This window comes from Pseudomonas sp. CYM-20-01, assembly GCF_023169845.1.
GTDB classification, from domain to species: Bacteria; Pseudomonadota; Gammaproteobacteria; order Pseudomonadales; family Pseudomonadaceae; genus Aquipseudomonas; species Aquipseudomonas azotoformans.
The window spans coordinates 3,842,737-3,900,407 of record NZ_AP025169.1 but is presented as its reverse complement, the minus strand read 5'-3'; the positions used below and the strand labels follow the sequence as shown (position 1 = coordinate 3,900,407).

Genomic DNA, 57,671 nt, shown 5'->3' with positions numbered 1-57,671 from the left:
CTGGCTTGGACTGCGCAATATCACCGCCAACTGGGGCTCAGCGGCCCATGATTGGAAAAGTGCGATGAATCAATTTGCGATTCTTTACGGAGATCGATTTATCAGGCCTACCTGGTAAAAGCAGGGCCTGCCTGACGGCAGGCCGTTACCGGCCCGCACACAAAATATCTGACAGTCCCGGTAACGGCGGCTATTGGTTCCGCCCTTACGGCGGGTCACTTTTGAAAGAGCGCCAAAAGTAACCAAAAACGCTTCGCCCCAACACTCGGCACCGAGCCTGGGCGAGGTGCCGAGTGTTGGGGCAAGAGCGTTTTGCTTACTTTTGCGCTCTTTCAAAAGTGAGCCGCTGTAAGAGCGGAACCATAAGTAGCCGTTACCCAAATAACGGATATGCCCCCTATAAAAAACCTCAACCCACGACGCCAGGCCCATTCCCAATCTGCCAAACAAACGGCGGCTCAGCCCCATTGACCACCCAATCCCCCACAATCCGCGCCTTGTAAATCACCGGATTGTGCGACGACACCGTCCGCGCATTCCGCCAATGCCGATCCAGCGCCTTCCCCTGACGCACATCCGAAGCCCCCAACGCATTAAACAACTCACTGGTCGCCCGCTGGATCAACCCCGACACCACCACCTGCGCCGTAGCCGACTCAATCTCGGCCGCCACGTTCGCTTCGCGCTCTACCGCATCATCCCCGCCAAATCGCGCCACATACGCCCGTTGCGCCGGCAACGTCGCTTTCAGCGCACTCGCCTCGGCGGCATACACCAGCGCCGCCACTTCACCCACCACCTGTTGAATCTGCGCATCCTGGCTGACATGCGCCGCATTGCCATGGCTGTAGATGCGCTTGCGGCTGCGCACCTGATGCGCCACATCACGCACGGCCGCACGGCCGATACCCGCCAACGTGGCCAGCAACACCAACTGGTAGAACGCGGTCTGGTATTTGAAGCGCGTGGCAAAGTCGATCACGTTGTCCGCCTCCACCACCGCATCGCTAAAGCGCGACGTGCCGCTGCCGGTGGTGCGCTGGCCAAAACCGTCCCAGTCGTCACTGTGCACCACGCCCGGTTGACGGGCGCGGGTCGCGGCGATCACGTCGCCACCGGTGTCGCTGCGTTGGGCGTACACGTCGATCCAGTCGGCAAAGATACTGCCGGTGCTGTAGAACTTCTCTCCATTGAGCTTCCACTGGTCGCCGTCGGGGCTGACCCGGGTGACCACGTCGCCAATGGCCACGTTGCCGATTTCGGTCCAGGCACAGCCGACGATATCGCCGTCCACGAAACGCTTGAACCACAGGTCGCGGCCGGCGCCGGGCGGTGCATTCAGGCGGTCTTCGGCAAAGGCGAAGTGCCCGCGCAGGGCCTGGGGCACGTTGGAGTCGGCTTCGGCCAGTTCGATCAGCAGTTCGAACAACTGCGGCAATGAAGCACCACCGCCGCCATATTCCACCGGCACGCGGACGGCGCCAAACCCTGCCTCTTTGAGCCACTGGATCGGCTCATGGGGCAGGGTGCGATTGTGTTCGCGCGCTACGGCACCTTCGGCGATGCGCTGGAAGATCGGGCGGAAACGTGCCGCCAGCGTGGGGTAGTCGACGCCGATGGACAGCGGGTTGATGACGTGATGTTCGGTCATGGCGAGGTTCCTGGGCAGTGATCGATGCAGAGGGGATTGCACAGTCCGTGCCGGGTTCCGGGGTGCGTATTTACGGGGACAAACGTCGAGTTACTGTTGCCCTGGCAACAGCGGATCGACAAACCGACGCAATCCAACACACTGGCGATGGTGCCGGGTATCAGGCCCAAGCCGCCTGGTCTGGGCGTTTCCCCAGCCTGGCACGCTTGCTGCTCAAGCCCTGGTACATCCCTTTTGTACGAGGTACCGTCCGATGACTCAACACGCCGTGAAATTTGCCTACTGGGTGCCCAACGTCAGCGGTGGGCTGGTGGTCAGCAAAATCGAACAACGCACCCACTGGGGCATCGATTACAACCGCAAGCTGGCGCAACTGGCCGAGGCTGCAGGCTTCGAGTACGGCCTGACCCAGATCCGTTTCACCGCCGGCTACGGCGCCGAGAACCAGCACGAATCCGTGGCGTTCAGCCACGCGTTGCTGGCCGCGACCACCACGCTCAAGGTGATCGCCGCGATCCTGCCCGGCCCGTGGCAACCGGCGCTGGCGGCCAAGCAATTGGCGACCATCGACCAGCTCACCCATGGCCGTATCGCGGTGAATATCGTCAGCGGTTGGTTCAAGGGCGAGTTCCAGGCCATTGGCGAGCACTGGCTGGAGCACGACGAGCGTTATCGCCGTTCCGAAGAATTCATCCGCGCCCTCAAGGGCATCTGGACCCAGGATGACTTTACCTTCAAGGGCGACTTCTACCGGTTCAACAATTACACCCTCAAGCCCAAGCCACTGGGCCAGCCGGAAGTGTTCCAGGGCGGCAGCTCGCGGGCGGCGCGGGACATGGCCGCGCGAGTGTCGGATTGGTACTTCACCAACGGCAACACCCCGGAAGGCATCAAGGCCCAGGTCGATGACATCCGCGCCAAGGCGGCGGCCAATAACCACTCGGTCAAAGTCGGCGTCAACGCCTTCGTGATCGCCCGCGACACCGAGGAAGAAGCCCGCGCCGTGCTGGCCGAGATCATCGACAAGGCCGACCCGGAAGCGGTGAATGCCTTCGGTGATGCAGCGAAACAGGCCGGCAAGGCGTCGCCGGAGGGCGAGGGCAACTGGGCCAAGTCCAGCTTCGAGGACCTGGTGCAGTACAACGATGGCTTCAAGACCAACCTGATCGGCACGCCGCAGCAGATTGCCGAGCGCATCGTCGCGCTCAAGGCAGTGGGGGTGGACCTGGTGCTCGCGGGCTTCCTGCACTTCCAGGAAGAAGTCGAATACTTCGGCAAGCGCGTGTTGCCGCTGGTGCGTGAGCTGGAAGCCAAGGCGGCAATCAAACAGGTGGCTTGATCCGTGCAAGCTTGATCCGTGCAAGTAGTGAGCGGGCTTGCTACAGGTGTTTTTCCAGGCGAAGGGCGGGAGTGTGGTCTTCGTAGTAGTCGTTGATCAGGGCAAAGCGCCGATAACCGTTGCGCTCATAGAGGTTGAGGGCGCCGGGGTTGTCGGTGCGTACTTCCAGACGTATGCAGGTATAGCCCTGTGCCACTGCGATAGCTTCCACGTCGTTCAGCAACTGCTTGCCCAAGCCAATGCCGCGTGCATGCTCGGCAATGGCAATCGAATACAGGCGCGCCGAGCAGGCGCCCCGACGAAATAACACCAGCGCATAGCCGAGTAACTGCCGGTCATTTTCCGCCACCAGCAACTGGCCGTGGGCGCGGCTGACCATCCACTGGAAACTGCGCGATGACAGCCGGTCGCTGCTGAAACAGCGCTGTTCCAGTGCCACCAGTTCAGACACATCGTTGGAGGTTGCAACGCGAAAGCAAAGAGCCATATGACCGCCGTAAAAGTTGTGTAACGAAACGGGACTTCTCTAAATGATCGTGCTTAATAGAAAAGGTCGAGTTCTCTAAAGCGGATCAACTATTATGTCGGCGGTACAAGGTCATTGGCGTGAAGTATCGGAGCAAACAGTCGCGACGACAATAACTGATAAAGGTTATTTTTCTGCCGCACTCAAAGGAACCCGTCAAGTCGTGATTATTGTCGAGCGCAAGGAAGATTGGGCCTCCTACTTCCCCAGCGAAGACATCGTCACCGCCCAGGAATACCTGGAACAGACCCGGGAAACCGAGACCGGCAAGCGGGTGCAGGTGATCAACCTGTGCCGCAGCTACAAGTACCTGGGGCACGGTTACTACTGCTCGCTGCTGGCCGAAGCCCGTGGGCACAAGGTGATTCCGTCGGTGCGCACCATCAGCGAACTGACCAAGAAGTCGCTGTACGGCCTGGCCCTGGATGACCTGGATAAAACCCTCGATAAAGCCTTGAGTCATCATCTTTACAGCAATACCGAAGGCTTTACCCTGACACTGTATTTTGGCCGGACCAATATAGAGCCGTTGCAGGACCTGGCCCGTCAGTTATTTGAAGCGTTCCCGTGTCCCATCCTGTTAGTTGATTTCAAAAGGAGTAACGGCTGGCATATCGAAGGGATCAAGTCCGGTGTATTGCACAAGTTGCGCGATGACCAGGAAGATCAATTCGCCCATGCGCTGGACAACTTCAGCCGCAAGATATGGCGCCAGCCGCGCTCACGTCGCCTGGCCCGTTATGACCTGGCCATCCTGCACGATCCCCAGGAGCAATTGCCGCCGTCGAATGCCAAGGCGTTGGACAATTTCATCCGCGTGGGCAGGGGCCTGGGCATCGATGTGGAGTTGATCGAGCGCAAGGACTATTCGCGCCTGGCCGAGTACGACGCCTTGCTGATCCGCGAGACCACCAGCGTCGACAACCACACCTACCGCTTCGCCAAGAAAGCCGAAAGCGAAGGCCTGGTGGTGATGGACGACCCGGCGTCGATCCTGCGCTGTACCAACAAGGTCTACCTCACCGACTTGCTCAACAGCCACCAACTGGGCATGCCCGCCACCGAAATTCTGTACAAGGAGCGACCGGAAGACTTCGAGCGGGTCGGCGAGCGCCTGGGCTTCCCGCTGGTGCTGAAGATCCCTGACGGTTGCTTTTCCCGTGGCGTGATCAAGGTTGAAAGCCAGGAAGCCTTGCTCAAGGCCACCGCCGAGTTGTTCGAGCATTCAGTGCTGTTGCTGGCCCAGGAATTCTTCTACACCGAATACGACTGGCGCATCGGCGTGCTCAACCGCAAGCCGATCTTCGCCTGCCAGTACTTCATGTCCAAGGGCCATTGGCAGATCTACAACCACAAGGCCATCGGCCAGGCCATCAACGGCGAATGCCGCACCCTGGCGGTGCATGAAGCGCCCAGGGCGGTGGTCGAGTTGGCAGTGAAGACCGCCAACCTGATCGGCGATGGCCTCTACGGCGTCGACCTCAAGCAGTCCGGTGACAAGGTGGTGGTCATAGAGGTCAACGACAACCCGAACCTGGATGCGGGCATCGAGGACGCCTACTTGCAGGACGACCTGTATGGCCTGGTGCTGGAGGAGTTCGTGCGGCGCCTGGAGTTGAAGCGTCAGGGCCAGGTCTGGTGACCCGGCGATGATCCAGCGTTTCGAGCTGATCGATGGCAAGCTGCAGGGCGGGGAGAGTGACGCAGCCCCGATCATGCTGTTCAACAACCCTGACCTGGCCGAACGTGGGTGGCTGCGCGACCATCACAAACTGGATGAACACGCCCTGGCCTCGGCCCTGGACCCGGATGAAGTCTCGCGTATCGAGTTTCACCCCGACAATCTGTTCCTGATCTGGAAACGCCCCGAGAACTACTCCGGCGGCGGCAACCTAGTGTTCGAAGTGTCGTCCTGCGGCCTGCTGTTTTCCCCCAGCCGCCTGCTGGTGATCGCCACCGACGAAACCCCGCTGACCGGCCTGGGCAAGCGCCGTCCGCTGCACACGCCGCTGGATGTGCTGCTCGACCTGCTGCTCAACAACATCCACCATTACCTCGGTCATCTCAAGGTGATCAAGCTGGTCGCCCGCGAGCTGCAGCAGCAGTTCAATGCGTCCATGAGCAACCACCACCTGATGCAGATGTTCAGCCTCAGCGAAAGCCTGATCTATTACATCAACGCGCTGCACAGCAACGGCGCGGTGTTGTCGCGGCTGCGCAACCACGCAGAGAAGGAGCATTTCAGCGCTGAGATCATTGGCTTGATCGATGACCTGGTCATCGAGAACCACCAGTGCTACAAACAGGCGGAGATCTATTCCAATGTGTTTTCCGGGCTGATCGACGCGCGCGGCAACCTGATGAACAACAGCATGAACAACCTGTTGCGCAAGCTCACGCTGATCAACGTGGTATTCCTGCCGCTCAACCTGATTGCGAGTATCGGCGGCATGTCGGAGTTCAGCATGATGACGGCGGGGACGCCGTGGTGGGTGTCGTATCCACTGTTCTTGGCGGCAATGGGAGTGGGCGGTGGGTTGATGGTCCTGGGCCTCACGCGCATCAAATTGTAGGCGCTGGCGTCAGGGGGAGGGTTGCAACGTCAGGACCTCAAAGCCGTCCGCCGTCACCGCCACCGTATGCTCCCACTGCGCGGACAGGCTGTTGTCCTTGGTCACCACCGTCCACCCATCCTTCAAGCTGCGCACTTTCGAGCTGCCCTGGTTGAGCATCGGCTCGACGGTGAACACCATGCCTTCGCGCAATACCAGCCCGGTACCGGGGCGGCCGAAGTGCAGGACCTGCGGTTCTTCGTGCATCTCGCGCCCAATCCCGTGGCCGCAATACTCACGCACCACGCTATAGCCGTTGGCCTGCGCATGGCTCTGGATCGCATGGCCGATATCCCCCAGGCGCGCGCCGGGCTTGACCTGGCGGATACCGGCCCACATGGCTTCAAAGGTCTGCTCCACCAGGCGCCGGGCCTTGGGCGCGACGCTGCCGATCATGTACATCTTGCTGGAGTCGGCGATAAATCCGCCTTTTTCCAGGGTGATGTCGATGTTGATGATGTCGCCGTCCTTGAGGATCTCCTTGGCGCTGGGCATGCCATGGCACACCACCTCATTGATCGAGGTGTTGATGCAGAAGGGGTAGTCGTACTGGCCCAGGCTCGCCGGGCGGGCCTTGAGGTCATTGCGGATGAAGGCTTCGACGGCGGCGTCCAGCTCCAGGGTGGAGCGGCCGGCGGCGACGAACCCATCGAGCATGCTGAAGACCTGGGCCAGCAGGCGCCCGGACTCACGCATCACGGCCAGTTGTGCGGCAGTCTTGATCATCAACTGCGCCCCCGGATCAGGTCAGGCTTGTCCAGCAACAGTTTGTTGATCAACTCGTTGTAGGGCAGCTGGGGGTTGAGCTCGGCGAGCAGGCCGATCTTGATCCAGAATTCGGCCTGGGCGTTGATGGAGCGGTCCATCGCGGCGCTGGCCAGGCGCAGTTGTTCGTGCAGTTGGTCGGTGATCTTGACGATGCCCATGGTGTTCACTGTGCTGGGTTGATATACAAAGCGTATATGTTTCGTATATAGGGCGTAAACCCCCGGCCGCTAAATGGAGCAAGGCCATTGACTTGGGCGCGGGCCGCCGGTTAGTTTCGTGACATGACCTTTCAAACCTTTCGCAGCCAGCCAAGCATTATTACCGCCATTCCTCATTTGGCGGGATAGCGCACGGCTGCACCCAAACCCGCCCTTGAGGCGGGTTTTGTTTTTCCGTCTCCCGGGCCCTTTACAAAAAGCCAGGAGAGAGCCATGAGTACCCGCCCCGAGACCGCCGACACGGGCTTGCTTGAACAGTATGTGAAGAAGATCCTCGCCGCCCCGGTCTACGACCTGGCGGTGCGCACGCCGTTGCAGGTCGCGCCCGCGCTATCGGCCTTGCTGGGCAACCAGGTGCTGCTCAAGCGTGAAGACCTGCAACCGACCTTTTCTTTCAAGATCCGCGGCGCCTACAACAAGCTGATGCAGTTGAGCGACGCGCAAAAGGCCCGGGGCGTGGTCACGGCCTCGGCGGGCAACCACGCACAAGGCGTGGCGCTGGCGGCGCGGGAACTGGGGATCAAGGCGCGCATCGTGATGCCCGCCAGCACCCCGGAACTCAAGGTACTCGGCGTGCGCTCTCGCGGTGCTGAAGCGGTGTTGCATGGGCAGAGTTTCCCCTTTGCCCTGGCCCATGCGTTGCAACTGGCCGAGTCATCCCGCGCCACCTTCGTGTCGCCCTTCGATGACCCGGATGTAATTGCCGGCCAGGGCACCGTGGCCATGGAGATCCTGCGTCAACAACAGGGCGCGTTGGACGCGATCTTCGTGCCCGTGGGCGGTGGTGGCCTGATCGCCGGGATCGCCGCCTATGTCAAATACCTGCGTCCCGAGGTGCGCATCATCGGCGTCGAACCCGAAGGCTCCAGCTGCCTGTTGGCGGCGCTGCAAGCGGGGGAGCGGGTGGTGCTGCCCAGTGTCGACGGGTTTGCCGACGGTACGGCGGTGGCGCAGATCGGCGCCTACGGGTTTGAAATCTGCCGCCATTGGGTGGATGAAGTCATCACCGTCAGCAACGACGAATTGTGCAGCGCCATCAAGTTGATCTATGACGATACCCGTTCTATCACCGAGCCTTCTGGCGCATTGGCGGTGGCGGGTGTGCGCAAGTACGTGGCAACTAGAGGCGTACAGGGGCAGACCCTGGTCGCGGTCAATTCGGGGGCGAATATCAACTTCGATAGTTTGCGACATGTTGCTGAAAGAGTTGCGGCGCAAAGCGCAAGTTCAGGGTTAAACGTTTAATCGCAGCCAATCGACGACGATTTGAACAACGCTGCTTTACTTATATAACCCGGCCCATCGCTTATGAGGAAAGGTTACAACGATGGCCGATTTTGCCGAGTAGGCTTGGGTGTTAGAAGCGTCTTCCAGGGTCGGCAAGACGCAGCGGGCGAGCGCCCGTGGGTTTAATAACAATCTGTTGGCAGTCTCAAAAAAGGAGAGGTTGACCATGCTTTCGGAATTAGAACTTCGCAGCATTATTGAAGGAAGTTTCCTGCCCAAACGGTGCGAATGCACCAAAGCCGAAGATGCTTCGCTGACGATCAAGGTCTACGACGACCATGACCGTGACCGGGTGGATTTGGAAGTCAAAGGCATCAACGCCGATAAACTCGACAGCAGTCGGGCCATTTGCAACTTGATCACCGGGTTACGTGAAGATCTCAAGCACGCCCATACCCCTATCCTGCAACGTGCAGGAGGACGGGCTTACTGAATACTTGAATGTTGAACCGTGGGCCTGGTGATTGCCAGGCCCAGCGCTGTCCAGTCAGTTCTGGAAGTCGCAGGCGTCGGACATCTTCCGATAGCTCACGTCTTCGACTTTGCCGGCCTTGTCCAAGAACTTGATATCCGCCTTGATGACTTTGCATTCATCGGTCGGGGTTTCGTTCATGGCCAGGACCTTGTCGATGTTCATCGGCAGGCCGTAGTGGTAGGGCACGGGTTTGACAGTGGCGACTTGATCGTCGGCCTGGGCCAGGCCTGACACGGCTGCCAGCGCCAGGCTGGCGCCGAGCATTAAGGTGCGCAGTTTCATGGTGTTGCTCCGCAAGTGGGTACCACTTCACTGTCGACTTGCGGGATTAACCATCGATTAATGTTGAGTTGGCTGACAAAATCTTCATCCAAGCTGCTGGCGGTAGGGCAGGTCCGGGCCGGTCTTGGTGCAGGTCAGCGCCGCGGCGCGGATCGCAAAGCCGAGCATGGCGTCGATCTGTGCACGGGTCAGCCGTTGCAGGCCGTCCACCGAATCCAGCTGCTGCTCGGTCAGCCAGGCGATCAGCGCGGCCTGGAAGGTATCGCCGGCACCCACCGTATCGGCCATCACCACCTTGACCGCCGGCGCAGACCAATTGCCGTGCTGGCGGCTGAACACACTCGCGCCGTCACCGCCACGGGTGAGGAACACCAATTGGCAACGGTGTTGCAACCAGCCCTGCAGCACGCTTTCCGGCGATTGGTCGGGGTAGAGCAGGTGCAGGTCCTCGTCGCTGACCTTGATCAGGTCGGCATGCTTGACCAGCTCGGCCACGCGCTCGCGCCACAGCTGGATATCCGGCTGCGGGTTGAGACGCACGTTGGGGTCGAGGCTGATCAGGCGCTTGCCGCTTTCGCGCTTGACCAGGTTCAGCAGCGTGTCGCCGATCGGTTGCACTACCAGCGAGAACGAACCGATGTGCAGGCCGCGAATATCATCGCCCAGGGCAGGTAGATGGGCGATTTCCAGCAGCCGGTCGGCGCAGCCTTCGCCACGGAAGTTGTACTGCGGTGAACCATCGGCGCCCACGGCGACCATCGACAGGGTGGTCGGTGCGGCGAACTCCACCAGGAACTGCTCGCTCACGCCTTCATCCTTGAGCACCTGCAATAAGCGGCGGCCAAGGAAGTCGGTGGACAAGCCGCCGAACAACCCGGCCTCGATACCCAGGCGGCGCAGGCCTACCGCCACGTTGAACGGCGAACCGCCGGCAATCGCCTTGTAGTTGACCTTGGAGGCCTGCCCGCTGGCATCTTCCTCGCTGAAGAAATCAAACAGCGCTTCACCACACACCAGATACATAGTCGTTCGCTCTTAAAGGGTTGCCACGAGTTGTTGATAGCGCTCGTAAGCCTGCTGGTAGGCGCCCACGCTGGCCGCCACCGGCAGGGTCCGGCTGGCGGGGTCGACGCTTACGCATTTGTCGCAAAGGCTGGCCAGCGCTTCGCCGGACTGGCACCACGCCGCCTGGATCGCCGCGCCCAGGGCGGCGGCTTCGCTTTGTTCGGTGCAGATCACTTCGGTGTTCATGATGTCGGCGACCATCTGGCGCCATACCGGGCTTTTCGAACCGCCGCCGATCAAGCGGATGCTCTGGCTTTGCAGGCCGGTCTCGCGCAGCAGGTCGAGGCCGTAGCGCAGGCCGAAGGTGGTGCCCTCGACCACGGCGCGGCACAGGTTGGCGCGGGTCAGGTTGGTCATGGTCAGGCCGTGCAGGCTGCCGGTGGCGTGGGGCAGGGCGGGTACGCGTTCACCGTTGAGGAACGGCAGCATGCTTACACCGTCGGCGCCAATTGGAGATTGCTCGACCAGGGCGTTGAACGCGGCCAGGTCGAGGTCGAACAGCTCGCGGACCACCCCGGTGGCATTGGTCAGGTTCATGGTGCAGATCAAAGGCAACCAGCCGCCGCTGGATGAGCAGAAGGTAGCGACCGAAGCCTGCGGGCTGACGTTGGGTTGGTCGGCAAACGCATACACGGTGCCCGAGGAACCCAGGCTCATGGTGATCACGCCGGGTGCGATATTACCAGTGCCGATGGCGCCCATCATGTTATCGCCGCCGCCGCTGGACACGATGGCATTGGGGTTGATGCCCAGGCGTTCGGCGATGGCCGGCAGGATCGTGCCCACGCGTTGATTCGCCTCGATCAACGCCGGCAGCGCCGCTTCAAGACGGCCGCTGGGATCGATGTGCTTGAGCAGGTCCACATCCCATTCACGGCTGCGCACATTGAAGTAGCCGGTGCCCGACGCATCGCCATACTCGGCGACGGCACGGCCGGTGAGCCAGTAGTTGAGGTAGTCGTGGGGCAGCAGGATGTGTGCGATGCGCGCAAACAGGTCCGGGTGCTGTTCGCGGGTCCACAGCAGTTTCGATACGGTATAGCCCGGCGCAATCGCCACGCCGAGGCGTTCCAGCGAGCCGTTCTCGCCGCCCAGGTAGGCCAGCAGGCGCTCGTTTTCGGGCGTGGTTTCGGTGTCGCACCACAACTTGGCCGGGCGCAACACCTCACCGTGTTCATCCAGCAGCACCAAGCCATGTTGCTGCCCGGACACGCCGATACCGAGGATGTCCTGGCCGTCCACACCGGCCTGTTGCAGGGCGCGGTGGGTGGCTTCGGTGAAAGCGTCCAGCCATTCCTGGGTGTGCTGTTCGCGGCGGCCGTTGGCGCCGCTGATCAGGGTGTGCGCCGCAGCGCCGAGGCCGAGTACCTTGCCGCTGGAGGCGTCGAGGACGATGGCCTTGGTGCCTTGGGTGCCGCAGTCGATGCCGAGAAACAGGTTTTGCTGGGTCATGAGGGTGTGCTCAGCAGTTTATTGTTCGAGTTGGCAATGCATTCCAATGTGGGAGGGGGCTTGCCCCCGATAGCGCTGGGTCAGCTAAAGATGCATCAACTGACACTCCCTCATCGGGGGCAAGCCCCCTCCCACATGTTTAGGTCGGTTTCTTCAGGAGTTGCTGCAGTGTTTTGGTCACGCCGTTATCGCGCAAGCTCACATAACACCGCTCGAACGCTGCCACAAACTCAGCCGACTTGGGAATAGCCGTGCCAAAAATCTCCTCCACCCCCAGCAGGCGCTTGCTGATCAATGCATCCTCACTCACCAGCCCCTGGCAGAACTCGGCGCGCGGATCCGGGATCTTGTAGCTCACGCCATTCTCATCCACGCCCTTGAGGTAAAGCGCCCAAGCGGCCACCACCAGCGCCGCACGCTCGGTCTCGCGCCCATCGGCAATCAAGCGATTGATGGTCGGTACGGTGAACTTGGGAAACTTCGACGAGCCATCGGAACACACGCGTTCCAATTGATCGGCAATCGCCTGGTTGGAGAAGCGGTCGACCAATGTCTGCTTGTATTGCGTCAGGTCGATGCCCGGCACCGGCGCCAGGTTCGGCGTGACGTCCAGGTCCATGTAGGCGCGCATGTAGGCCACGAACAGCGGGTCATTCATGGTCTCGTGCACAAACCGATAACCCTTGAGAAACCCCAGGTAGGTCAACGCCAGGTGGCTGCCGTTGAGCAGGCCGATCTTCATCTCTTCATAGGGCGTAACGTCATCGGTGAACTGCACGCCGACCTTTTCCCAGGCCGGGCGACCGTTGACGAATTTGTCTTCCAGCACCCACTGCACAAAGGGTTCGCACACCACCGGCCAGGCATCGTCGATGCCGTGCTCGTCGTGCAATTGCAGGCGGTGGGCGGTGCTGGTCATCGGCGTGATGCGGTCGACCATGGCGTTGGGAAAGCTCACATTGGCCTTGATCCAGTCGTGCAACTCGGCGTTGTGCAGGGCGGCGAAGGCCAGCAGCGCCTTGCGCGTCACGGCGCCGTTGTGCGGCAGGTTATCGCAGGACATCACGGTAAACGCCGGGGTGCCGGCGGCGCGGCGCTGGGTCAACGCGGCGCAGATAAAGCCGAACACGGTTTTCGGTGCGCTCGGGTGCGCCAGGTCGTGCTGGATCTGCGGCAAGTGGGCCATGAACTCGCCGTTGCTGTCGTCGATGCAGTAGCCGCCCTCAGTGATGGTCAGCGACACGATGCGGATGGCCGGGTCGGCCAGTTTGTCGATCAGCGCCTGGGCGCCGTCTTCGGCCAGCAGCATGTCGCTGATCGAGCCGATCACCCGCACTTCGGTGTCGTCGGTATCGCCCAGTTCGTACAGGGTGAACAGGTAGTCCTGGCCAGCCAGGTCGTCGCGGGCCTTGCGGTCCTCGGCGCGTAGGCCGACGCCGCAGATGCTCCAGTCCAACCCTTCGCCGGTGTTCATCAGCGCATCGGTGTAATACGCCTGGTGCGCACGGTGGAAACCGCCGACGCCGATATGGGCGATGCCCTGGGTGGTGCTGGCAATCGCATAGCTGGGCAGCTTCACTTGCGATGCCAGCTGGGTGAGGTTGTGTTTATTCAGTTTCATCAGCTCAATCTCGCGAAATCAGGCGGCAGCGCGCAGTGGGCGGGCCACGGCCACGCCATCGGTGTCGAACAGATGGCAGTGCGCCGGGTCCAGGTGCAGGTGCAGCGTCTCGCCGTACTGGCTGGCCATGTCGCCTCGGATCCGCATGGTCAGCGGCTCGCCATTGGCGGTGATGACATGGCAGAAGGTGTCGCTGCCCAGGCGCTCGCCGACGTCGGCGGTGACGGTCAGCGTGGTTTGGCCGGGCGCGGCGATTTCCAGGTGCTCCGGGCGAATGCCCAGGGTCACTGCGCTGCCGACGCTCAGGGTGGCGCTGCTCAACGGCAGGCTGATGCTGGTGCCGGCCTCCAGTTGCACTTCGCAGCCCTGGCCTTCGACGCGGGTGACCTTGCCTTTGAGGAAGCCCATCTTCGGCGTGCCAAGAAAGCCGGCCACGAACAGGTTGGCGGGCTGGTGGTACAGCTCCAGCGGCGAGCCGACCTGCTCGATACGGCCACTGTTCAGCACCACCACTTTGTCGGCCAGGGTCATGGCTTCGACCTGGTCATGGGTCACGTAGATCATGGTCGCCTGCAGCTCTTTATGCAGGCGCGCCAGCTCCAGGCGCATCTGCACGCGCAGCGCGGCGTCGAGGTTGGACAGCGGTTCGTCGAACAGGAAGATCTTCGGGTTACGCACAATCGCCCGGCCGATGGCCACACGCTGGCGTTGGCCGCCGGACAGTTGCTTGGGCTTGCGCTCCAGCAGCGGGCCCAGTTCCAGGATGCGTGCCGCTTCGCTGACTTTGCTTTCCACCAGCTTCTTGTCGACCCCGGCCAGGTCCAGGGCGAACGACATGTTCTTGCGCACGCTCATGTGCGGGTACAGCGCATAGGTCTGGAACACCATCGCCAGGTCGCGCTTGGCCGGGGTCACTTCGGTGATGTCGCGCCCGTCCAGTTCGATGGTGCCTTCGCTGACTTCTTCGAGGCCGGCGATCAGGCGCAGCAGGGTGGATTTACCACAGCCCGACGGGCCGACGAACACCACGAATTCTTTGTCGTTCACTTCCAGGTCGATGCCCTTGATGATGGAAAAGCCTTCGAAGCCTTTTTGCAGATTCTTGATTTTCAGGTTGGCCATGATGGGCCTCCGCTAGGAATTATTATTTAACGGCGCCGAAGGACAGGCCGCGCACCAGCTGTTTCTGGCTGATCCAGCCAAAGATCAGTATCGGCGCGCAGGCCAGGGTCGACACGGCGGACAATTTGGCCCAGAACAGCCCTTCGGGGCTGGAGTACGAAGCGATCAGCGCGGTCAACGGCGCAGCGGCGGACGAGGTCAGGTTCAGCGACCAGAACGCTTCGTTCCAGCACAGGATCAGCGACAGCAACACGGTGGAGGCCAGGCCCCCCTTGGCAATCGGCAACAGTACGCGGACCATTTCCTGCCACAGGGTCGCGCCATCCAGGCGCGCGGCTTCGAGGATGTCCTTGGGGATGTCCTTGAAGTAGGTGTAAACCATCCAGACCACGATCGGCAGGTTGATCAGGGTGTATATGATGATCAGCGCGATGCGTGTATCCAGCAGGCCAAAACTCTTGGCCAGCAGGTAGATCGGCATCAGCACGCCCACTGGCGGCAGCATCTTGGTCGACAGCATCCACAGCAGCGTGCCCTTGGTGCGCTGGGTTTCGTAGAACGCCATGGAGTAGGCGGCCGGCACCGAGATCAACAGGCACAAGGCGGTGGCGCTGAAGGAAATCAGCACCGAGTTCCACGCATAACTGAAGTAGTTGCTGCGCTCGTTGATGTGCAGGTAGTTCTCCAGCGTCGGCGTGAAGATGAACTGCGGCGGCGTGGCGAACGCGTCGATTTCGGTCTTGAAGCTGGTCAGCACCATCCAGAAGATCGGGAAGAAGATCAGGATCGCGATGGCCCAGGCCAGGGTGCCGAGCAACAGGCTTTGCAGGCGGCGGGATTGTTGAAGCGTCATGGCGCGGCCCTCAAGGCTTGTCAGTCAGGTTTTTGCCGATCATCCGCACCAGGATGATCGCCGCGATATTGGCGATGACCACGGCAATCAAGCCGCCAGCCGAGGCCATGCCCACGTCGAACTGCACCAGCGCCTGGTTGTAGATCAGGTAGGCGAGGTTGGTCGAGGCGTAGCCGGGGCCGCCGTTGGTGGTGGTGAAGATTTCGGCGAACACCGAGAGCAGGAAAATCGTTTCGATCATCACCACCACGGCAATCGGCCGGGCCAGGTGAGGCAGGGTCAGGTGCCAGAAGATCGCGATGGCGCCGGCACCGTCCAGGCGTGCGGCTTCCTTTTGTTCCTGGTCGAGGGACTGCATGGCGGTCATCAGCAACAGGATTGCAAAGGGCAGCCATTGCCACGACACGATGATGATGATCGACAGCAACGGGTAGTGCGCCAGCCAGTCCACCGGCTCGGCACCGAACAGCTTCCACACGGCGGCAAGAATCCCCGACACCGGGTGGAAAATCAGGTTCTTCCAGATCAGCGCACCGACGGTGGGCATGATGAAGAACGGCGAGATCAACAACACCCGCACCAGGCCACGGCCGAAGAACTCACTGGCCTCCAGCAGGGCACTGATCAACACACCGAACACCACGCTGATCAGCAGCACGCTGCCCACCAGCAACAGGGTATTGGTAGCACCGGGCAGGAAGCCCGAGTCGGTCACGAAATACGTGAAGTTCTCCAGCCCGACAAACTGGTTTTCACCGGGGTAGAGCAGGTTGTAGCGGATCAGCGAAAAGTACAGGGTCATGCCCAGCGGCACGATCATCCACAGCAGCAGCAAGGCCACCGAGGGGCTGACGAGGAACCAGCCGGGGTTGGTCAGGCGGTTTTTGGCGGGTGTATTCATTAGGGTCAAGACCAGTCAGATACGAATCGGAGCGCGGTCAATGTGGGAGGGGCGGTGCGACGATTCGACTTGCCCCCGATAGCGGTGTGTCAGTCACACATTCATCAACTGTTGGATTGCTATCGGGGGCAAGCCCCCTCCCACATTTGACTGTGGGTGGGCCTGGGTTATTTGGGGTAGCCCGCCCGCTTCATTTCACGCTCGGTGGTGGTCTGTGCGGCGGTTAAGGCTTGGTCCACCGTCTGCTGACCGGTCAGCGCGCCCGAGAAGAACTTGCCGACCTGGGTGCCGATCGCCTGGAATTCAGGGATAGTCACCAACTGGATACCGATATACGGCACCGGCTTGAGCGTCGGCTTGGTCGGGTCGGCGACTTTCAGCGATTCCAGCGTCACCTTGGCAAACGGTGCGGCTTTCATGTACTCGTCGCTGTAGGTCGACTTGCGCGTGCCTGGTGGTACGTTGGCAACGCCATCGGTCTTGGCAACCAAAGCGCCATATTCCTTGGAGGTGGCCCAGCTGGTGAACACCTTGGCGGCGTCCTTGGCCTTGGAACTGGTTGGAATGGCCAGGCTCCAGGAGTACAACCACGACGTACCTTTGTCGGTCTTCTCATGAGGGGCAAAGGTGAAGCCGACATGGTCAGCCACTTTGCTCTGGGTCTTGTCGGTGACGAACGAGCCGGCCACGCTGGCATCCACCCAGATCGCGCACTTGCCGCTGTTGAACAGCGCCAGGTTTTCATTGAAACCGTTGCTGGAAGCGCCCGGCGGGCCGGATTTCTTCATGTTGTCGACGTAGAAGTTCAGCGCATCCTTCCATTCAGGGCCGTTGAACTCCGGTTGCCATTTCTCATCGAACCACCGCGCGCCGTAGCCGTTGGCCAGGGTGGTGATCAGCGCCATGTTTTCACCCCAACCGGCTTTGCCGCGCAGGCACAGGCCGTATTGCTCTTTGGTCTTGTCGGTGAGTTTGCTGGCGAATTCGCCGATCTGGGTCCAGGTCGGGTGGTCGGGCATGGTCAGCCCGGCGTCCTTGAACAGGTCGGTGCGGTAATAGGTGATCGAGCTTTCGGCGTAGAACGGCAGGGCATACAGCGAGCCTTTCACGGACAAACCGTCACGCACTGAAGGGAATACATCGTCGAGGTCGTAGGACGCCGGCAGATCCTTCATCGGCTCCAGCCAACCCTTGGCGCCCCACAGTGCAGCTTCGTACATGCCGATGGTCAATACATCGAACTGCCCACCCTGGGTGGCGATGTCGGTGGTCAGGCGTTGACGCAGTACGTTCTCTTCGAGCACCACCCAGTTCAGCTTGATCTCCGGATGCTCGGCCTCGAAGGTTTTCGAGAGCTTTTGCATACGGATCATGTCGCTGTTGTTGACGGTGGCAATGGTCAGGGTCTGCGCGCCAAGGCTGACGGCGCTGATAGTCAAGCAGGTAGAGGCAAGCAGAACTTTTGCTGTGAATTTCATCGCGCACTCCGTTTCCGCGCCCAGGGGGCTACAGAAGGACAGTTATTGTTGTTGTGTCTTCCCACGAGCTGTCAGGAAGAGTGTGCGTTGATTACAGCCTCGAAATGGGGTTGTGACAAATCCTTGGGCGCACTGGCACTGATACTTTTTTGCACTCGGGCTCAAGCCGGCTGAAACTATTAAGCCAGGTTCTGTTCGGTGAGCCGCTGCACCGCCAGGCGCCGGTAGTGGGAAGGGGTCATGCCTTTAAGCTGCTGGAAGCGTCGGTTGAAGTTGGAAATATTGTTGAAGCCCGACTCGAAACACACATCCGTCACGGCTTTATCCCCATCGGCCAACAACTCGCAGGATTTGCTGATACGCAAACGATTGACGAATTCGATGAACGTACGCCCGGTAGCCTGTTTGAACACGCGTGAGAAGTAAGTCGGCTTCATCCCCAGGTATTCCGCCACTTCCTCAAGCGGCAACTCGCGCGCGTAGTGCGCAAAAATGTAATCCACTGCACGGTTGGTGCGGTCGATGCTGTGTTCATCGGCCAGTTGCGGCGTGGTCACACCGGACAGCAGTTGGTAGTCCTCGCAGGCGCTCAATACTTCCAGCAGGATAAAGAAGTGCCCCAGGCGCGCCATGCCCTGGGCGTCCTCGATGCGTTGCATCAGGGTCATGGCCTGGGCGATGGTCTTTTTGCAGCGAAACTCGATGCCGTACTGCGCGCGTTCCAGCAGTGGTGCCAGGCTTTTGAGTTCGGCGAAGATGTGGCTGCCGTGCTCGAACAGTTCATCGGTGAAATTCACCAGCATGTCGCGCTTGGGCACCACCTCGTCTTCGTCCACCTGGCTGATCCAGTTGTGGGGCAGGTTGGGGCCGGTGAGAAACAGGCTTTCCGGGTAGAAGTTGCCGATATAGTCGCCGATAAACACCTTGCCGGAGCTGGCGACGATCAGGTGCAGCTCGTATTCCTTGTGGAAGTGCCAGCGCACCAGCGGGCAAGGGAAACCGTGTTGGCGATAGATGATGGACAGGCCGTTGTGGTCGTCCATCAGTTCGTAGGAAGGGTCGGTGATGCGCGCTGCTCGGGTCATGCTGCCGTCGCTTTATTGTGGTTGCTGCGTAGGATAATGCCCCCTTGCGCACGACCTCGCCAGCGTCGATGTTTATACGTTGCGGTTTTTTGCCTCGATCCACTGCGACATGTACTGGGTACTTTTATGGGCGTGGTGGCGCAGCATGCTGCCAGTGAAGTTATCGCGTCGATGGGCCGCGAGGTGTTGACGGCACTGCTCCAGGCAGGCCACCAGCGCCGGGCCGTGGATGTCCTGGTCATACCGCCGGGCCAGCAGTTGGCGACCGTCTTCCTGGGCCTGGGTCCAGCGTTCACGGTCTTGATACAACGCCACCGCCGCCGCCGCGAGGGCAGGTGCGCTCTGTTCTATTGCGCCAGGCCATGGCTGTTCATCCCCCATGGCCTCGGCGCCGATTGGCGTGGTGACGTTTGGCGTGCCGCAGAGCATTGCATCTGCCAGCTTGCCCTTGATCCCGGCGCCGAACCGCAACGGTGCCAGGCAGATGCGCGCCGCCGTCATCACTTGCAAGGCGTCTTCGGCCCAGTTCATCACATGAAACCCTTGTGCCGGGTTATGCAAGGCCGTGGCTTTGGGCGGGGTGTAGGCGCCATAAATGTGCAGTTGCGCTCCCGGGAGTTGCTGGCGGATCAGCGGCCACAGGCTGTTTTTCATCCAGAGCACCGCATCCCAGTTGGGGGCGTGGCGGAAGTTGCCGATGCTGAGGAAATGCGCGCGGTCTTCAAATGGCGCGAAGGGCTCGGTCGGCCGCTCCAGCATCAGCGGGCACCAGTGGAGCAGGGCGGGCGGCACCTTGAAGTGCTCGGTCAGCAGGCGGATTTCCACGTCGGAGATCATCAGGCTGATGTCGCAGCGGTAAATCGCCGCGATTTCCCGTTTGGCCAGGTCGGTCTCGGCCATTAGTCGGAACTCTTCCGGCAGTGCCGGGCAGAACAACGCGCTGAAGTCCTCGGTGTCGGGATGCGCCTTCAGGTGATCCTTGACGCGTTGGTGACGGGCATCGCGCAAGCTTTGCAGGTCGGAGGTTTCCAGGACACGCAGGGCGCCTGGGCAGCATTTTTCGACGCGCCAGCCGAACTGCTCCTCCATCATGAAACGGTCGAACAGCACGATATCCGGGGCCAACTCGCGAATAAAATCATCGAAACTGCGGTTATTGAGTTCGATGGCGCATTCGGCGATGCCCAGTGCAGGCAAATCGGCCTTGTGCTCGCCGATGGTCGCGGGGCTGCTGAAGGTTATGTCCCAGCCTTGTGTAAGAAAGCTCTGAAGAATCTGCATCATGTGCCCGCCTGCGGCCGAGGAACACGGCTCCGGCCAGACATAACCAATGACCAGGACTTTGGTGGCAGGCTGATTCATCAACAACAGGTTCCTTGAAGGGCAGGGCGATCGGCGCGCAATTAAACCATAACCGGCGGCATGACAATTTATGTCTGGCGGTAGGTAGCCATCGCACTTTGTGGTTAACTTCCGCCTCTCGAATTCGTTTCATCAAACCCAGCATAAGGATTCTGTTCATGGCTCAAGTCACCCTTCGTGGTAATCCTGTCCAGGTTGAAGGCGAACTGCCGAAAACCGGCTCCACCGCTCCCGAGTTCAGCCTGGTTGCTACCGACCTGTCGCAAGCGACCCTGGAAACCTTCGCCGGCAAGCGCAAGGTGCTGAACATCTTCCCAAGCGTTGACACCCCGACCTGCGCGACCTCGGTACGCAAGTTCAACGCCCAGGCCAACGACCTGAGCAACACGGTCGTGCTGTGCATTTCCTCTGACCTGCCGTTTGCCCAGAAGCGTTTCTGCGGCACCGAAGGCCTGGACAATGTGCTGAGCCTGTCGGACTTCCGCAACGCCGACTTCGCTGTCGACTACGGCGTTTCCCTCGCCGACGGCCCACTGCAGGGCCTGACTGCCCGCGCCGTGGTGGTACTGGACGAGAACAACAACGTGCTGCACAGCGAACTGGTTGCGGAAATCGGCCAGGAGCCGAACTACGAAGCAGCCCTGGCTGTTTTGAAGTAACTGTTTCGGTACGTTACTGTCGTTTTGCAGTAACACGCTTGATGCATGATTGCGGCCTGGCCTAGTCCAGGCCGTTTTTATTTGTGCCTCAACTGCTTAGCGAAATAGCGGGCAGACTAAGATCAGCAGTTAAAAGTTGTAAGCCCAAGGTAAATAGCCGGTAAAGGCGCTTTTCTAAATGCGCCCCAGTGCTTATCTTTCAGCCTCCCAAAGAAGAAGCTCTCGCGCCCAATGGTTGATCACTCCATGCAATCCTCCCCCCGTAAATCCCGCCGCTGGCTGTTCGGCCTGCTCGTGCTGCTGGTTATCGCCGGCCTGTGCTGGAAATTCTGGCCCGGCAGCCATAAGGATGGCGCCGAAAAGCCTGCGGGCCATGCCGGCAAGACGGGGATGATGCGCCCGGGGTTCGGCGGCTCGGCCGGCCCGGTGCCGGTGCGCGTGGCCCCGGCCGTGCTGGGAGAATTCCCGGTGTACTACAAGGCACTGGGCACGGTGACCGCGCTCAATACCATCAATGTGCGTAGCCGGGTGGGCGGCGAGCTGGTGAAGATCGCCTTTGAAGAAGGCCAGATGGTCAAGGCCGGCGACCTGCTCGCCGAGATCGACCCGCGCAGCTACCAGAACGCCTTGCTCCAGGCCCAGGGCACGCTGATGCAGAACCAGGCCCAGCTGAAAAACGCCCAGGTCGATGTGCAGCGTTACCGCGACCTGTACGCCCAGGACAGCATCGCCAAACAGACCCTGGACACCGCCGAAGCATTGGTCCTGCAATACCAGGGCACTGTCAAGACCAACCAGGGCGCGGTAGATGACGCCAAGCTCAACCTCGAATTCACCAAGATCCGTGCGCCGATCAGCGGCCGCGTTGGCCTGCGCCAGGTCGACGTGGGCAACCTGGTGGCGGCCAACGACACCACCTTCCTCGCGGTAATCACCCAGACCCAGCCGATCAGCGTGGCCTTCACCCTGCCGGAAAACACCCTGGAAACCGTGCTCACCCGCTACCACGCCGGCAACAAACTGCCAGTAGAGGCCTGGGACCGTGGCGACGTGAAGAAACAGGCCACTGGCGTGCTGCAGAGCCTGGACAACCAGATCGACGTCACCACCGGCACCCTGAAATTCAAGGCGCGTTTCGATAACAAGGACCAGGCGCTGTTCCCCAACCAGTTCGTCAATGTGCACCTGCTGGCCGACACCCTGCATAACGTGGTGCTGGCGCCGTCGGCGGCGATCCAGTTCGGCAACAGCGGCACCTTTGTCTACGTGCTGGACGGTGACAAGAAGGTCAAGATGCAGCCCCTGGTGGTCGGCGATACCGATGGCGACAACACCGTGATCAAAGAGGGCCTCAAGGCGGGCGACCGCGTGGTGCTGGAAGGCACCGACCGTCTCAAGGATGGCAGCGAGATCGAAGTGGTCAACGACAGCAGCGAAGTGCCGACCACCCCGACCGAACACCTGCAAGGCAAGCCTGCGGCCAAAGGGGAGACCGGCGCCACCGCCGGCAAGGCGCAAAAGGTCGGTTCATGAACCTGTCGCGGCTGTTTATTCTTCGCCCGGTAGCTACCACGCTGAGCATGCTGGCCATTGTCCTGGCCGGCATCATCGCGTACCGCTTGTTGCCGGTGTCGGCCTTGCCCCAGGTGGATTACCCGACGATCCGGGTGATGACCCTGTACCCCGGCGCCAGCCCGGACGTGATGACCAGCGCGGTCACCGCGCCATTGGAGCGCCAGTTCGGGCAGATGCCCGGCCTGACGCAGATGGCCTCCACCAGTTCCGGTGGCGCGTCGGTGCTGACCCTGCGTTTCAACCTCGACATCAACATGGACGTCGCCGAGCAACAGGTGCAGGCCGCGATCAACGCCGCCACCAACCTGTTGCCCAAGGACCTGCCGGCGCCGCCGGTGTACAACAAGGTCAACCCGGCGGATACCCCGGTGCTGACCCTGGCGATCACCTCCAAGACCATGCTGCTGCCCAAGCTCAATGACTTGGTCGATACGCGCATGGCGCAGAAAATCGCGCAGATCAGCGGCGTCGGCATGGTCAGCATCGCCGGCGGCCAGCGCCAGGCGGTGCGCATCAAGGTCAACCCGGAGGCCCTGGCGGCCAACGGCTTGAACCTGTCCGATGTGCGCACGCTGATCGCTGCATCCAACGTCAACCAGCCCAAGGGCAATTTCGACGGGCCGACCCGTGTGTCGATGCTCGATGCCAACGATCAGCTAGTCTCGCCCGCGCAATACGCCGAACTGATCCTGGCCTACAACAACGGCGCGCCACTGCGCCTCAAGGACGTGGCGCAGATCGTCGACGGCGCCGAAAACGAACGCCTCGCCGCTTGGGCCAACGAAAACCAGGCCGTGTTGCTGAATATCCAGCGCCAACCGGGCGCCAACGTGATCGAGGTGGTGGACCGCATCAAGGCGTTGCTGCCGAGCATCACCGACAACCTGCCGGCCGGCCTCGACGTGACGGTGCTCACCGACCGCACCCAGACCATCCGCGCCTCGGTCAAGGATGTGCAACACGAATTGCTCATCGCCATCGCCCTGGTAGTGATGGTGACGTTCCTGTTCCTGCGCCGGGTCAGTGCCACGATCATCCCGTCCATCGCCGTGCCGCTGTCCCTGGTGGGCACCTTTGGCGTGATGTACCTGGCCGGATTCTCCATCAACAACCTGACGCTGATGGCGCTGACCATCGCCACCGGCTTTGTGGTGGACGATGCCATCGTGATGCTGGAGAACATTTCGCGCTATATCGAGGAAGGCGAAACGCCGCTGGCCGCTGCCCTCAAGGGCGCCAAGCAGATCGGCTTCACCCTGATTTCCCTGACGCTTTCGTTGATCGCCGTGCTGATCCCGCTGCTGTTCATGGCTGACGTAGTCGGGCGCCTGTTCCGCGAATTCGCCATCACCCTGGCGGTGGCGATCCTGATTTCCCTGGTGGTGTCCCTGACCCTCACGCCGATGATGTGCGCGCGCTTGCTCAAGCGTGAGCCCAAGGAGCAAGAGCAAAGCCGCTTCTACAAGGCCAGCGGCGCCTGGATCGATTGGTTGATTGCGCGTTACGGGAGCATGTTGCAGTGGGTGCTCAAGCACCAGCCGCTGACCCTGCTGGTGGCTATCGCCACCCTGGGCCTCACCGTATTCCTGTACCTGGTGGTGCCCAAGGGGTTCTTCCCGGTGCAGGACACCGGCGTGATCCAGGGCATTTCCGAGGCGCCGCAATCAATTTCCTTCGCCGCCATGAGCCAGCGCCAGCAGGAACTGGCCAAGATCATCCTGGCCGATCCCGCCGTGGAAAGCCTGTCATCCTATATCGGTGTGGACGGCGATAACGCCACCCTCAACAGCGGCCGACTGCTGATCAACCTCAAGGCCCACGGCCAGCGTGACCTGAGCGCGGCCCAGGTGATCACCCGTTTGCAACCGGAAATCGACAAGCTGGTGGGCATCCGCCTGTTCATGCAGCCGGTGCAGGACCTGACCATCGAAGACCGTGTGAGCCGTACCCAGTACCAGTTCAGCATGTCCTCGCCGGACGCCGAGCTGCTGGCACTGTGGAGCGACAAGCTGGTGCATGCGCTCAGCCAGTTGCCGGAACTCACTGATGTGGCCAGCGACCTGCAGGACAAAGGCCTGCAGGTGTACCTGGTGATCGACCGCGATGCGGCCTCGCGCCTGGGCGTGAGCGTATCGACCATCACCGATGCGCTGTACGACGCCTTCGGCCAGCGGCAGATTTCCACCATCTATACCCAGGCCAGCCAGTACCGCGTGGTGTTGCAGGCCCAGTACGGCGAAACCCTTGGGCCGGACGCGCTGAACCAGATCCACGTGAAAACCACCGATGGCGGCCAGGTGCGCCTCTCCAGCCTAGCCCACGTGGAACAGCGCCAGGCGCAGTTGGCAATTACGCATATCGGCCAGTTCCCGGCGGTGATGATGTCGTTCAACCTGGCCCCCGGCGTCGCGCTGGGCAAAGGCGTGGAGCTGATCAACCAGACCCAGAAAGACATCGGCATGCCGGTGGGCGTGCAAACCCAGTTCCAGGGCGCGGCCCAGGCGTTCGAAGCGTCGCTGTCGAGCACCTTGCTGCTGATCCTGGCGGCGGTGGTCACCATGTACATCGTGCTCGGTGTGCTCTACGAGAGTTACATTCACCCGATCACCATTCTCTCGACCTTGCCGTCGGCGGCGGTAGGGGCGTTGCTGGCGTTGCTGCTCAGCGGCAATGACCTGGGCATGATCGCGATCATCGGCATCATTTTGTTGATCGGTATCGTCAAGAAAAACGCGATCATGATGATCGACTTCGCCCTCGACGCCGAACGCAACCAGGGCCTCGACCCGCAGACTGCGATCTACCAGGCGGCGCTGCTGCGCTTCCGGCCAATCCTGATGACCACCCTGGCAGCGTTGTTCGGCGCGGTGCCGTTGATGCTGGCCACCGGTTCCGGCGCGGAATTGCGCCAACCGCTGGGCCTGGTGATGGTCGGCGGGCTGCTGGTGAGCCAGGTGTTGACGCTGTTCACCACGCCGGTGATCTACCTGTACTTCGATCGCCTCGGCCGCCGCTGGCGCAAAGAGCCGCAAAGCCTGGAGCCGGTTGAGTCATGAACCTGTCCGGACCTTTCATCCGCCGGCCGGTCGCGACCATGCTGCTGAGCCTGGCGATCCTGTTGCTCGGCGGCGTCAGCTTCAACCTGCTGCCGGTATCGCCGCTGCCGCAGATCGATTTTCCGGTGATCGTGGTGTCGGCCAGCTTGCCCGGCGCCAGCCCCGAAGTGATGGCGTCTACCGTGGCCACGCCGCTGGAGCGCTCGTTCGGCGCGATTGCCGGCATCACCACCATGAGCAGTTCGTCGAGCCAGGGCTCGACCCGGGTGATCCTCGCGTTTGACTCCGACCGCGACATCAACGGCGCGGCGCGGGAAGTGCAAGCGGCGATCAACGCCTCGCGCAACCTGCTGCCCAGCGGTATGCGCAGCATGCCGACCTACAAGAAGATCAACCCGTCCCAGGCGCCGATCATGGTGCTGTCGCTGACCTCGGACGTGCTGCAGAAGGGCCAGCTGTACGACCTGGCCTCGACCATCCTGTCCCAGAGCCTCTCGCAGGTTCCGGGTGTGGGCGAAGTACAGATTGGCGGCAGCTCCTTGCCGGCGGTGCGCATCGAGCTGGAACCCAAGGCCCTCGACCAGTACGGCGTGGCCCTCGACGATGTGCGCAACACCATCGCCAACGCCAACCAGCGCCGACCCAAGGGTTCCCTGGAAGACAGCGAGCGCAACTGGCAGATCCAGGCCAATGACCAGTTGGAAAAGGCCAAGGACTACGAGCCACTGCTGATTCGCTACCAGAATGGCGCAGCCTTGCGTCTGGGTGATGTGGCCAAGATCAGCGATGGTGTGGAAGACCGCTACAACAGTGGTTTCTTCAACAACGACTCGGCGGTACTGCTGGTGATCAACCGCCAGTCCGGCGCCAACATCATCGAGACGGTGCGACAGATCAAGGCGCAGTTGCCGGCGTTGCAGGCGGTGTTGCCGTCCAGCGTCAAGCTGAGCCTGGCCATGGACCGTTCGCCGGTGATCACCGCCACCTTGCATGAAGCCGAGATGACCTTGCTGATTGCCGTGGGGCTGGTGATCCTGGTGGTGTACCTGTTCCTGGGCAATTTCCGCGCCTCGCTGATCCCGACGCTGGCGGTACCGGTGTCACTGGTGGGCACCTTCGCGGTGATGTACCTGTACGGGTTCTCGTTGAACAACTTTTCGCTGATGGCGTTGATCCTGGCCACCGGCCTGGTGGTGGACGATGCCATCGTGGTGCTGGAGAACATCTCCCGGCACATTGACGAAGGCGTGCCGCCGATGAAGGCGGCGTACCTGGGCGCCCAGGAAGTCGGCTTTACCTTGATGTCGATGAACGTATCGCTGGTGGCGGTGTTCCTCTCCATCCTGTTCATGGGCGGGATTGTCACCAATCTGTTCCGCGAGTTTTCCATCACCCTGTCGGCGGCGATCATTGTGTCGCTGATTGTCTCGCTGACCCTGACCCCGATGCTCTGCGCGCGCTGGCTCAAACCCCACGTCAAAACGCAGATGACCGGTTTGCAGCGCTGGAGCCAGAAGATCAACGATCGCATGGTCGCCGGCTACGCCACCAGCCTGGACTGGGTGCTGCGCCACCGGCGCCTGACCCTGCTCAGCCTGTTGCTGACCATCGGCATGAACGTGGCGCTGTACGTGGTGGTGCCGAAAACCTTCATGCCCCAGCAGGACACTGGCCAATTGATCGGCTTTGTACGCGGTGACGACGGCCTGTCGTTCAGCGTGATGCAGCCGAAGATGGAGACCTTCCGCAAGGCGGTACTCAAGGATCCGGCGGTGCTCAGCGTGGCCGGCTTCATTGGCGGCAACAACGGCACCAACAACGCGGTGATGCTGGTTCGCCTCAAGCCGATCAGCGAGCGCAAGGTTTCCGCCCAGGCGGTGATCGAGCGTTTGCGCAAGGACGTGCCGCTGGTGCCGGGCGGGCGGCTGTTCCTGATGGCCGACCAGGACCTGCAATTCGGCGGCAGCCGTGACCAGACCAGTGCGCAGTATTCCTACATCCTGCAAAGCGGCGACCTGGCGGCACTGCGCCTGTGGTACCCGAAAGTGGTGGCGGCCCTGCGCGAGTTGCCGGAACTCACCGCCATCGACGCCCGTGAAGGTCGCGGTGCGGCGCAGGTCACATTGATTGTCGACCGCGACCAGGCCAAGCGCCTGGGGATCGACATGAACATGGTCACGGCCGTACTGAACAACGCCTACAGCCAGCGGCAGATTTCCACCATCTACGACAGCCTCAACCAGTACCAGGTGGTGATGGAGGTCAACCCCAAATACGCCCAGGACCCGATCACTCTCAACCAGATGCAGGTGATCACGTCCACGGGCGCACGGGTGCCGTTATCGACCATTGCCCATTACGAGAACAGCCTGGCCGACGACCGCGTCAGCCACGAAGGCCAGTTCGCCTCGGAAAACATTGCCTTCGACATGGCGCCCGGCGTGACGGTGGAGCAGGGCACGGCGGCCATCGAACGGGCAATTGCCAAGGTCGGCTTGCCGGAAGATGTGATCGCCAAGATGGCCGGCACTGCCGATGCCTTTGCGGCCACGCAAAAGGGCCAGCCGTTCATGATCCTTGGCGCGCTGGTGGCGGTGTACCTGGTGCTGGGCATCCTGTACGAAAGCTACATTCACCCGTTGACCATTCTCTCGACCTTACCCTCGGCGGGTGTCGGCGCCATGCTCGCCATCTACCTGACGGGAGGCGAGTTCAGCCTGATCTCGCTGCTGGGCCTGTTCCTGTTGATCGGGGTGGTGAAGAAAAACGCGATCCTGATGATCGACCTGGCGCTGCAACTGGAACGCAATGACCGCATGGGGCCGCTTGAATCGATCCGCAGTGCGTGCTTGTTGCGCTTGCGGCCGATCCTGATGACCACCCTGGCGGCCATCCTCGGCGCCTTGCCGCTGTTGCTGGGTGCCGGCGATGGCGCGGAAATGCGCCGTCCCCTGGGCCTGACCATTATCGGCGGCCTGGTGTTCAGCCAGGTCCTGACCCTTTACACCACCCCGGTGGTTTACCTTTATCTCGACCGCGCGCGCCATCGCTTCAACGCCTGGCGCGGCGTGCGGACCGATGCTGCCCTGGACACTGCGCTATGACCGATTCAACCTTTGCCCGATTGGCCCTGTTCCGGGGCTCCCGCGTGGCGAGCCTGGTGCTCTGCGGCGTGTTGCTCAGCGCCTGCGCCGTCGGCCCCGACTACAAACGCCCGGAAGTGGTCGAACCGGCGCAATTCAAGGAAGCAAAGGGGTGGCGCCAGGCCACCCCCAGTGATTCCCTGGCCCGTGGTGCCTGGTGGGAGTTGTACGGCGACCGCCAGCTCAATGACCTGGTGCTGCGCCTGAACAGTTCCAACCAGACCGTGGCCCAGGCCGAAGCACGCTTTCGCCAGGCCCAGGCGTTGGTGCGCAGTTCCCGTGGGGCGTTTTACCCCACCGTCGACCTGAGCGCGGGGAAAACCCGCGCCAGCCAGGGCACCGGCAGCAGCAGCGCGAGCCTGAGCAGTTCCAGCAGCGGCATTCGCGACACCCTCAACGCACAGTTGGGCGTGAGCTGGGAGGCGGACATCTGGGGTAAGTTGCTCCGTGGCCTGGAGGCCAACGAGGCCAGTGCCGAAGCCAGCTCGGCGGATTTGGCAGCGATGCGCCTGAGCCAGCAGTCGGAACTGGTGCAAAGCTACCTGCAACTGCGCGTCATGGACGAACAGACGCGCCTGCTGCAAGCGACCCTGGAGACCTATCAGCGCTCCCTGCAAATGACCGAAAACCAGTACCGCGCCGGTGTTTCCGGCAAGGACGCGGTGGCCCAGGCGCAAACCCAGCTCAAGACCACCCAGGCCAGCCTGATCGACTTGATCTGGCAGCGCGCCCAGCTGGAAAACGCAATTGCGGTGTTGATCGGCGAGGCGCCGGCCAACTTCAACCTGGCGGTCAGCAAAGACATCCCGGCACTGCCGCAGATCCCGGTGAGCCTGCCGTCGCAACTGCTGGAACGTCGCCCGGACATCGCTTCGGCCGAACGCTCGGTGATCGCCGCCAACGCCAATATCGGCGTGGCCAAGGCGGCCTACTACCCGGACCTGACCCTGAGCCTGGCCGGTGGTTATTCCAGTAGCACCTACGCCGACTGGATCAGCCTGCCGAACCGCTTCTGGTCGGTGGGGCCGAAGCTGGCCATGACCCTGTTCGATGGCGGCCAGCGCTCGGCGGAAGTCGACCGCACCGTGGCCTCCTATGACGAAACCGTCGCCAAGTACCGCCAGACTGTGCTGGATGGTTTCCGTGAAGTGGAAAACTACATGGTGCAACTCAAGGTGCTGGAGGACGAGGCGGTGGTCAGCAACGAAGCGCTGGCGGCAGCACGCGAGTCGCTGCGCCTGACCCAGAACCAGTACAAGGCCGGGCTGATTGCCTACCTGGATGTGGTTACCGTGCAAGCCACGGCGTTGAGCAACGAGCGCACGGTGCTGACCTTGCTGCAGACGCGCCTGGTGGCCAGTGTGCAACTGATCGCCGCCTTGGGCGGCGGCTGGGATGGACAGACGCCGATTGCCGACAAAAATTAACGATGAACTCGATCCAATGAGCGGGCTTGCTGTAGTGAGCGGGCTTGCCCCGCGCTGAGCCGCGCAGCGGCCCCAAAAAACGGGAGCGCTACGCACTCCAGCGCGGGGCAAGCCCGCTCACCACAATAGGTCCGCTCACCGCCATATTTGACCTCAGCAAACCCTCGTTTCTGAGCCATAGGATTGGCGTCAAAATGCCACTAATGGCGCTCTGATAATTAATCAACTGTTCAAGAATTATTCTCGCTACAATCGCCCGCTTTGCCATTTCGCACGGGCCTCTCGGGCCCTTTGTGCACGAGAAGTCCCATGCTCATCGGTAGTTATTCGCCCTCACTGGTCGTGATCTCACTGTTCGTCGCGATCCTCGCTTCCTACACCGCGCTGGACCTTTCCGGGCGCATCGCCACCGCCAAAGGCCGCGCCGTCTATATATGGATCATTGGCGGGTCCATGGCGATGGGGGTGGGGGTGTGGTCGATGCACTTCATCGGCATGCTGGCTTTGCGCTTGCCGTTTGCCCTGGGCTTCGACCTGGGGATTACCGCTCTGTCGTTGCTGATTGCGGTGCTGTCCAGCGGCTTTGCATTATGGCTGGTCAGCCAACCGCGCCTGCCGGCCTGGCAGTTGGGGTTGGGTGCGCTGATCATGGGCACCGGCATTGCCAGCATGCATTACACCGGTATGGCGGCGATGCGCATGACGCCGGGCATCGACTACGACCCGACGTTGTTTGGCGCTTCGTTATTGATCGCGGTGGTGGCCTCCGGCGCAGCGTTGTGGATCGCCCATAATTTGCGCCGCAATACGCCGTATGTGCGCCTGGCCCGTGGTGGAGCGGCGGTGGTGATGGGGTTTGCTATCGTCGGCATGCATTACACCGGCATGGCAGCGGCCCGCTTTGCCGATGAAAGCTTCTGCGGCGCGGCACTGAACGGGTTGAGCGGCAAGGGCCTGGATAACCTGGTGCTGGTCACCACCCTGGCGGTGCTGGCCATCGCTTTACTGACTTCGTTGCTCGACGCACGCCTGGAAGCGCGCACGGCGGTACTCGCCGACTCCCTGAGCCAGGCCAACCAGGAGCTGACCCACCTGGCCCTGCACGACATGCTCACCGGCCTGCCCAACCGCACCTTGCTCGCCGACCGCATCCAGCAAGCCATGCAGGCGGTGAAAGAGCAGGGCGGCTGCTTTGCGCTGATGTTTATCGACCTGGACGGCTTCAAGCCGGTCAACGATGCTTTTGGCCATCATATGGGTGACCAGCTGTTGCGCGAGGTCGGCCTGCGTCTGCGTGAAGACTTGCGCAGCCATGACACCCTGGCGCGCATCGGCGGCGATGAGTTTGTGTTGCTGGTGCAATTGACCCAGCCGGACGACGCCCTCGGCCTTGCCGAACGCCAGGTGGTGCTGATCAACCGTGCGTTCCAGGTGGCCGAGCATGAGCTGAAGATTTCCGCCAGCGTCGGCATCGCCATGTTCCCAGGCAACGGCCATAACCCCCAGGAACTGCTGATGAACGCCGATGCCGCGATGTACCACGCCAAGGGTATGGGCAAGAACGGCTACAGTTTCTTCGATGCGTCAATGAACACTAATGCACGCAAGCAATTGCAGTTGTTGCAGGACTTGCGCAATGCGGTGGAGCAGGAGCAGTTCCGCCTGTACTACCAGCCCAAGTTCGACGCGGCCAGTGGTATTGCGGTGGGGGCCGAAGCCCTGCTGCGCTGGGAGCATCCACAGCAGGGCCTGTTGTTGCCGGCGACGTTTATCGAGCTGGCGGAAAAGACCGGGCTGATCATCCCCATCGGTGAATGGGTACTCAATGAAGCCTGTCGCCAGATGAGCCTGTGGTACGCCCAGGGCTATGAAGACTGGCGCATCGCCGTGAACCTGTCGGCGCTGCAGTTCTGCCACGCCGGGTTGGTCAGGAGCGTGGCTGAGGCCCTTGAGCGTCATCGGCTGTCAGCCAACAACCTGACCCTGGAAATCACCGAGACCACCGCCATGAGCGATGCCGATGCGAGCATGACGGTGTTGCAGCAGTTGTCGGACATGGGCGTCGATCTGTCCATCGATGACTTCGGTACCGGTTATTCCAGCCTGATGTACCTCAAGCGCTTGCCGGCCAACGAGTTGAAGATCGACCGTGGGTTTGTGCGCGACCTGGAGCACGACAGCGATGACGCCGCCATCGTCTCGGCCATTGTCGCCCTCGGCCAGGCCCTGGGCCTGCGAATTGTTGCTGAAGGGGTGGAGACCGATGTGCAACAGAGCTTTCTCACGCGCCTGGGGTGTAACTCCCTGCAAGGTTACCTGCTGGGCCATCCGTTGCCGGCGGACGGATTCATGGCCGACATCCAGCGTGCCGAAGACGCGCTTGCGCCTGACAAAAGCCGTGCGTGACGGGTATTCTTGGATCCAGCCCTAAACATCAGGTTGAATCAGGAGACCGCACGCATGGACAAAGTCGTCATCATCACCGGAGGCAGTCGTGGGATCGGCGCCGAGACGGCAGTGCTGGCCGCTCGCCAGGGTTACCGCATCTGCATCAACTACCAGTCCGACGAAGAGGCTGCCCACCGTGTGCTCGAACAAGTCCGCGCGCTGGGCGCCCAGGCGATTACCGTGCGCGCCGACGTGAGCATTGAAGATGAAGTGATTGCGCTGTTCCACCGCGTCGACACCGAACTGGGCCGTGTCACCGCACTGGTCAACAACGCCGGCACCGTGGGACACAAGTCCCGTGTGGACGAAATGTCCGAGTTCCGTATCCTGAAAATCATGAAGACCAATGTGCTGGGGCCGATCCTGTGTGCCAAGCACGCGGTGCTGCGCATGTCGCCCAAGCATGGCGGGCAGGGCGGCAGTATCGTCAATGTATCGTCGGTGGCGGCGCGCTTGGGGTCGCCCGGTGAGTATGTCGACTATGCCGCCTCCAAGGGCGCGCTCGATACCTTCACCATTGGCCTATCAAAAGAAGTGGCGGGTGAGGGCATTCGCGTCAACGCGGTGCGCCCTGGCTACATCTACACCGACTTCCATGCCCTGAGCGGCGACCCGGACCGGGTCAGCAAACTCGAATCCGGTATCCCCATGGCCCGTGGCGGGCGCCCGGATGAGGTGGCTGAAGCGATTATCTGGCTGCTGTCGGACAAGGCGTCGTATGCCACTGGGACGTTCCTCGATCTGGGCGGTGGCCGCTGAAGTCCGGGCATTCATGCGCCCAGGTTTCTTAGCACCTCGTAGCCCTGTTCCGCAAAGGCCACCAGCAAGCGTGCCTCCGAGTTTTTGCGGGTGGAATAGCCCGCATTGTGAAAACCGTTGATTTTGCCATCGCGGCTTTCGCTGTTGCCCACTGTGCGGTCATTCACGTTATCCAGAAAGTTGACCACCCGAGCCAGGTTGTAGGCTGCATCGGCGCGCGAACGGGCGCTGGGATTCGCGGAAGTCCAGTCACCCAATTGACGTTTGAGCAGGTCGGTAGTGGGGTAGCTGTCTCGGCGCCGTAATAGATGTTTGACCGCCGGATTGGCGTTGATAATCTGTTTGGCGCTACGGTGGTCGCCGGATGGTCGACCTTCCGGGTGGCTGGGAGCATTGCGCCAATTCTGCTCCGTGAGGTGTAGGGTGATTGCAGGGCTATTGTTGGTGTACATGAGGAACTCGGTATCAAGGAGAAGTCACTGGTTGGCATCATGCCGGTTAGGTCCCAGTGACTGTGTTACAACTAAAACGACCGCACAATCCGCCCCAACGTCTCCATCGCCTTTTCCGACGCCTCGGTCCACGGGCTACCGTAGTTCAGGCGAATGCAGTTCCTGAAGCGCTGGGTCGCCGAGAAGATCGGCCCCGGCGCAATGCTGATGCCCTGCGCCAGGGCCATCTGGAACAACTTCAACGAATCCGTCTGCTCCGGCAGCTCCAGCCACAGGAAGTACCCACCGGCCGGTTGGCTGACCCGCGTCTGTGCCGGAAAGTAGCGCGCGATCGCCGCCAGCATGGCGCTTTGCTGTTCTTCCAGGGCATAGCGCAACTTGCGCAAGTGCCGGTCATAGCCGCCGTGCTGCAGATAATCGGCAATTGCTGCCTGGGCTGGCATGGAGGGGCACAGTGACGTCATCAGTTTCAGGCGTTCGACCTTCTGCGCAAAACGCCCGGCCGCCACCCAGCCCACGCGATAGCCGGGAGCCAGGCTCTTGGCGAAAGAACCGCAATGCATCACCAGGCCCTCTGTGTCGAAGGCCTTCGCGGGTTTAGGGGCCTGTTGCCCGTAATACAGTTCGGCGTACACATCGTCTTCGATCAGTGGCACCTGATGCTCGCGCAGCAGTTCCACCAGCGCCTGCTTTTTCGCCTCGGGGAGCGTCGCGCCCATGGGGTTCTGGAAGCTGGTCATGGTCCAGCACGCCTTGATCGGATAGCGCTGCAGGGATTGCGCCAGGGCGTTGAGGTCGATGCCGTCGCGCGGGTGCACCGGGATTTCCACGGCCTTGAGTTTCAAACGCTCCATCACTTGCAGGCAGGCGTAGAACGCCGGGGCTTCGATGGCCACCAGGTCGCCCGGTTCGGTGACGGCTTGCAGGCACAGGTTCAGGGCTTCCAGAGCACCATTGGTGATCAGCAGCTCCTCCATGGGCAGCATCAGGCCGCCGACCATGTAGCGCAGGGCGATTTGCCGACGCAGTTGCGGGTTGCCCGGCGACATGTCGGTGACCACCAGGCGCGGGTCCATTTCGCGGCTGGCGCTGGCCAGGGACCGCGCCAGGCGCGGCAACGGGAACAGCATCGGGCTTGGGAACGCCGAGCCGAAGGGCACAGTGTTAGGGTCCTTGATCGAGTCGAGCACCGAGAACACCAGCTCGCTCACATCCACTTCGGTGGACTCATGCACTTGCTCGCTCACCACCGGCTCGGAAAACGGGCTGGGCGCGTGGGTGTTGACGAAGTAGCCGGAACGCGGCCGTGCACGGATCAGGCCACGGCGCTCCAGCAGGTAATAGGCCTGGAACACCGTAGACGGGCTGACGCCGTAGGTCTGGCTGGCATAGCGCACCGAGGGCACCCGCTGGCCGGGGCCGAGCACGCCGGAGCGGATCAGTTCTGCGATGTCGTCGGCAAATTTTTCGTAGCGTTTCATGAGGACCTGATTAGCCTTTCAAATGTGTTTTCAGCGGTTCAGCGGTGCCACAAAGCGGCTGTCGGCATCACTGTAGATCCACGGCTCGTCCACATCCGAGACCTTGAAGCGCAAGGTCTGCGAGCTGCTCGCCGGTTTGTCCGCCAGCAATGCCACCGACACCGGCACGTCGCTGATTTCCCCCGGTGCCAGGCTGATCTCGGTCTTGCCCTGCAACTGGAAGCCCTGCGCGTCCACCAGTTCCAGACGGTAGTTCTGGCGCTGCTGGGTCTTGTTGATCACCTTGAGGCTGTAGATGTTTTCGATCAGGCCCTGTGCGTTTTCGCGGAACATGCCACGGTCCTTGGTCACGTCCAGCGAGACCATCGGCCGTTCCACCAAGGCCACCACCAGGGCTGCGATCATCACCAGCAGCACCGCACTGTAGCCGATCAGGCGCGGGCGTAGCAGGTGGGTCTTGCCGCCTTGCAGTTGATGTTCGCTGGTGTAGCTCACCAGGCCGCGGGCGTAACCCATCTTGTCCATGATCGAATCGCAGGCGTCGATGCACGCCGCACAACCGATGCATTCCATTTGCAAGCCGTCGCGGATGTCGATACCGGTAGGGCAGACCTGCACGCACAGCTGGCAGTCGATGCAATCGCCCAAGCCGACATCGGCGGGTTTCACTTCACGTTTGCGCGGGCCACGGTGTTCGCCGCGAGCCGCGTCGTAGGAAATGGTCAGGGTGTCCTTGTCGAACATCACGCTCTGGAACCGCGCATACGGGCACATGTGCATGCACACCGCTTCGCGCAACCAGCCGGCGTTGATGTAAGTGGCGCCGGTAAAGAACAGCACCCAGAACAGGCTGACGCCGCCCATCTGCCAGGTCAGCAGTTCGCTGGCCAGGGGGCGGATCGGCGTGAAATAGCCGACAAAGGTCAGCCCGGTCAGCACACTGATGCCCAGCCACAAGGTGTGCTTGGCCGAGCGCCGCGCCAGTTTGTTCAAGCTCCAGGGCGCGGCTTGCATTTTGATGCGCTGGTTACGTTCGCCTTCGGTGATTTTCTCGCACCACATGAACAGCCAGGTGAATGAACTTTGCGGGCAGGTGTAGCCGCACCACACACGACCGGCGAACACGGTGATCGCAAACAGGCCGAAAGCGCAAATGATCAGCAAGGCCGACAGCAGGATGAAGTCCTGGGGCCAAAAGGTCGCGCCAAAGATGTGGAATTTGCTTTCAGCCAGGTCCCACAGCACCGCCTGCCGGCCACCCCAGTTCAACCAGACCGTGCCGAAAAACGCCAGGAACAGCAAGCCCGCGCCGCTCACCCGTAAGGTGCGGAACAGGCCAGTGAAACTGCGGGTATGAATCAGGTTGTCGCTGGATTTGGCCTTCACCTTCTTTGGGTGTATGGGCTCAAAGGTTTCCACGGTTGGGATTCTTTCGCTCATGGTCGTTCGCTCATCAGCCTCCATCAGGCCGATGAACTATGCGCGGGACACTGTTTGCATAACAGGCTCAGGTAGAGTGATAAAAAGCGGATCAGATGGGCTGCGTGCGGCGTGCTGCGACAATGTGCTGCACCCTGTGTCGCCTAGAGTGCAGCGCTGCAACGTGTGTGTTGATACAGATCAATCAAATCAGCGAACCAGGTTCTTCGGCCTTTACATGCTGGCGTCCATCGTGGGCCCCGGCGACCGTCAGGGCGTCGGCCTCGGCTTCAGTGATATAGATCCGCTCGGCGGCCAACTCCACGTAGGACATGGATTTGTCGGTGTCGGTCGCGATATTGACCCGCGTCGCTGGCACGCTCTGTTCCTGGCCGTTGTCGTCGAGCATGAAGTAGCACAGTTGGTTTTCGATACGAATGGGCATGCCGATCTCCTTTCTCGTGGACTATGCAAGGTTAGGGGCCGGCGATGTGCAGGGGTTCCAGGCAACTGACTGGCGGTCGCCGCTGTCCATCCTTTACCAATAACGATAAAGGACGGCATCCATGGACGCCTGGTGGCATGAAGTGTGGCAAACCCTGCTGGCTGAATTCGCCGACATCGGCGACGCTAGGCAGCTTACTCAGATCACCGTGCGCCTGCTGATCGCCGCAGTGCTGGGCGGTATCCTCGGCTTTGAACGCGAGAGCAAGGGCAAGGCCGCCGGGGTGCGCACCCATATGCTGGTGGCGTTGGGTGCCGCGTTGTTTGTGATGGTGCCGCAGATGTCCGGAAATCAGGCGGACGCAATGAGCCGGGTGGTGCAGGGGGTGATCGCGGGAATCGGGTTCCTCGGTGCCGGCACCATTCTCAAAGGCAATGAGGATGAAGAGGGCCAGCACGTCAAAGGCCTGACCACGGCAGCCGGGTTGTGGATGACCGCCGCCATTGGGGTAGCGGCGGGGTTGGGACGCGAGTCGACCGCTGTGCTCAGTACTTTATTGGCCCTGGTGGTGTTCAATGTGATGCCGAGGATTGTCAAGCTGCTGGAGAAGAAAACTGGGTAACAAGGTCTGGTCAGGTGACCAGATTTTGATAACGCAGCTCGCCAAACACCTTGATCACCATAGGGGGGGGTCCGGGATCGTTCGCCACGATGAGCACGCTTGTCCGGGTGCTCGGCAGGTAATGGATTTGCATTTCACCACGGGCTCCAGAAAATTTTTCCACCAGGTGCAATGGCGTGTTCAGCTGTTTTTGGATGTTGGTCAGGTCGATTTTGTCGTTGTTGTTAAAGTTTTTGATTTCGCTGGGCGCATTCAATGGGGACTCGCTGAGCGAACCATAACGGTAGGTTTTGGCGTCAGCGTTATAGGGTGTATTGGCAGGTGATGAGCGCAGCGTCGCGTTCAACTGTGTGCCCATCTCCTCAATTTTTTTGGCTGTTGCCTCGATTCTGGAAAATTTTTGCTTGAGGTCGGCAAGGCCATTTTGTGCGTTGTTCATGTACGCAACGGTATCCCCCACCCCGTCGCTATCAAATGCCTTTGCAATCTGAGAGAAATTGTCGAGCTCGATTTGTTGTATATGCCTTTCTCTCATCTCGTTGATGACTTTTTTGGCCTGTGCGGTGATCTTGTCATGGGACAACTGGTTGACGGATGCCCAAGGCGTCTTGGCGTTTGCCGCCGAGTGAGGGGTGTTCATCGCGATTTCGTTCGCAAGCTTCTTGGACCGCTCAAGTAATTCCTTGCTTTGGTTGGAATCTGGCTCGCGCAACGCCTTTTCGATATTGGTTTCGGTCAACAGTGTTTCAAGCTCGCTCGCCGCCTTGCGCGCCTCGGGCCCAGAAGATGCTCGAGGTGCGGGTGTGTTCGGTGCCGGCTCGGGCTGTTTGTGGGGCATGGAACAATTGGGGCCAGACTTTAGCAGCCCATTGATACGCTCAGACGTCAGCCCAGGTTGGCCGGGCGTGGAGTTGGATAATGTGGGCTGCACGCCGGGCGATGAGCGGCCCTGCTGGGGATAGATAGTCGACATTGATTCATCCTCGTGAGGCTTGTGGTTGCACGATATAGCCAAGGCGGTGGTTATGCGCCCTCGCGGGATGAGTGTAAGAGTGAGTGGCATCGCTAGAGCTTAGGACGGGTCTGACAGCTGAGTGGGAATTTTTACTTTTCTCAACCGTTCGCCCGTGCGCCTGAAGCAATGTCTGCGCACGAGCGAGCCCTCCACTTCTGACAATGTTCAGACAATTACCGGCGGCATCGTTGTTGGCGGCTCCTCCACCGACGGCGGCGGGTTTTCCGGTGGCTCTTTTTCCGGAATCGGTTCTGGCTCGGTCGGTGGCAAGGTCGGGTTATCGATATTCGGGTCCGGGGTTTCAGCCGGGATCGGGATATTCATCGGTGTGGCCTCCTTTGTGCTTTGCTCTATCGGTGGACACCCGCCAGGGCGAATTGATTCCCCGCCCAATGGCGGCACATCCACCTGAACTTTTAACCGGCGCGCAGGCTCGGACCTATGACGGCTCTGCTCAGGGAGAGCGCTGCCGTATCAGAATTTCGGATCAAGCAAAGAGCGTCCACAGGGCGTAAGGGGAAGATGCTCGATGACTGCTGAAACACAGGTTCCAGACCCATCCTTATTGCCGCTGTCCCAGGCGCTGTTGCTGCCACGGATCGCGATCGAAAGCACCACCCCCGTGATCGACGGCGGCGAATTTGCCGTCAAGGCCGTGGTCGGCCAGCGGGTCAACGTCACCAGCAAGGTATTCGCCGACGGCCATGACAAGCTGGCCGTGCTGATCCGCTGGCGCCCGTTGCAAGACGAAAGTTGGCACAGCGTGGTCATGAACGACGTGGGCAATAATGGCTGGGAGGGCGCGTTTACCGTGGCCCAGCAAGGCCCCCACGAGTACTGCATCGAAGCCTGGATCGACACCTTCGCCAGCTTTTGCTACGAACTGCGCAAGAAGCACGAGGCCGGTGTGCCGGTCAGCCTCGAGCTGCAAGAAGGCCGCAGCCTGGTGCTGCAGGCCGCCGAGCGCAGTGACAACGAGCTGCGCGACCGCCTGATGCTGCTGCACCACGAACTCTCCGGGCTGCTGGAAACCGAGCAGGTTGCGCAGTTCCTGCACGAAGACAGTGCACATTTGATGACCCAGGCAGATCACCGCGCCTACCTGAGCATCAGCACGGTGTACCCGATCGATGTGGAGCGCGAAGCGGCATTGTTTGCCAGCTGGTACGAGCTGTTCCCGCGCTCGATCACTGACGATCCTGCACGCCACGGCACCTTTAATGACGTGCATTCACGGCTGTCGATGATCCATGACATGGGCTTCGACGTGCTGTACTTTCCGCCGATCCACCCCATTGGGCGCAGCCACCGCAAAGGCAAGAACAACTCGCTGACCGCCGGCCCCGATGATCCGGGCAGCCCGTATGCGATCGGCAGCGAAGAGGGCGGCCATGAAGCCATTCACCCGCAACTGGGCAGCCGCGACGACTTCCGCCGCCTGGTTCAGGCCGCCGCCGAGCACGGCCTGGAAATCGCCCTGGACTTCGCCATCCAGTGTTCCCAGGACCACCCATGGCTCAAAGAGCATCCGGGCTGGTTCAACTGGCGCCCGGACGGCACGATCAAGTACGCGGAAAACCCGCCGAAAAAATACCAGGACATCGTCAACGTCGACTTCTACGCGGCGGATGCGATCCCGAGCCTGTGGACCGAGCTGCGCGATATCGTGGTGGGCTGGGTGGAAGAGGGCGTGAAGACCTTTCGTGTCGACAACCCCCACACCAAGCCGCTGCCGTTCTGGCAATGGCTGATCAGCGATGTGCGCGCCCGGTACCCCGAGGTGATCTTCCTGGCCGAGGCGTTCACCACGCCCGCGATGATGGCGCGCCTGGGCAAGGTCGGCTACTCCCAGAGCTACACCTACTTCACCTGGCGCAATACCAAGGCCGAGTTGAGCGAGTACCTGACCCAGTTGAATGAATCGCCGTGGCGTGAATGCTACCGGCCGAACTTCTTCGTCAACACACCGGACATCAACCCTGGCTTCCTGCACGAGTCGGGGCGCGCGGGCTTTTTGATCCGCGCTGCGCTGGCAACCATGGGCTCGGGCCTGTGGGGGATGTATTCGGGTTTTGAACTGTGCGAAGCGGCCCCGGTGCCCGGCAAAGAGGAATACCTGGATTCGGAGAAATACGAAATCCGTCCACGGGATTTCACCGCCCCCGGCAACATCATCGCCGAGATCGCCCAGCTCAACCGCATTCGTCGGCAGAACCCGGCACTGCAGACACACTTGGGGCTCAAGCTCTACAACGCCTGGAACGACAACATCCTGTATTTCGGCAAGCGCAGCGAGGATGGCAGCAACTTCATTCTGGTGGCGGTCAACCTGGACCCTTACAACGCGCAGGAGGCCAACTTCGAGTTGCCGCTGTGGGAATTGGGGCTGCCGGACGATGCCCAGACCCAGGGCGAAGACTTGATGAATGGCCACCGCTGGACCTGGTATGGCAAGCACCAGTGGACACGGCTGGAGCCGCAGATGCCGTTCGGGATCTGGCGTATCACCACCTCTTAAGCCCCGCGCGGTCAATGTGGGAGGGGCGGTGCGACGATTCGACTTGCCCCCGATTGCGGTGTGTCAGCCACAGCTTCATCAACTGACACACCATCATCGGGTGCAGGTCGAGTCGTCGCACTGCACCTCCCACATTGACCGAGTGGTTCAAGTATTTCAGGAGTTTCCAATGGCGAAGAAACCCAACGCTGCCACCTTCATCAAGGACCCGCTCTGGTACAAGGACGCGGTGATCTACCAGGTTCACGTCAAATCCTATTTCGACTCCAACAATGACGGTATCGGCGACTTTCCCGGCCTGATCGCCAAGCTCGATTACATCGCCGACCTCGGCGTCAACACTATCTGGCTGCTGCCGTTCTACCCCTCGCCACGCCGCGACGATGGCTACGACATCGCTGAATACCGAGGCGTACACAGTGACTACGGCACCATGGCCGACGCCAAGCGCTTCATCGCCGAGGCGCACAAGCGCGGCCTGCGGGTGATCACCGAACTGGTGATCAACCACACCTCCGACCAGCACCCCTGGTTCCAGCGTGCGCGCAAGGCCAAGCCCGGTTCGGCTGCGCGGGACTTCTACGTGTGGTCGGATGACGACCAGAAATACGACGGCACGCGCATCATCTTCCTCGATACCGAGAAGTCCAACTGGACCTGGGACCCGGTCGCCGGCCAGTACTTCTGGCACCGTTTCTACTCGCACCAGCCCGACCTCAACTTCGACAACCCGCAGGTCATGAAAGCCGTGCTGTCGGTGATGCGCTATTGGCTGGACATGGGCATCGACGGCCTGCGCCTGGATGCGATCCCCTATTTGATCGAACGCGATGGGACCAACAACGAAAACCTGCCTGAGACTCACAACGTGCTCAAGCAGATCCGCGCCGAGATCGATGCCCATTACCCCGACCGCATGTTGCTCGCCGAAGCGAACCAGTGGCCGGAAGACACACAGCTGTACTTCGGTGACAAAAAGGGCGACGACGGCGACGAGTGCCACATGGCTTTCCACTTTCCGCTGATGCCGCGCATGTACATGGCCCTGGCCCAGGAAGATCGCTTCCCGATCACCGATATCCTGCGCCAGACCCCGGAGATTCCCGCCAATTGCCAGTGGGCGATTTTCCTGCGCAACCATGATGAGCTGACCCTGGAAATGGTCACCGACAAAGAGCGCGACTACCTGTGGAACTACTACGCCGCCGACCGGCGTGCGCGGATCAACCTGGGGATTCGCCGCCGGCTCGCACCGCTGATGGAGCGCGACCGCCGCCGTGTCGAGCTGCTCAACAGCCTGCTGCTGTCGATGCCCGGTACGCCGACCCTGTATTACGGCGATGAAATCGGCATGGGCGACAACATCTACCTGGGTGACCGCGATGGCGTGCGCACGCCGATGCAATGGTCCATCGACCGCAACGGCGGTTTCTCCCGGGCCGACCCGGCCAGCCTGGTGCTGCCGCCGATCATGGACCCGCAATATGGCTATCAGTCGGTCAATGTGGAGACCCAGGCCCAGGACCCGCATTCGTTGCTGAACTGGACCCGGCGCATGCTGGCGGTGCGCAAGCAGTCCAAGGCCTTTGGCCGAGGCAGCCTGAAAATGCTCTCGCCGAGCAACCGGCGCATCCTGGCCTATACCCGCGAATTTACCGGTGAGGACGGGCGCAACGAGATCATCTTGTGCGTGGCCAACGTGTCGCGCAGTGCCCAGGCGGCGGAGCTGGACCTGTCGGCGTTTGCCGGGATGGTGCCGGTGGAAATGCTTGGCGGTAATGCGTTCCCGCCCATCGGCCAGTTGAATTTCCTGCTGACCCTGGCGCCCTACGGTTTCTACTGGTTTGTGCTGGCGCCGGAAAACCAGATGCCCAGCTGGCATGTGGAACCGGCTCAGAGCATGCCGGACTTCACCACATTGGTATTGAAAAAACGCATGGAAGAACTGCTGGAAGAACCTTGCCGAGCGTCCCTGGAGCAGACCGCTCTGCCAGCGTGGTTGCCCAAGCGCCGCTGGTTCGCTGGCAAGGACACGGCGATCGACAGCGTGCGCATTGCCTACGGCGTGCGATTTGGCGACGCGCAGCATCCGGTGTTGCTCAGTGAAGTCGAGGTGACGGCCGCAGGCCAGGTCAGCCGTTACCAGTTGCCGTTCGGTTTCCTTGGCGAAGATCAATTCACCAGCGCCTTGCCCCAGCAATTGGCGCTGGCCCGAGTACGTCGGGTGCGCCAGGTGGGGTTGGTGACCGACGCCTTCAGCCTTGAGCACTTCATCCGTGCGGTGATCCAGGGCTTGCAGGCGGGCACCGTGCTGGAGACCAGTGACGGCGAGCTGCGCTTTGCTGCCACACCGCATTTGGCCAAGCTGCAACTGACGGATGAGGCGGAGGTGCGTTACTTGTCGGCCGAGCAGTCCAACAGCTCGGTGGTGGTGGGCGAGAGCCTGGTGCTCAAGCTGATCCGCAAAGTCGCCTCCGGCGTACACCCGGAACTGGAGATGAGTGCTTATCTGACAGCTGCGGGCTACCCGAACATTTCGCCACTACTGGGGTCGATGGTGCGCCACGACGCCGAGGGCGAGGACAATCTGCTGATGATTGCCCAGGGCTACCTGAGCAACCAGGGCGACGCCTGGAGCTGGACCCAGAACAACCTGGAGCGGGCGATCCGCGACGAACTGGCCGAGGCCATTTCCGAGCAGGAACAACACTACAACGCCCTGGGCGAGCTGGCCGATTTTGCCGGCTTGCTCGGCCAGCGCCTCGGCGAAATGCACCAGGTGCTCGGCGCCAAAACTACCGACAAGGCCTTCAAACCCGAAGTCACCACGGCCAAGGACACCCAGGCCTGGGCCAAGGATGTCGGCGCGCAACTGGACCGTGCGCTGCACTTGCTCAAACTTCATCAAAGCCAGTTGAACCCGGCGGATCAAGTGCTGGTCAGTGATTTGCTGGCACAGAAAAAAGCCATCGCCAGCCATGTACAGGCTTTGGCGAAAGCCACGGCGGGCGGGTTGCGCATCCGTGTGCATGGTGACTTGCACTTGGGCCAGGTGCTGGTGGTGAAGGGCGATGCTTACCTGATCGACTTCGAAGGGGAGCCGGCGCGGCCATTGCATGAGCGACGTGGCAAGCACAGTCCGTACAAAGATGTGAGCGGTGTATTGCGCTCATTCGACTATGCGGCGGCGATGGCCCTGAATGTTCAAGGGGTGGATCACTCGCCCGAGGCGGACCAGGCGCGCAGACGCGTGACAGAGCGTTACCTCAAGGAAGCACGCCAGGCCTTTATCCGGGCTTATCAGGCGGCGACGGCTACACTGGCGCATGACTGGCAGGATGCCAAAGGCCAGGACGCCGCGCTGACGTTGTTCAGCCTGGAGAAGGCCGCGTACGAAGTGGCTTACGAAGCAGAAAACCGCCCAACCTGGTTGCCGGTGCCCCTGCAAGGGTTGCACGGATTGTTGAGCGGTATCGCACCTATATCGAACACTGCACGCGGTGGGGAGACGTCATGAGCTTTACACATAAAGAACCGCTGCAACCGAAACTGACTGCATTGCCGGCGTCCAAGGACGTCGAAGCGCTGGTCCGCGCCGAACACCACGACCCGTTCTCGATTCTCGGGCCACACGATGATGATCACGGCGGCCAGTTTATCCGTGCATTCCTGCCCGAGGCCTTGAGTGTTCAGGTGCTGGCCCGCGACAGTGGCGAGGCGCTCGGCAGCCTGGACGCGAGCCAGGTGCCGGGCCTGTTTGTCGGCCAGTTCAAGACCCGTCAGCCGTACCTGTTGAAAATCCAGTGGGCTGGTGGCGAGCAGATTACCGAAGACCCGTACAGCTTCCAGCAACTGCTGCTGGGTGAGATGGACCTGTACCTGTTCGCCGAAGGTAATCACCGCGACCTTGGCAGTTGCCTGGGCGCCCAGGTGACCAGCGTCGATGGCGTGGCGGGCGTGCGCTTTGCCGTGTGGGCGCCGAATGCGCGGCGGGTGTCGGTGGTGGGCGACTTCAATATCTGGGACGGTCGGCGTCATCCGATGCGCTTGCGCCATCCTTCCGGCGTGTGGGAGATCTTCATCCCACGCCTGCAACCGGGTGCGGCCTACAAGTACGAGATTCTCGGTGCCCATGGGATCCTGCCGCTCAAGGCCGACCCAGTGGCGCTGGCCACCCAGTTGCCGCCGGACACCGCCTCCAAGGTGGCCGAACCGTTGCAGGTGGACTGGCAGGATCATGAATGGATGCAGGCGCGGGTCGATAAGCAGAAGGCCACCGCGCCGTTGTCGATCTATGAACTGCACGTGGGCTCCTGGCAGTGCGAGTTGGACGAGGCGGGCGAAGTGGCCCGGCAATACAACTGGCGTGAGCTGGCCGAACGCCTGATTCCCTATGTGCAGCAACTGGGTTTCACCCACGTCGAGCTGATGCCGATCATGGAGCATCCGTTCGGCGGTTCCTGGGGCTACCAGGCGTTGTCACAATTTGCTCCCACGGCGCGGTTCGGTTCGCCGCAGGATTTCGCCTACTTCGTCAATGCGCTGCACCAGGCCGATATCGGTGTGATCCTCGACTGGGTGCCGGCGCATTTTCCTACCGATACCCACGGCCTGGCGCAATTCGACGGCACTGCGCTGTACGAATACGCCAACCCGCTGGAAGGCTTCCACCAGGATTGGGACACGCTGATCTACAACCTGGGCCGCACCGAGGTGCACGGCTTCATGCTGGCTTCGGCGCTGCACTGGCTCAAGCATTTCCACATTGACGGGCTGCGCGTGGATGCCGTGGCGTCGATGCTCTACCGCGACTATTCGCGCAAGGCCGGCGAATGGGTGCCCAACCGCCATGGCGGCCGTGAGAATCTCGAAGCCATCGACTTCCTGCGCCATCTGAACGACGTGGTGGCCCAGGAAGCGCCGGGGGCGTTGGTGATTGCCGAGGAATCCACCGCCTGGCCGGGCGTGAGCCAGCCGACCCAACAGGGCGGGCTGGGCTTCAACTACAAATGGAACATGGGCTGGATGCACGACTCACTGCACTACATCCAGCAGGACCCGGTGTACCGTGCCCACCATCACAACGAACTGAGTTTCGGCCTGGTGTATGCCTGGTCCGAGCGGTTCATCCTGCCGATCTCCCATGACGAAGTGGTGCATGGCAAGCACTCGCTGATCGACAAGATGCCCGGCGACCGCTGGCAGAAATTCGCCAACCTGCGCGCCTATCTGGCGTTCATGTGGATGCATCCCGGTAAGAAACTGCTGTTCATGGGCTGCGAATTCGGCCAATGGCGCGAGTGGAACCATGACCAGCAATTGGACTGGTACTTGTTGCAATACGCCGAGCACAAAGGCGTGCAAAAGCTGGTGGGGGACTTGAACCGGCTGTACCGCGAAGAGCCGGCCTTGCATGAACAGGACGACGCACCCCAGGGCTTCCAGTGGCTGATCGGCGATGACGCGATCAATAGCGTCTATGCCTGGCTGCGCTGGAGCAAGGACGGTAAGCCGGTGCTGGTGGTGGCCAACTTCACCCCGGTGCCGCGTGAGGGTTACGCCGTCGGTGTACCTTTTGCTGGGCGCTGGAGCGAAGTGATCAACAGTGACGCCGATATGTACGCAGGTTCCAATTACGGTAATGGGGGCGAGGTGTTCACCCAGGATGAGCCCCGTCATGGTCAAGCGGTGTCGCTGTCGCTGAATCTGCCACCCCTTGGCGTGTTGATTCTGCGTCCGGAAGCGCTTTAAAGGCTCTACTGTGCTGGATTCTGTTGTCCACGCTACTGGCAGGGTGCCACAATGGCGCCTTTGTCGTAGCAGTCGAATCGGGCGAATTTCATGAATGGCCTTGGGCGTGGGCAGGACCAGGATTGCTTTATAGAGGAGCAGGTGCGGACTGATCGTTTGCACCAGCTGTTCCGGCAGTCATTTGCCGCCATCTTCGGCAGCTACTTGGGCGCCATGATGCTCTGCTGGCTGTGTTGGGACCGCTTTGATCATCAAGTCATGCTGATCTGGCTATTGACGCTGGCAGCCTCGACGTTGCTGCGACTGCAGATGTTCATGGAGTGGTTTCGTTGCCCCAACGCCGAGCGCACCCCGGATCGCTGGGAGCGCCGCTACTGGACCACGCTGATGCTGTCGGCCGGTATCTGGGGCTTTGGCGCGTTGGCGGTGATGCCCACCGATGACCGGCTCTCCCAGGCGCTGGTGATGCTGTTCACCGTGGGCATGTCGGTGAGTGCAGTGTCGTGTTACTCGGCCTATCGCTATATGACGCTGGGGTCCATGGGCCTGGTTTTACTGCCATGTACCCTATGGTTGCTGTTCCAGCCTTCCTCTATGCAGGTGGGTGTGGCCGTCGCGGTACTGGTGTTTTCCACCTTTGTGGTGAGCGCCACGCGCAAGTTGTCCGATGCCCTGGAAAAAGCCTTTCGCCTGACCCGGCAAATGGAGCGTGCCCACAACATTTCCACTCGCGCCGCACAGACCGATGAACTCACCGGCCTGATGAATCGCCGCGCCTTTTTCGAGCATGCCCAGGTGTTGTACGAACAATGCCGCCACAATCGTCAGCCGCTGTGTGCGCTGATGATGGACATGGACCACTTCAAGGAAATCAACGACACCTACGGCCACCAGGCCGGTGACCAGGTGTTGCGCCAGATTGGCGGGGTGATCAGCGCTTCGTTCCGCCAGGCTGATGTGTACGGCCGCCTGGGTGGAGAAGAGTTTGCGGTGCTGCTGCCCAACACTTCGCTGGAAACCGCACGGGTTATCGCTGAACAGTTGATCAAGGCAATCTCCGGCCTGTCCTCCGCGCCGGTGCATGGGTTGACGGCCAGCCTCGGTGTTGCGTCCACCCACACTCAGGATCAAGACCTGCACGGCCTGATGAATACGGCTGACAAGGCGCTGTATCGCGCCAAGGCCCAGGGCCGCAATCAGGTGGCGGTGGCGGAGTAAGACTTCAAATTGTAGCAAGCGGGCTTCTTTGGCAACCAGGCCTGGTCGCTAGGGCATCGCCTTGGTCAGTGCCCGCGCCACCTGATCGGCCGAGTAGGGCTTGGCAAGGAACTCGAACCCTTCGTAGCCGCTGTCGGCCAACTCTTCGCTGTAGCCGGAAGTCAGCACCACCGGCAAGTCCGGGCGCCGCTGACGCAGTACCTTGGCCATGGCCACGCCGGTCATGCCGGGCATCACCACATCCGAAAACACCCCATCGAAGGCCAGCGCATCGGCGCCGGCCAGGGCGAGGGCCTGTTCGGCATCGGTGGCCCAGGTGGTGCGGTAGCCCAGGTCCTGGAGGATCTGGTTGGCGAAGCGGCCCACTTCCAGGTTGTCCTCCACGATGAGGATATGGCGCTGCGCTGCGGTGTGGACCGGCGCAACATCTTCCTGCTGCTGCACGTCGGGCATTGCTTGCGGGGCCACTTCCGGCAGGTACAAGGTAAACACCGTGCCTTGGCCCACGCGGCTGGCCACGTCGACGTTGCCACCGGACTGCTTGGCAAACCCGAACACCTGGGACAAGCCCAGGCCAGTGCCTTTGCCGACCGCCTTGGTGGTAAAGAATGGCTCGAAAATGCGCTCGAAGGTATCGCCCGGAATACCGCTGCCGGTGTCGGTCAGGGAGACGCTGACAAATGGCTGGAGTGCCTGCGCATCGCCGCGGATGCACGGCAGTGCCTCGAGCGTGGCGACGCGCAGGGTCAGGGTGCCCTGGCCGTCCATGGCATCCCGGGCGTTGAGGGCGATGTTGATCAGGGCGGTTTCAAACTGGCTGGAGTCAACCCGCACATGGCAGGGGCGCTCTGGCAATTGCACCTGTACGCGGATGCGTGCGCCGGTGACGCTTTCGAGCATCTCGGCGATGTTCTTGACCCGCTGGCCCGCATCGAAGACTTCCGGGTTCAGCGGTTGGCGACGGGCGAAGGCGAGCAACTGGCTAGTGAGCTTGCTGGCCCGTTCCACCGTATCGGACACCGCCCCCATGTAACGCTGGCGGCGTTCTTCGGACAGCCCAGGCTGGCGCAGGAAGTCCACCGAGGAACGAATGATGGTCAACAGGTTGTTGAAGTCGTGGGCCACGCCGCCGGTCAATTGACCAATGGCTTCAAGTTTCTGGGACTGGTGCAACGCAGCTTCGGCCTGGGTGAGGGCAGCGGTGCGTTCCTGCACCCGTTGTTCCAGTGTGGCATTGAGTTCGGTGAAGGCTGCCAGGCCTTCGCGCACGGCGGCGTCAGCGCGCACGCGCTCGATGTGCGCCCAGGAGCGCTCGGTGACTTCGCCCACCAACGCCAGGTCGTAGGGTGACCAGACCCGAGGCGCTTTGTCATGCACGGCCATCAACGCCGTGAGACGGCCGTGCTTGATCAGCGGGAAACACACGGTGGCCAATGCGCCCAAGGCCTGATAGCTGGCGGCGTCTTCAGGGGTGAACTCGAGGCGATTGTCTTGCACCACCAGCGGCTCGCCGGCGCGCAGGCGTTGCACCGCCAATGCGCCGAACGAGGCCAGGCTGTAATGGCCGACGATGCTCGGCGAGCCGTGCGCTGCCCAGTTGCCGCGAATGGTAAAACCGTCTTCGTCGGCATCCATGTCGGCATAGGCGCAGTTGGAGACTTGCAGGTGCTCGGCCAGCAGGCGGGTGGTGGTGGCCATGATGTGTTCGGCATCGGTGGCAGTGGCGACCGCGTTGCCGATGGTGTCCAGGGCCGCCAGGCGCTGGGTGAGAAACACGGTGGTGGTGGTTTCGGTGACCGTGTCGAGCATGCCGACGATCTTGCCATTGGGGTCACGGATCGGGCTGTAGCAGAACGTGAAGTACGCCTGCTCCGGCCCGGCGCCACGCTCGATCACCAAGGGGAAGTTCTCGATATAGGTCGCGTGCCCTTGGAAGGCCGCGTCGGCGATCGGGCTGACCTGGTCCCAGACTTCGTGCCAGGTTTCGCTGAAAGGGCGGCCCAATGCGTCGGGTTTATCGCCCAGGATCGGGATAAACGCGTCATTGTAGAGCGTGATCAACTGCGGCCCCCAAATGATGGCCTGGGGAAAGCTTGAGGCAAAGCACAGTGCGGCCGTGGTCTTGAGCACATCCGGCCACTGTTCCAGCGGGCCCAGGGGCGTACTCGCCCAATCATGCTGGCGCACCCGCTCAGCCATCTCGCTGCTGCTTTGCAGCCAATTCATCATTGCAAGAACACCTTGTTTACCGCGGTCTGTTTAACGCCTGGAAGGGAGGGCCTGACAAGCAACAGACCGGAAAGCCCGCTGGCAGTTCAGCGGGATTATCGCGGTGATAGCAATTTGATGCACTATCCGTATGGATAGATGTGCAAACCTGCTTATTGCGCGCCGAAAACCGCCGTCCAATAAATCCCTGCGTCACTCTTCGGGTCCATCGCATAGGCCGCGCCCAGCTCGCGGAACTGCGGGTTCATCAGGTTGGCGCAATGGCCTGGGCTGGCGAGCCAGCCGTCGACTACCTTGCGTGGCGTGTCCAGGCCGGCGGCGATGTTTTCGCCGATGTTTTTCGCGATGTAGCCGGCCAGTTCCGCACGGTCGCCGGGAGTACGGCCGTCGTGGTCGAGGTGGTCGAAGAAGTTGCCGTTGGCCATGTTGCGCGTGTGGCTGTTGGCGGCGCCGGCCAGGTCGTCATTCCACGACAACGGCGTGGTGGCGGTAAACGCCTGGGTGCCGCATTGCCGTGGCTGAGACCGCGCGGTGTTGATCAGGTTGAGCAGTTGCCTGCCTTCGGTCTGCCAGTCGCCCAGGCCACTGGTCAGCAGCGGGCGAGCAAGCACGATGCGCCAGTCCTGGCCGCTGTTGCTCACGCCGATATCAACAAATTGCGGGTCCAGCACCACGCGACAGAAGCTTTCGCGCACGGCCTTCATCGCCGCCTGGGCATCCTTGGGCCCGGACAGGCTGATGGCCTGCACGTTGACCATCGGGTACGCGGCGCGTGCCAGCGCTTGCTGCAAGTCGCCCACATTGGTGGCCGGCAGCACCAGCCGTGTGTCGCTGGCCAGCGGTGGCAGTTCCTGGGAACCCTGGTCGCCGCAGCGCTGCACCTGGCTGCGGTATTGGTTGATCTGTTGTACCAACTGACTTTCTTCATTCGCCATCGCGCTGGCGCAGAACACCGTACTGGCGGCCAGCGTCGTAAGACCCATCATCAATGACAGAACGCGCATGGACGTTACCCTTGAGCTTGAAAGTGCCCATGATGCGCGATGTAACCCGGTCTGGCGCAACGCCTTTTTTGTTTTTTTGCCTCAATGGGTGTTCTGGAGGCCGTTACAAGCGCTGAAGCGACGCCATGCCATCACACTGGCCAGCAGGATCAACCCCAGCGCCACGCTGAACGTGGTATGCAGGCCATAGGCCACGGACTGGGGCAGGGCGCGGGTCACGTCCGGGCTGGCCCAGGCGAACACGGCACCCAGTACGGACGTGCCGACGATCAACCCGAGATTGCGTGACAGGTTCAGCAGCCCCGAGACAGTGCCTCGCTGCGAGCTGTCCACATCGCTCATGACCGCCGTGTTGTTGGCGGCCTGGAACAGGCTATAGCCCGTCGTCAAAACAACCAGCGAGGCAAGGTAGGCGATCAGTCCGGACCCCAGCGACAACAGCAGCGCACCACAGGCCAGCACTCCCAGCCCGGCGAGTGTCACGCGTTGGCTGCCGAAGCGATCGGTGAGACGTCCGGCGGGTACGCCGGTGAAGGCCGCGACACAGGGGCCGAGCGCCATCGCCAGGCCCATCCACTCAGGGTCGAGGCCCAGGCCGCGGGACAGATAGAACGGCCCGACCACAAAGGTGGCCATGATCACGGCGGCGACCAAGGCACTCATGGCCAGGCCGGCGCGTAACGTTGGCGCCTTCAGGAAGGACCAGGAACCTCGGCCTATGGACGATGGCGCGCAGGGGCGATCAACCGGCAAATACTGGTAGGCGATTGCGGCGGCCACCGATCCCAGTGGTATGCCGACTAGGAAGATAGCGCGCCAGCCCCACACACTGAGCAACAGGCCCCCCATGCTTGGCCCCATGGCGGTACCCACGGCTGACATTGTGCCGAGCAAGCCCATGACCCGGCCGGTACGCTCCTTGGTCACCGTATCGCCAACCATGCCCAGGGCCATGGCCATCATGACCGCCGCGCCCAGGCCTTGCAGGATGCGCGCGGCAATCAGCCATTCAAGTGCCAGCGCCATGCCGCAAAGTCCACAGGCCACGGTGAACAGTACCAACCCGGCGAGCAACAATCGCCGGCGCCCCAGGCGATCACCCAGGCGCCCGGCACTCACAATCACCGCGGTGATTGCCAGCAAGTAGGCCAACACCACCCACTGCACGGCGTGAAACGAGGCATCAAACGCGTGCGCCAGGCTGGGCAAGCCGACGTTGGCGATGCTGGTGCCGAGGGAGGCCAGCAACATGGACAGGGACAGGCTGACAAGGCTGCCACGGGAAGACGTGTGCATGGGTAATTCCTTGAATGAACGCAACTGTCACAAATCTACGGCGTGGCCTAACATGGCGGAAGACGCATGAGTTGCAGTTAATACCTGCATGCAACGCCTGATAAGGAGCGCCGATGCCCGATCTCAACCTGTTGATCACCCTGGATGCATTGCTCGCCGAAGGCAGCGTTGCGGCGGCGGCCAAACGCCTGCGGCTGAGCGCATCGGCCATGAGTCGCGCCCTGGCGCGTCTGCGCGAGACCACCGGCGACCCATTGCTGGTGCGCGCCGGGCGTGGCCTGGTGCCGACGCCAAGGGCGGTGGAACTGCGTGAACAGGTCAGTCGCCTGGTGCAGGAAGCCCACGCCGCGCTACGCCCCGTGCAATCGTTGGACATGGCCCAGGTCGAGCGCACCTTTACCCTGCGCACCAGCGAAGAGTTCGTCGAGAATGTCGGCCCGGCCCTGTTGGCGCGCATCGCTCGGGAGTCGCCCGGCGTGCGCCTGCGGTTCATCAACAAGACCGACAAGGACAGTGCGATGCTGCGCGAAGGCCGTGTTGACCTGGAAACCGGCGTGGTCGACCCCAGCGCCAGCCCGGAGCTGCTGACCCAGGCATTGTTCCGCGACCGCCTGGTGGGCGTGGTGCGCGGTGGCCATCCCCTCAGCCAGGGCACGGTCAGCGCCGAGCGTTATGCTGCGGGCCAACACGTCTACGTGTCCCGGCGCGGGCAGGACCGTGGCCAGATAGACGATGCGCTGGAAGTCCGAGGCCTCACGCGACAGATCAGCACAATCGTCGCCGGTTTTGCCACCGCCATCGCCCTGGCCCGCGACACCGACCTGATCGCCAGCGTGCCCGAGCGCTACACCACCCATCAACGTGCAGGCCTCTACAGCTTTGCGCTGCCGCTGACGCTGCCGGGCTTTACCGTGGCGATGCTCTGGCACCCGAGGCTGGATGCCGACCTGGCGCATCGCTGGTTGCGCGGGTGTTTGCGTGAGGTATGCGCCGAACAGGTACAATCCGCGCTGCCTTGACGCTGAACCCCAGGAATTTGCATGTACAGCCTTACCCGCTACACCACACCGTGCCCCGAGCCGATCAACAGCCAGATCCTGCAACTGGTGGTGGATAACCTCACCGACATCAGCAGCGTGGCGCTGCCGCCGAGCAACCTGCTGTACAACATCTACCAATACGCCACGGGCTTTGAAGTGCACCTCTACCTGGAAGCGCTCAACGGTGCCAAAGGCATTGCGGTCGAGTTGGTGGTGGCGATGGACGGCGAAAAGCTGATGGGCTTTTGCCTGTACCTGCCCGTGAAGGATGATCCCGAGGCCTGCGGTGTGGCGTTCATGGCGGTGCAAGTCGGCTATCGCCGCCAGGGTGTGGCCCGCGCAATGATGCGTGACGTGCTGAGCCGGTATCCCCATGCGGAACTGGCGTGCTCAGTGGAGAAGGTGCCCGCATTTGAGGGCATGGGCTTTCAAGTGCGTGGTGCACGGGGCACCCAGGTGTTGATGAACACGCGGGACTACGGCACCGACGGCCTGATGGGCGTGCTGGATGTGGCAGCGATCTACAGCTCGCTGGAGGTACGGCAGATTCATACGTACCTGCTGCAAAAGCATGGCAAGCGCGCCATGGTGGACGCGGAGAAACAGCGTGATCGGCACCTCGATCAACTGGCGCGCAAGGTGCAGTTGTTTGTTGACGGGCGTTGAGTGAACCGGTTTCTTGTGGCGAGCGGGCTTGCCCCGCGTTGGGCTGCGCAGCAGCCCCCCGGTTACAATGTGGCAATGTGAGCTGTCAGTTGCCGCCGCTGTGTCGGTTGTTGCATCGTCACGAAAAACTTTCTAGACACGCCCACGATTGACCATCGCCAGGATGGTCGCCAACAACTCCTGCTGCGCCTCTTCACGGCTGATCTCACCACTGGCCGCCGCTTGGGACAACGCCTCCGCAGCCCCCAGCATTGCCCTTAGACCCGCCTGGGAAATCCGTCCGAACGGCGACAGCGCATCGCGGCATTTATCGAGAAAGATCGCCTCGTACTGGCGCTTGAGCGTCTCAAGCTCCGGCGAGCTGCTGAGCGCGGCAATCACCCCCGGAATTTCCCGACCCTGCAACAGCACGCAGTCCACATAGGACGCGGCGATCACCCAGGCACGATCCTCAAGCGTGGCGCTGCTGGCCTCGATGGCGTCGACAAACACCTGGTTCTGGCGCGCATCGAAGTCCTCGTACAGCGCGGTCAACAACCCGGCGCGAGTGACGAAATGGTCGTAGACCACCGGCTTGGTCACGCCCGCCAACTCCGCCAGGCGGCCGAGAGTCAGGGCGTCGGTGCCTTCATCGCGCACCAGTTGCCAGGCGACTTCAAGTAATTGGCGCAGACGATCTTCACGGGACAGGCGACGGCGTGGGGCAGGGGATGCAGGGCTTGACATGCTTATATACCAAAAGTAACTTACCAATCGTAACTTAAGCCCAGCCTAACCCTAAACGGGAGTTTTTGTCATGCATGCGTTGATTGTTGTTGCCCATCACGACCCGCAATCCCTCACCCACAGCGTTGCCGCGCAGGTGGCCGCCGGCCTCGGCGCATCTGGCCACACGTTCGAGATCGCCGACCTTGCCGCCGAAGGTTTCGACCCACGCTACAACGCCGCTGACCATGCGGTCCACCGCAACCGCGCCACGCCTCCGGCCGACGTGCTGGCCGAACAGGCGCGCCTCGATCGCGCCGACGCCCTGGTGCTGGCGTTCCCGATTTATTGGTGGTCGCTGCCGGGCTTGCTCAAGGGCTGGATCGACCGCGTGTTCGTCAATGGCTGGGCCATTGAGTACGGCCCCGATACACCTGTGGTGAAAAAATTGCGACACCTGAAAGTGCACCTGCTGGCCCTGGGCGCAGCGGATGACGATGCCTTTGATCGGCATGGCTATGCCAAGGCGATGCGCACGCAGATCGACTACGGGATTTTTGATTACTGTGGCGCGCAGGTGGTGACGTCAGAATTGTTGCTGGAGTCGGAAAGCGGCGGGGCGCAGGCGCACCTCGACAAGGCCAGGGCTGTTGGGCGGGGACTGTTCGAAACCGAGGCGGTTGCCGGTTGATTCAACCTTCGCGAAACAGGTCGTGGGCGTCCAGCAGGCGGTAGGCGATTTCCGGACGTTTTTCCAGGCCTCGGCGGATCGCGGCCGGGATCGATTGGCGGGTCTTGCGGCACATCCCCGGCAAATCGTCGATGACGATCTGAATCCCGCGCATGCTCTTGACCTCGGTATGGCCAGGTGCGATATGCACGCGGATGCCCAGTTGCTGGTACATCAGCTGTTGCATGCGCTCCAGGTCCTGCAGGCTCTTGAGGTCTTCAAGACGGTCGAGCAGCTTCTTCTCTTCCTGGCGCGTGAGCTGGAGGATGCGCTGGTCGGCGCCCGGCGTCTCCAGCAGCTGTTCGCGGTCGCAGACGCAGGCGCCGGGTGGGCAGGGTTGGCGAATGATCATGTGCAGAGCCTCCCCATTCCGACGCTGACGCTTTAATAGCTCAGTTGGACCCCAAGACTGCCCAGCGCCTTCCAGTACTCAGGATAGGTCTTGGCCACGCAGTCCGGGTCCTGGATGCGGATACCCGAAACCTTCAGCCCGGCCAGGGCAAAGCACATGGCAATGCGGTGGTCGGCGTGGGTGTCGATCAGCGCGGTGCACGAGGTGCCGGCCAGCGCAGGATCACTGGCTACCAACAGGTCATCGCCTTCGATGGTCGCCAAGCCCGGGCGGATTTCGTTGAGGCCGTCATGCAGTGCCTGCACACGGTCGCACTCCTTGACCCGCAGGTTGGCCAGCTCGGTGAAACGCACCGGCGTGTTATTGAACGCCGCGAGCACTGCGAGGGTCGGGATCGCGTCCTGCATCTGCGAGCCGACCACTGTGGCCTGCATGTTCGGAAACTGTGCGATCACGGCCTGGGCCTTGGCGTCCGGCTGGGTGAAGTCCTGCGCCGCCACGCCGATGTCGATGCGGCCTCCAGTCAACACTTGCGCGGCCCACAGGTAAGTGGCGGCGGAGGCGTCCGGTTCGATCAGATAGTCGTGGGCGGTGTAGCCGGTCGGGGCCACGCGCCAGGTGGTGTCGTCGACCGCTTCAACCTGGGCACCGAAGGCGCGCATGCAGTCCAGGGTCAGGTCGACATAGCCACGGGCACCGATGTCCTTGCCGGTCAGCGCCACTTCAATCGGCGCTTCGCCGCAGGCCGCAAGCATCAGCAGGGCCGACACGTACTGGCTGGACAGGCCGCCGTCGATCTCGAAGCGCTTGGCCTTGATCTTGCCCACGCCGTGCACGGTGACCGGCGGGCAACCGGTCGGGCTGTCGACCAGGATGCCGTTCTGGCCGAGGGTCGCCAGCAACGGGCCGATCGGGCGTTTTTGCATGTAGTCGTCGCCGGTCAACACCACGGTGCCTTCGACCGTGGCCACGGCAGCGGTGAGAAAACGCATGGCGGTACCGGCGTTGCCGAGGAACAGCGGTTGTACCGGCAGGTGCAGTTTGCCGTGGCCAGTGACGACGAAGGTGGTGTCGTCCGGCTCATCGATGGTCACGCCCATTTGGCGCAGGGCTACCGACATATGGCGCGTGTCGTCACTCTTCAGCGCGCCGCTGAGACGGCTGGTGCCCTTGGCCAGGGCCGCCAGCAACAGGGCGCGGTTGGTAATGGATTTGGAGCCGGGGGGCGCGACCTTGCCATTGAGGGGGAAGTTGGGCGGTGTAACGGTCACGGTTTTCTGCGAACTCAAGGTACAGGGCTCCTGATCAAGGCAAGGTCGGCGGGCGGACCCGAATAATCGGCCAAAGCGGCGGTGCTTGTCGAGCGCGCGGTCGCAGACGCTGAAATTTACTGGGCGGTGTACATCAATTCCAATTGTAGGAGCTGGCTTGCCGGCGATGGCGGCCTTACGGTGTACATATCCGTCTCTTTGGTAACGGCGGCTATTGGTTCCGCTCTTACAGCGGCTCACTTTTGATAGAGCGCAAAAGTAAGCAAAACGCTCCTGCCCCAACACTCGGCACC

The 57,671-nt window shown here is 61.6% G+C and carries 46 protein-coding genes and 1 pseudogene (1 of these 47 running past the window's edge); 21 read left to right on the top strand and 26 right to left on the bottom strand.

The window, feature by feature from the left end:
• Window positions 1–118, top strand: the 3' end of a protein-coding gene (locus tag M2497_RS17305; protein ID WP_248481889.1) for an IS256 family transposase. Its footprint begins 1,133 nt before the window's first position; 118 of the gene's 1,251 nt are visible here — the last part of the coding sequence; its start codon lies off the left edge, out of view; the stop codon is at window positions 116–118.
• 291 nt (window positions 119–409) lie between these two features.
• On the opposite strand, the gene M2497_RS17300 is transcribed toward M2497_RS17305, so the two are convergent.
• The gene (locus tag M2497_RS17300) at window positions 410–1,651 is read right to left on the bottom strand and encodes an acyl-CoA dehydrogenase family protein (protein WP_248481886.1); all 1,242 of its coding nucleotides are present in this window, start codon (window positions 1,649–1,651) and stop codon (window positions 410–412) included.
• A gap of 253 nt (window positions 1,652–1,904) precedes the next feature.
• Between M2497_RS17300 and sfnG the strand changes: the two genes are divergently transcribed.
• Window positions 1,905–2,990: a dimethylsulfone monooxygenase SfnG gene (gene sfnG, locus M2497_RS17295; RefSeq protein WP_058425503.1), complete on the top strand. Its 1,086-nt coding sequence runs from the start codon at window positions 1,905–1,907 to the stop codon at window positions 2,988–2,990.
• A 43-nt stretch (window positions 2,991–3,033) separates the two neighbouring features.
• On the opposite strand, the pseudogene M2497_RS17290 reads toward sfnG, so the two are convergent.
• Window positions 3,034–3,477, bottom strand: a pseudogene (locus tag M2497_RS17290) (N-acetyltransferase); the annotation flags it as partial.
• A gap of 94 nt (window positions 3,478–3,571) precedes the next feature.
• Between M2497_RS17290 and M2497_RS17285 the strand changes: the two are divergent.
• A complete protein-coding gene (locus M2497_RS17285) occupies window positions 3,572–5,158 on the top strand; it encodes a RimK family protein (protein WP_248481884.1) in 1,587 nt (528 codons plus the stop codon).
• Window positions 5,159–5,165: 7 nt separating this feature from the next.
• Entirely contained in the window at window positions 5,166–6,089 is a 924-nt protein-coding gene (locus M2497_RS17280; protein WP_248481881.1) for a magnesium transporter CorA family protein, read from the top strand.
• 9 nt (window positions 6,090–6,098) lie between these two features.
• On the opposite strand, the gene map is transcribed toward M2497_RS17280, so the two are convergent.
• Both map and M2497_RS17270 read right to left on the bottom strand, forming a co-directional pair.
• Window positions 6,099–6,854, bottom strand: coding sequence for a type I methionyl aminopeptidase (gene map / locus M2497_RS17275; protein WP_248481879.1), 756 nt, complete (start codon window positions 6,852–6,854; stop codon window positions 6,099–6,101).
• On the bottom strand, window positions 6,854–7,054 hold the full coding sequence (locus M2497_RS17270) for a ParD-like family protein (protein ID WP_058425498.1): 201 nt from the start codon (window positions 7,052–7,054) through the stop codon (window positions 6,854–6,856). The genes map and M2497_RS17270 overlap by 1 nt, the downstream gene beginning before the upstream one ends.
• Window positions 7,055–7,327: 273 nt before the next feature.
• Here M2497_RS17270 and ilvA point away from each other — a divergent pair, with 273 nt between their 5' ends.
• Together ilvA and M2497_RS17260 are read left to right on the top strand one after the other, a co-directional pair.
• Window positions 7,328–8,359 carry a threonine ammonia-lyase, biosynthetic gene (ilvA, locus tag M2497_RS17265; protein WP_248481877.1) on the top strand — a complete coding sequence of 344 codons (1,032 nt, stop codon included), beginning with the start codon at window positions 7,328–7,330 and terminating at the stop codon, window positions 8,357–8,359.
• A gap of 208 nt (window positions 8,360–8,567) precedes the next feature.
• Window positions 8,568–8,834, top strand: a complete 267-nt coding sequence (locus M2497_RS17260; protein ID WP_248481876.1) for a DUF1652 domain-containing protein — start codon at window positions 8,568–8,570, stop codon at window positions 8,832–8,834.
• Window positions 8,835–8,888: 54 nt separating this feature from the next.
• Here the strand turns inward: M2497_RS17260 and M2497_RS17255 are convergent, their stop codons facing one another.
• The 10 genes from M2497_RS17255 to M2497_RS17210 all read right to left on the bottom strand — a co-directional run bounded on the left by M2497_RS17255 (window position 8,889) and on the right by M2497_RS17210 (window position 20,097).
• Window positions 8,889–9,158 (bottom strand): DUF2790 domain-containing protein, encoded by a 270-nt coding sequence (locus M2497_RS17255; RefSeq protein ID WP_071492597.1) that lies wholly within the window; start codon window positions 9,156–9,158, stop codon window positions 8,889–8,891.
• An 84-nt stretch (window positions 9,159–9,242) separates the two neighbouring features.
• Window positions 9,243–10,181 carry a carbohydrate kinase gene (locus M2497_RS17250; RefSeq protein WP_248481874.1) on the bottom strand — a complete coding sequence of 313 codons (939 nt, stop codon included), beginning with the start codon at window positions 10,179–10,181 and terminating at the stop codon, window positions 9,243–9,245.
• A gap of 12 nt (window positions 10,182–10,193) precedes the next feature.
• A complete protein-coding gene (gene xylB / locus M2497_RS17245) occupies window positions 10,194–11,675 on the bottom strand; it encodes a xylulokinase (protein WP_248481872.1) in 1,482 nt (493 codons plus the stop codon).
• Between the two features lie 139 nt (window positions 11,676–11,814).
• Entirely contained in the window at window positions 11,815–13,296 is a 1,482-nt protein-coding gene (locus tag M2497_RS17240; protein WP_248481870.1) for a mannitol dehydrogenase family protein, read from the bottom strand.
• An 18-nt stretch (window positions 13,297–13,314) separates the two neighbouring features.
• On the bottom strand, window positions 13,315–14,418 hold the full coding sequence (gene ugpC, locus M2497_RS17235; RefSeq protein ID WP_248481869.1) for a sn-glycerol-3-phosphate ABC transporter ATP-binding protein UgpC: 1,104 nt from the start codon (window positions 14,416–14,418) through the stop codon (window positions 13,315–13,317).
• Window positions 14,419–14,440: 22 nt separating this feature from the next.
• Window positions 14,441–15,271 carry a carbohydrate ABC transporter permease gene (locus M2497_RS17230; RefSeq protein WP_003173672.1) on the bottom strand — a complete coding sequence of 277 codons (831 nt, stop codon included), beginning with the start codon at window positions 15,269–15,271 and terminating at the stop codon, window positions 14,441–14,443.
• Between the two features lie 10 nt (window positions 15,272–15,281).
• Window positions 15,282–16,172, bottom strand: coding sequence for a sugar ABC transporter permease (locus tag M2497_RS17225; protein ID WP_248481868.1), 891 nt, complete (start codon window positions 16,170–16,172; stop codon window positions 15,282–15,284).
• Window positions 16,173–16,339: 167 nt separating this feature from the next.
• Complete coding sequence (locus M2497_RS17220) at window positions 16,340–17,650, bottom strand: sugar ABC transporter substrate-binding protein (RefSeq protein ID WP_248481867.1); 1,311 nt, start codon at window positions 17,648–17,650, stop codon at window positions 16,340–16,342.
• Window positions 17,651–17,829: 179 nt separating this feature from the next.
• Window positions 17,830–18,735, bottom strand: a complete 906-nt coding sequence (locus M2497_RS17215; RefSeq protein ID WP_248481866.1) for an AraC family transcriptional regulator — start codon at window positions 18,733–18,735, stop codon at window positions 17,830–17,832.
• 72 nt (window positions 18,736–18,807) lie between these two features.
• Window positions 18,808–20,097: a glycosyltransferase gene (locus tag M2497_RS17210; protein ID WP_248481865.1), complete on the bottom strand. Its 1,290-nt coding sequence runs from the start codon at window positions 20,095–20,097 to the stop codon at window positions 18,808–18,810.
• 158 nt (window positions 20,098–20,255) lie between these two features.
• On the opposite strand from M2497_RS17210, the gene tpx reads away from it, so the two are divergent.
• From tpx to M2497_RS17175, 7 genes are all read left to right on the top strand, one after another.
• Window positions 20,256–20,756, top strand: coding sequence for a thiol peroxidase (tpx, locus tag M2497_RS17205; RefSeq protein WP_248481864.1), 501 nt, complete (start codon window positions 20,256–20,258; stop codon window positions 20,754–20,756).
• A gap of 231 nt (window positions 20,757–20,987) precedes the next feature.
• On the top strand, window positions 20,988–22,289 hold the full coding sequence (locus M2497_RS17200; RefSeq protein ID WP_248481862.1) for an MdtA/MuxA family multidrug efflux RND transporter periplasmic adaptor subunit: 1,302 nt from the start codon (window positions 20,988–20,990) through the stop codon (window positions 22,287–22,289).
• The gene (locus M2497_RS17195; protein WP_248481860.1) at window positions 22,286–25,387 is read left to right on the top strand and encodes an MdtB/MuxB family multidrug efflux RND transporter permease subunit; all 3,102 of its coding nucleotides are present in this window, start codon (window positions 22,286–22,288) and stop codon (window positions 25,385–25,387) included. Before M2497_RS17200 ends, M2497_RS17195 begins: the two co-directional genes overlap by 4 nt.
• Complete coding sequence (locus M2497_RS17190) at window positions 25,384–28,491, top strand: efflux RND transporter permease subunit (RefSeq protein ID WP_248481858.1); 3,108 nt, start codon at window positions 25,384–25,386, stop codon at window positions 28,489–28,491. The genes M2497_RS17195 and M2497_RS17190 overlap by 4 nt, the downstream gene beginning before the upstream one ends.
• A complete protein-coding gene (locus tag M2497_RS17185) occupies window positions 28,488–29,957 on the top strand; it encodes an efflux transporter outer membrane subunit (RefSeq protein ID WP_248481856.1) in 1,470 nt (489 codons plus the stop codon). The genes M2497_RS17190 and M2497_RS17185 overlap by 4 nt, the downstream gene beginning before the upstream one ends.
• Before the next feature lie 309 nt (window positions 29,958–30,266).
• Entirely contained in the window at window positions 30,267–32,363 is a 2,097-nt protein-coding gene (locus tag M2497_RS17180) for an EAL domain-containing protein (RefSeq protein ID WP_248481855.1), read from the top strand.
• A gap of 54 nt (window positions 32,364–32,417) precedes the next feature.
• Complete coding sequence (locus M2497_RS17175; protein WP_248481854.1) at window positions 32,418–33,164, top strand: SDR family oxidoreductase; 747 nt, start codon at window positions 32,418–32,420, stop codon at window positions 33,162–33,164.
• Window positions 33,165–33,175: 11 nt separating this feature from the next.
• Here the strand turns inward: M2497_RS17175 and M2497_RS17170 are convergent, their stop codons facing one another.
• From M2497_RS17170 to M2497_RS17155, 4 genes are all read right to left on the bottom strand, one after another.
• Complete coding sequence (locus M2497_RS17170; RefSeq protein ID WP_248481853.1) at window positions 33,176–33,616, bottom strand: hypothetical protein; 441 nt, start codon at window positions 33,614–33,616, stop codon at window positions 33,176–33,178.
• Window positions 33,617–33,687: 71 nt separating this feature from the next.
• Entirely contained in the window at window positions 33,688–35,097 is a 1,410-nt protein-coding gene (mapR, locus tag M2497_RS17165; RefSeq protein WP_248481852.1) for a PLP-dependent aminotransferase family protein, read from the bottom strand.
• A gap of 30 nt (window positions 35,098–35,127) precedes the next feature.
• Complete coding sequence (gene ccoG / locus M2497_RS17160; protein ID WP_248481851.1) at window positions 35,128–36,537, bottom strand: cytochrome c oxidase accessory protein CcoG; 1,410 nt, start codon at window positions 36,535–36,537, stop codon at window positions 35,128–35,130.
• A 184-nt stretch (window positions 36,538–36,721) separates the two neighbouring features.
• The gene (locus M2497_RS17155) at window positions 36,722–36,961 is read right to left on the bottom strand and encodes a DUF3203 family protein (RefSeq protein ID WP_248481850.1); all 240 of its coding nucleotides are present in this window, start codon (window positions 36,959–36,961) and stop codon (window positions 36,722–36,724) included.
• Window positions 36,962–37,082: 121 nt separating this feature from the next.
• Here M2497_RS17155 and M2497_RS17150 point away from each other — a divergent pair, with 121 nt between their 5' ends.
• Window positions 37,083–37,583 (top strand): MgtC/SapB family protein, encoded by a 501-nt coding sequence (locus M2497_RS17150; protein WP_248481847.1) that lies wholly within the window; start codon window positions 37,083–37,085, stop codon window positions 37,581–37,583.
• Between the two features lie 10 nt (window positions 37,584–37,593).
• Here M2497_RS17150 and M2497_RS17145 read toward each other — a convergent pair whose 3' ends face one another.
• Together M2497_RS17145 and M2497_RS17140 are read right to left on the bottom strand one after the other, a co-directional pair.
• The gene (locus tag M2497_RS17145; protein WP_248481845.1) at window positions 37,594–38,556 is read right to left on the bottom strand and encodes a M10 family metallopeptidase C-terminal domain-containing protein; all 963 of its coding nucleotides are present in this window, start codon (window positions 38,554–38,556) and stop codon (window positions 37,594–37,596) included.
• Window positions 38,557–38,763: 207 nt separating this feature from the next.
• On the bottom strand, window positions 38,764–38,922 hold the full coding sequence (locus tag M2497_RS17140; RefSeq protein ID WP_166794340.1) for a hypothetical protein: 159 nt from the start codon (window positions 38,920–38,922) through the stop codon (window positions 38,764–38,766).
• 205 nt (window positions 38,923–39,127) lie between these two features.
• Here M2497_RS17140 and M2497_RS17135 point away from each other — a divergent pair, with 205 nt between their 5' ends.
• From M2497_RS17135 to M2497_RS17120, 4 genes are all read left to right on the top strand, one after another.
• Window positions 39,128–41,116 (top strand): alpha-1,4-glucan--maltose-1-phosphate maltosyltransferase, encoded by a 1,989-nt coding sequence (locus M2497_RS17135; RefSeq protein ID WP_248481843.1) that lies wholly within the window; start codon window positions 39,128–39,130, stop codon window positions 41,114–41,116.
• A gap of 169 nt (window positions 41,117–41,285) precedes the next feature.
• Window positions 41,286–44,633 (top strand): maltose alpha-D-glucosyltransferase, encoded by a 3,348-nt coding sequence (gene treS / locus M2497_RS17130; RefSeq protein ID WP_248481841.1) that lies wholly within the window; start codon window positions 41,286–41,288, stop codon window positions 44,631–44,633.
• Window positions 44,630–46,867 carry a 1,4-alpha-glucan branching protein GlgB gene (gene glgB / locus M2497_RS17125; protein WP_248481840.1) on the top strand — a complete coding sequence of 746 codons (2,238 nt, stop codon included), beginning with the start codon at window positions 44,630–44,632 and terminating at the stop codon, window positions 46,865–46,867. Before treS ends, glgB begins: the two co-directional genes overlap by 4 nt.
• A gap of 90 nt (window positions 46,868–46,957) precedes the next feature.
• Window positions 46,958–48,085 carry a GGDEF domain-containing protein gene (locus tag M2497_RS17120; protein WP_248481839.1) on the top strand — a complete coding sequence of 376 codons (1,128 nt, stop codon included), beginning with the start codon at window positions 46,958–46,960 and terminating at the stop codon, window positions 48,083–48,085.
• 48 nt (window positions 48,086–48,133) lie between these two features.
• Here the strand turns inward: M2497_RS17120 and M2497_RS17115 are convergent, their stop codons facing one another.
• The 3 genes from M2497_RS17115 to M2497_RS17105 all read right to left on the bottom strand — a co-directional run bounded on the left by M2497_RS17115 (window position 48,134) and on the right by M2497_RS17105 (window position 52,614).
• Complete coding sequence (locus M2497_RS17115; RefSeq protein WP_248481838.1) at window positions 48,134–50,314, bottom strand: GAF domain-containing protein; 2,181 nt, start codon at window positions 50,312–50,314, stop codon at window positions 48,134–48,136.
• 152 nt (window positions 50,315–50,466) lie between these two features.
• Complete coding sequence (locus tag M2497_RS17110; protein ID WP_248481837.1) at window positions 50,467–51,318, bottom strand: CAP domain-containing protein; 852 nt, start codon at window positions 51,316–51,318, stop codon at window positions 50,467–50,469.
• Window positions 51,319–51,399: 81 nt separating this feature from the next.
• A complete protein-coding gene (locus M2497_RS17105; RefSeq protein ID WP_248481836.1) occupies window positions 51,400–52,614 on the bottom strand; it encodes an MFS transporter in 1,215 nt (404 codons plus the stop codon).
• Between the two features lie 113 nt (window positions 52,615–52,727).
• Here M2497_RS17105 and M2497_RS17100 point away from each other — a divergent pair, with 113 nt between their 5' ends.
• Together M2497_RS17100 and M2497_RS17095 are read left to right on the top strand one after the other, a co-directional pair.
• Entirely contained in the window at window positions 52,728–53,633 is a 906-nt protein-coding gene (locus tag M2497_RS17100; RefSeq protein WP_248481834.1) for a LysR family transcriptional regulator, read from the top strand.
• Window positions 53,634–53,654: 21 nt separating this feature from the next.
• Window positions 53,655–54,320 carry a GNAT family N-acetyltransferase gene (locus M2497_RS17095; protein WP_248481832.1) on the top strand — a complete coding sequence of 222 codons (666 nt, stop codon included), beginning with the start codon at window positions 53,655–53,657 and terminating at the stop codon, window positions 54,318–54,320.
• Between the two features lie 132 nt (window positions 54,321–54,452).
• Here M2497_RS17095 and M2497_RS17090 read toward each other — a convergent pair whose 3' ends face one another.
• Window positions 54,453–55,046 (bottom strand): TetR/AcrR family transcriptional regulator, encoded by a 594-nt coding sequence (locus M2497_RS17090; RefSeq protein ID WP_248481829.1) that lies wholly within the window; start codon window positions 55,044–55,046, stop codon window positions 54,453–54,455.
• A gap of 70 nt (window positions 55,047–55,116) precedes the next feature.
• Between M2497_RS17090 and M2497_RS17085 the strand changes: the two genes are divergently transcribed.
• Window positions 55,117–55,716, top strand: coding sequence for an NAD(P)H-dependent oxidoreductase (locus tag M2497_RS17085; protein ID WP_248481827.1), 600 nt, complete (start codon window positions 55,117–55,119; stop codon window positions 55,714–55,716).
• A 1-nt stretch (window position 55,717) separates the two neighbouring features.
• Here M2497_RS17085 and M2497_RS17080 read toward each other — a convergent pair whose 3' ends face one another.
• Both M2497_RS17080 and M2497_RS17075 read right to left on the bottom strand, forming a co-directional pair.
• The gene (locus tag M2497_RS17080) at window positions 55,718–56,107 is read right to left on the bottom strand and encodes a hypothetical protein (protein ID WP_248481825.1); all 390 of its coding nucleotides are present in this window, start codon (window positions 56,105–56,107) and stop codon (window positions 55,718–55,720) included.
• A gap of 32 nt (window positions 56,108–56,139) precedes the next feature.
• Window positions 56,140–57,396 (bottom strand): 3-phosphoshikimate 1-carboxyvinyltransferase, encoded by a 1,257-nt coding sequence (locus tag M2497_RS17075; protein ID WP_248481823.1) that lies wholly within the window; start codon window positions 57,394–57,396, stop codon window positions 56,140–56,142.
• Between the last annotated feature and the right edge of the window lie 275 nt (window positions 57,397–57,671).

Coding starts and splice junctions, on each gene's coding strand:
- M2497_RS17135 (WP_248481843.1), top strand. CDS start 39,128: ATGACTGCTGAAACACAGGTTCCAGACCCATCCTTATTGCCGCTGTCC.
- tpx (WP_248481864.1), top strand. CDS start 20,256: ATGGCTCAAGTCACCCTTCGTGGTAATCCTGTCCAGGTTGAAGGCGAA.
- ccoG (WP_248481851.1), bottom strand. CDS start 36,537: ATGAGCGAAAGAATCCCAACCGTGGAAACCTTTGAGCCCATACACCCA.
- M2497_RS17285 (WP_248481884.1), top strand. CDS start 3,572: ATGTCGGCGGTACAAGGTCATTGGCGTGAAGTATCGGAGCAAACAGTC.
- M2497_RS17110 (WP_248481837.1), bottom strand. CDS start 51,318: ATGCGCGTTCTGTCATTGATGATGGGTCTTACGACGCTGGCCGCCAGT.
- M2497_RS17200 (WP_248481862.1), top strand. CDS start 20,988: ATGGTTGATCACTCCATGCAATCCTCCCCCCGTAAATCCCGCCGCTGG.
- M2497_RS17250 (WP_248481874.1), bottom strand. CDS start 10,181: ATGTATCTGGTGTGTGGTGAAGCGCTGTTTGATTTCTTCAGCGAGGAA.
- M2497_RS17180 (WP_248481855.1), top strand. CDS start 30,267: ATGCTCATCGGTAGTTATTCGCCCTCACTGGTCGTGATCTCACTGTTC.
- M2497_RS17170 (WP_248481853.1), bottom strand. CDS start 33,616: ATGTACACCAACAATAGCCCTGCAATCACCCTACACCTCACGGAGCAG.
- M2497_RS17100 (WP_248481834.1), top strand. CDS start 52,728: ATGCCCGATCTCAACCTGTTGATCACCCTGGATGCATTGCTCGCCGAA.
- M2497_RS17155 (WP_248481850.1), bottom strand. CDS start 36,961: ATGCCCATTCGTATCGAAAACCAACTGTGCTACTTCATGCTCGACGAC.
- M2497_RS17215 (WP_248481866.1), bottom strand. CDS start 18,735: ATGACCCGAGCAGCGCGCATCACCGACCCTTCCTACGAACTGATGGAC.
- treS (WP_248481841.1), top strand. CDS start 41,286: ATGGCGAAGAAACCCAACGCTGCCACCTTCATCAAGGACCCGCTCTGG.
- ugpC (WP_248481869.1), bottom strand. CDS start 14,418: ATGGCCAACCTGAAAATCAAGAATCTGCAAAAAGGCTTCGAAGGCTTT.
- mapR (WP_248481852.1), bottom strand. CDS start 35,097: ATGAAACGCTACGAAAAATTTGCCGACGACATCGCAGAACTGATCCGC.
- M2497_RS17080 (WP_248481825.1), bottom strand. CDS start 56,107: ATGATCATTCGCCAACCCTGCCCACCCGGCGCCTGCGTCTGCGACCGC.
- M2497_RS17240 (WP_248481870.1), bottom strand. CDS start 13,296: ATGAAACTGAATAAACACAACCTCACCCAGCTGGCATCGCAAGTGAAG.
- M2497_RS17095 (WP_248481832.1), top strand. CDS start 53,655: ATGTACAGCCTTACCCGCTACACCACACCGTGCCCCGAGCCGATCAAC.
- M2497_RS17090 (WP_248481829.1), bottom strand. CDS start 55,046: ATGTCAAGCCCTGCATCCCCTGCCCCACGCCGTCGCCTGTCCCGTGAA.
- M2497_RS17185 (WP_248481856.1), top strand. CDS start 28,488: ATGACCGATTCAACCTTTGCCCGATTGGCCCTGTTCCGGGGCTCCCGC.
- M2497_RS17255 (WP_071492597.1), bottom strand. CDS start 9,158: ATGAAACTGCGCACCTTAATGCTCGGCGCCAGCCTGGCGCTGGCAGCC.
- sfnG (WP_058425503.1), top strand. CDS start 1,905: ATGACTCAACACGCCGTGAAATTTGCCTACTGGGTGCCCAACGTCAGC.
- M2497_RS17115 (WP_248481838.1), bottom strand. CDS start 50,314: ATGATGAATTGGCTGCAAAGCAGCAGCGAGATGGCTGAGCGGGTGCGC.
- ilvA (WP_248481877.1), top strand. CDS start 7,328: ATGAGTACCCGCCCCGAGACCGCCGACACGGGCTTGCTTGAACAGTAT.
- map (WP_248481879.1), bottom strand. CDS start 6,854: ATGATCAAGACTGCCGCACAACTGGCCGTGATGCGTGAGTCCGGGCGC.
- M2497_RS17175 (WP_248481854.1), top strand. CDS start 32,418: ATGGACAAAGTCGTCATCATCACCGGAGGCAGTCGTGGGATCGGCGCC.
- M2497_RS17085 (WP_248481827.1), top strand. CDS start 55,117: ATGCATGCGTTGATTGTTGTTGCCCATCACGACCCGCAATCCCTCACC.
- M2497_RS17195 (WP_248481860.1), top strand. CDS start 22,286: ATGAACCTGTCGCGGCTGTTTATTCTTCGCCCGGTAGCTACCACGCTG.
- M2497_RS17120 (WP_248481839.1), top strand. CDS start 46,958: ATGAATGGCCTTGGGCGTGGGCAGGACCAGGATTGCTTTATAGAGGAG.
- glgB (WP_248481840.1), top strand. CDS start 44,630: ATGAGCTTTACACATAAAGAACCGCTGCAACCGAAACTGACTGCATTG.
- M2497_RS17300 (WP_248481886.1), bottom strand. CDS start 1,651: ATGACCGAACATCACGTCATCAACCCGCTGTCCATCGGCGTCGACTAC.
- M2497_RS17145 (WP_248481845.1), bottom strand. CDS start 38,556: ATGTCGACTATCTATCCCCAGCAGGGCCGCTCATCGCCCGGCGTGCAG.
- M2497_RS17150 (WP_248481847.1), top strand. CDS start 37,083: ATGGACGCCTGGTGGCATGAAGTGTGGCAAACCCTGCTGGCTGAATTC.
- M2497_RS17190 (WP_248481858.1), top strand. CDS start 25,384: ATGAACCTGTCCGGACCTTTCATCCGCCGGCCGGTCGCGACCATGCTG.
- M2497_RS17140 (WP_166794340.1), bottom strand. CDS start 38,922: ATGAATATCCCGATCCCGGCTGAAACCCCGGACCCGAATATCGATAAC.
- xylB (WP_248481872.1), bottom strand. CDS start 11,675: ATGACCCAGCAAAACCTGTTTCTCGGCATCGACTGCGGCACCCAAGGC.
- M2497_RS17260 (WP_248481876.1), top strand. CDS start 8,568: ATGCTTTCGGAATTAGAACTTCGCAGCATTATTGAAGGAAGTTTCCTG.
- M2497_RS17105 (WP_248481836.1), bottom strand. CDS start 52,614: ATGCACACGTCTTCCCGTGGCAGCCTTGTCAGCCTGTCCCTGTCCATG.
- M2497_RS17210 (WP_248481865.1), bottom strand. CDS start 20,097: ATGAATCAGCCTGCCACCAAAGTCCTGGTCATTGGTTATGTCTGGCCG.
- M2497_RS17220 (WP_248481867.1), bottom strand. CDS start 17,650: ATGAAATTCACAGCAAAAGTTCTGCTTGCCTCTACCTGCTTGACTATC.
- M2497_RS17230 (WP_003173672.1), bottom strand. CDS start 15,271: ATGACGCTTCAACAATCCCGCCGCCTGCAAAGCCTGTTGCTCGGCACC.
- M2497_RS17225 (WP_248481868.1), bottom strand. CDS start 16,172: ATGAATACACCCGCCAAAAACCGCCTGACCAACCCCGGCTGGTTCCTC.
- M2497_RS17280 (WP_248481881.1), top strand. CDS start 5,166: ATGATCCAGCGTTTCGAGCTGATCGATGGCAAGCTGCAGGGCGGGGAG.
- M2497_RS17270 (WP_058425498.1), bottom strand. CDS start 7,054: ATGGGCATCGTCAAGATCACCGACCAACTGCACGAACAACTGCGCCTG.